The sequence below is a fragment of the Leptolinea tardivitalis genome, assembly GCF_001050275.1.
GTDB classification, from domain to species: Bacteria; Chloroflexota; Anaerolineae; order Anaerolineales; family Anaerolineaceae; genus Leptolinea; species Leptolinea tardivitalis.
In genome coordinates this window covers 115,344-173,014 of sequence record NZ_BBYA01000014.1, presented here as the reverse complement: position 1 = coordinate 173,014, position 57,671 = coordinate 115,344, and the positions used below count along the sequence as shown (strand labels likewise).

The 57,671-nt window shown below is 40.9% G+C and carries 54 protein-coding genes and 1 pseudogene (2 of these 55 cut by a window edge); 30 read left to right on the top strand and 25 right to left on the bottom strand.

Annotation, left to right across the window (positions count from 1 at the left end; all coding sequences use genetic code 11):
• The 6 genes from LTAR_RS16185 to LTAR_RS16160 all read left to right on the top strand — a co-directional run.
• Nucleotides 1-170 carry the 3' end of an Mrp/NBP35 family ATP-binding protein gene (locus LTAR_RS16185; RefSeq protein ID WP_062423350.1) on the top strand. Its footprint begins 904 nt before the window's first position, so only the last 170 of its 1,074 coding nucleotides appear in the window; its start codon lies off the left edge, out of view; it ends in the stop codon at nucleotides 168-170.
• 10 nt (nucleotides 171-180) lie between these two features.
• Nucleotides 181-1,032 carry a PSP1 domain-containing protein gene (locus LTAR_RS16180; protein ID WP_062423349.1) on the top strand — a complete coding sequence of 284 codons (852 nt, stop codon included), beginning with the start codon at nucleotides 181-183 and terminating at the stop codon, nucleotides 1,030-1,032.
• A complete protein-coding gene (locus tag LTAR_RS16175) occupies nucleotides 1,016-1,747 on the top strand; it encodes a PIG-L deacetylase family protein (RefSeq protein WP_062423348.1) in 732 nt (243 codons plus the stop codon). The genes LTAR_RS16180 and LTAR_RS16175 overlap by 17 nt, the downstream gene beginning before the upstream one ends.
• Nucleotides 1,748-1,840: 93 nt before the next feature.
• Nucleotides 1,841-2,530, top strand: a complete 690-nt coding sequence (locus tag LTAR_RS16170; protein WP_062423347.1) for a FadR/GntR family transcriptional regulator — start codon at nucleotides 1,841-1,843, stop codon at nucleotides 2,528-2,530.
• 9 nt (nucleotides 2,531-2,539) lie between these two features.
• A complete protein-coding gene (locus tag LTAR_RS16165; protein ID WP_062423346.1) occupies nucleotides 2,540-4,342 on the top strand; it encodes a 2-oxoacid:acceptor oxidoreductase subunit alpha in 1,803 nt (600 codons plus the stop codon).
• 1 nt (nucleotide 4,343) lies between these two features.
• Nucleotides 4,344-5,387 carry a 2-oxoacid:ferredoxin oxidoreductase subunit beta gene (locus LTAR_RS16160; protein ID WP_062423345.1) on the top strand — a complete coding sequence of 348 codons (1,044 nt, stop codon included), beginning with the start codon at nucleotides 4,344-4,346 and terminating at the stop codon, nucleotides 5,385-5,387.
• Nucleotides 5,388-5,425: 38 nt separating this feature from the next.
• On the opposite strand, the gene pyk is transcribed toward LTAR_RS16160, so the two are convergent.
• Genes pyk through LTAR_RS17690 form a run of 5 tightly spaced genes read right to left on the bottom strand, consistent with a single transcriptional unit; the run spans nucleotide 5,426 to nucleotide 10,609 of the window.
• Nucleotides 5,426-6,877, bottom strand: a complete 1,452-nt coding sequence (pyk, locus tag LTAR_RS16155) for a pyruvate kinase (protein ID WP_062423344.1) — start codon at nucleotides 6,875-6,877, stop codon at nucleotides 5,426-5,428.
• 13 nt (nucleotides 6,878-6,890) lie between these two features.
• On the bottom strand, nucleotides 6,891-8,201 hold the full coding sequence (locus LTAR_RS16150; protein ID WP_062423343.1) for an acetyl-CoA hydrolase/transferase family protein: 1,311 nt from the start codon (nucleotides 8,199-8,201) through the stop codon (nucleotides 6,891-6,893).
• 15 nt (nucleotides 8,202-8,216) lie between these two features.
• Nucleotides 8,217-9,419 carry an ornithine--oxo-acid transaminase gene (gene rocD, locus LTAR_RS16145; RefSeq protein WP_062423342.1) on the bottom strand — a complete coding sequence of 401 codons (1,203 nt, stop codon included), beginning with the start codon at nucleotides 9,417-9,419 and terminating at the stop codon, nucleotides 8,217-8,219.
• An 8-nt stretch (nucleotides 9,420-9,427) separates the two neighbouring features.
• Nucleotides 9,428-10,351, bottom strand: coding sequence for an ornithine carbamoyltransferase (gene argF, locus LTAR_RS16140; protein ID WP_139044607.1), 924 nt, complete (start codon nucleotides 10,349-10,351; stop codon nucleotides 9,428-9,430).
• Nucleotides 10,352-10,378: 27 nt separating this feature from the next.
• On the bottom strand, nucleotides 10,379-10,609 hold the full coding sequence (locus tag LTAR_RS17690) for an FmdB family zinc ribbon protein (protein WP_081420035.1): 231 nt from the start codon (nucleotides 10,607-10,609) through the stop codon (nucleotides 10,379-10,381).
• A gap of 172 nt (nucleotides 10,610-10,781) precedes the next feature.
• On the opposite strand from LTAR_RS17690, the gene LTAR_RS16135 reads away from it, so the two are divergent.
• The 8 genes from LTAR_RS16135 (at nucleotide 10,782) to LTAR_RS16100 (ending at nucleotide 19,826) form a co-directional block, all read left to right on the top strand.
• Nucleotides 10,782-11,912: a phosphate/phosphite/phosphonate ABC transporter substrate-binding protein gene (locus tag LTAR_RS16135; protein ID WP_062423340.1), complete on the top strand. Its 1,131-nt coding sequence runs from the start codon at nucleotides 10,782-10,784 to the stop codon at nucleotides 11,910-11,912.
• Nucleotides 11,913-12,019: 107 nt separating this feature from the next.
• Nucleotides 12,020-12,796 (top strand): phosphonate ABC transporter ATP-binding protein, encoded by a 777-nt coding sequence (gene phnC / locus LTAR_RS16130; protein ID WP_062423339.1) that lies wholly within the window; start codon nucleotides 12,020-12,022, stop codon nucleotides 12,794-12,796.
• Nucleotides 12,797-14,623, top strand: coding sequence for a PhnE/PtxC family ABC transporter permease (locus LTAR_RS17315; RefSeq protein ID WP_062423338.1), 1,827 nt, complete (start codon nucleotides 12,797-12,799; stop codon nucleotides 14,621-14,623).
• Between the two features lie 30 nt (nucleotides 14,624-14,653).
• Nucleotides 14,654-15,256: a queuosine precursor transporter gene (locus LTAR_RS16120; RefSeq protein ID WP_062423337.1), complete on the top strand. Its 603-nt coding sequence runs from the start codon at nucleotides 14,654-14,656 to the stop codon at nucleotides 15,254-15,256.
• A gap of 6 nt (nucleotides 15,257-15,262) precedes the next feature.
• Nucleotides 15,263-16,654 (top strand): class I SAM-dependent methyltransferase, encoded by a 1,392-nt coding sequence (locus LTAR_RS16115; protein WP_062423336.1) that lies wholly within the window; start codon nucleotides 15,263-15,265, stop codon nucleotides 16,652-16,654.
• A gap of 29 nt (nucleotides 16,655-16,683) precedes the next feature.
• Nucleotides 16,684-17,529, top strand: a complete 846-nt coding sequence (locus LTAR_RS16110; RefSeq protein WP_062423335.1) for a vWA domain-containing protein — start codon at nucleotides 16,684-16,686, stop codon at nucleotides 17,527-17,529.
• 6 nt (nucleotides 17,530-17,535) lie between these two features.
• Entirely contained in the window at nucleotides 17,536-18,321 is a 786-nt protein-coding gene (locus LTAR_RS16105) for a protein phosphatase 2C domain-containing protein (protein WP_062423334.1), read from the top strand.
• Between the two features lie 92 nt (nucleotides 18,322-18,413).
• A complete protein-coding gene (locus LTAR_RS16100) occupies nucleotides 18,414-19,826 on the top strand; it encodes an RIO1 family regulatory kinase/ATPase domain-containing protein (protein ID WP_158423463.1) in 1,413 nt (470 codons plus the stop codon).
• Between the two features lie 56 nt (nucleotides 19,827-19,882).
• Here the strand turns inward: LTAR_RS16100 and LTAR_RS16095 are convergent, their stop codons facing one another.
• On the bottom strand, nucleotides 19,883-20,884 hold the full coding sequence (locus tag LTAR_RS16095; RefSeq protein ID WP_062423332.1) for a tyrosine-type recombinase/integrase: 1,002 nt from the start codon (nucleotides 20,882-20,884) through the stop codon (nucleotides 19,883-19,885).
• A 469-nt stretch (nucleotides 20,885-21,353) separates the two neighbouring features.
• On the opposite strand from LTAR_RS16095, the gene LTAR_RS16090 reads away from it, so the two are divergent.
• The 7 genes and pseudogenes from LTAR_RS16090 (at nucleotide 21,354) to pckA (ending at nucleotide 29,031) form a co-directional block, all read left to right on the top strand.
• Complete coding sequence (locus tag LTAR_RS16090) at nucleotides 21,354-22,001, top strand: MBL fold metallo-hydrolase (protein ID WP_062423331.1); 648 nt, start codon at nucleotides 21,354-21,356, stop codon at nucleotides 21,999-22,001.
• 1 nt (nucleotide 22,002) lies between these two features.
• A complete protein-coding gene (larAH5, locus tag LTAR_RS16085) occupies nucleotides 22,003-23,280 on the top strand; it encodes a nickel-dependent malate racemase, LarAH5 family (RefSeq protein ID WP_062423330.1) in 1,278 nt (425 codons plus the stop codon).
• On the top strand, nucleotides 23,267-24,028 hold the full coding sequence (locus LTAR_RS16080) for an alpha/beta hydrolase (protein WP_062423329.1): 762 nt from the start codon (nucleotides 23,267-23,269) through the stop codon (nucleotides 24,026-24,028). Before larAH5 ends, LTAR_RS16080 begins: the two co-directional genes overlap by 14 nt.
• A 71-nt stretch (nucleotides 24,029-24,099) precedes the next feature.
• The gene (locus LTAR_RS16075) at nucleotides 24,100-24,456 is read left to right on the top strand and encodes an Asp23/Gls24 family envelope stress response protein (RefSeq protein WP_062423328.1); all 357 of its coding nucleotides are present in this window, start codon (nucleotides 24,100-24,102) and stop codon (nucleotides 24,454-24,456) included.
• Nucleotides 24,457-24,461: 5 nt separating this feature from the next.
• Nucleotides 24,462-24,911 (top strand): transcription antitermination factor NusB, encoded by a 450-nt coding sequence (gene nusB / locus LTAR_RS16070; RefSeq protein ID WP_062423327.1) that lies wholly within the window; start codon nucleotides 24,462-24,464, stop codon nucleotides 24,909-24,911.
• A gap of 55 nt (nucleotides 24,912-24,966) precedes the next feature.
• A complete protein-coding gene (locus tag LTAR_RS16065) occupies nucleotides 24,967-27,393 on the top strand; it encodes a hypothetical protein (protein ID WP_139044605.1) in 2,427 nt (808 codons plus the stop codon).
• 25 nt (nucleotides 27,394-27,418) lie between these two features.
• A pseudogene (pckA, locus tag LTAR_RS16060) lies at nucleotides 27,419-29,031 on the top strand (phosphoenolpyruvate carboxykinase (ATP)).
• Here the strand turns inward: pckA and LTAR_RS17185 are convergent.
• Complete coding sequence (locus tag LTAR_RS17185) at nucleotides 29,023-29,484, bottom strand: prepilin peptidase (RefSeq protein WP_158423462.1); 462 nt, start codon at nucleotides 29,482-29,484, stop codon at nucleotides 29,023-29,025. The pseudogene pckA and the gene LTAR_RS17185 overlap by 9 nt on opposite strands.
• Nucleotides 29,485-29,820: 336 nt before the next feature.
• On the opposite strand from LTAR_RS17185, the gene LTAR_RS16050 reads away from it, so the two are divergent.
• Genes LTAR_RS16050 through LTAR_RS16035 form a run of 4 tightly spaced genes read left to right on the top strand, consistent with a single transcriptional unit; the run spans nucleotide 29,821 to nucleotide 34,469 of the window.
• Nucleotides 29,821-32,358 carry a DEAD/DEAH box helicase gene (locus tag LTAR_RS16050; protein WP_062423324.1) on the top strand — a complete coding sequence of 846 codons (2,538 nt, stop codon included), beginning with the start codon at nucleotides 29,821-29,823 and terminating at the stop codon, nucleotides 32,356-32,358.
• A complete protein-coding gene (locus LTAR_RS16045) occupies nucleotides 32,355-33,599 on the top strand; it encodes a ribonuclease H-like domain-containing protein (RefSeq protein WP_062423323.1) in 1,245 nt (414 codons plus the stop codon). Before LTAR_RS16050 ends, LTAR_RS16045 begins: the two co-directional genes overlap by 4 nt.
• Nucleotides 33,599-34,189, top strand: a complete 591-nt coding sequence (locus LTAR_RS16040; RefSeq protein ID WP_062423322.1) for a class I SAM-dependent methyltransferase — start codon at nucleotides 33,599-33,601, stop codon at nucleotides 34,187-34,189. The genes LTAR_RS16045 and LTAR_RS16040 overlap by 1 nt, the downstream gene beginning before the upstream one ends.
• Nucleotides 34,190-34,196: 7 nt before the next feature.
• Nucleotides 34,197-34,469: a DUF2007 domain-containing protein gene (locus LTAR_RS16035; protein ID WP_062423321.1), complete on the top strand. Its 273-nt coding sequence runs from the start codon at nucleotides 34,197-34,199 to the stop codon at nucleotides 34,467-34,469.
• A 10-nt stretch (nucleotides 34,470-34,479) separates the two neighbouring features.
• Here the strand turns inward: LTAR_RS16035 and LTAR_RS16030 are convergent, their stop codons facing one another.
• The 18 genes from LTAR_RS16030 to ssnA are packed head-to-tail and all read right to left on the bottom strand — an operon-like array spanning nucleotide 34,480 to nucleotide 54,148.
• Nucleotides 34,480-35,322: an aminotransferase class IV gene (locus LTAR_RS16030; RefSeq protein WP_062423320.1), complete on the bottom strand. Its 843-nt coding sequence runs from the start codon at nucleotides 35,320-35,322 to the stop codon at nucleotides 34,480-34,482.
• Nucleotides 35,315-35,929: a nucleotidyltransferase family protein gene (locus tag LTAR_RS16025; protein ID WP_062423319.1), complete on the bottom strand. Its 615-nt coding sequence runs from the start codon at nucleotides 35,927-35,929 to the stop codon at nucleotides 35,315-35,317. The genes LTAR_RS16030 and LTAR_RS16025 overlap by 8 nt, the downstream gene beginning before the upstream one ends.
• A gap of 14 nt (nucleotides 35,930-35,943) precedes the next feature.
• Nucleotides 35,944-37,290: a selenium cofactor biosynthesis protein YqeC gene (gene yqeC, locus LTAR_RS16020; RefSeq protein ID WP_062423318.1), complete on the bottom strand. Its 1,347-nt coding sequence runs from the start codon at nucleotides 37,288-37,290 to the stop codon at nucleotides 35,944-35,946.
• On the bottom strand, nucleotides 37,291-38,097 hold the full coding sequence (gene yqeB / locus LTAR_RS16015; RefSeq protein ID WP_062423317.1) for a selenium-dependent molybdenum cofactor biosynthesis protein YqeB: 807 nt from the start codon (nucleotides 38,095-38,097) through the stop codon (nucleotides 37,291-37,293). It lies immediately after the preceding gene.
• Nucleotides 38,098-38,106: 9 nt separating this feature from the next.
• On the bottom strand, nucleotides 38,107-40,329 hold the full coding sequence (locus tag LTAR_RS16010) for a xanthine dehydrogenase family protein molybdopterin-binding subunit (protein WP_062423316.1): 2,223 nt from the start codon (nucleotides 40,327-40,329) through the stop codon (nucleotides 38,107-38,109).
• A gap of 27 nt (nucleotides 40,330-40,356) precedes the next feature.
• Complete coding sequence (locus LTAR_RS16005; RefSeq protein WP_062423315.1) at nucleotides 40,357-40,722, bottom strand: hypothetical protein; 366 nt, start codon at nucleotides 40,720-40,722, stop codon at nucleotides 40,357-40,359.
• The gene (locus LTAR_RS16950) at nucleotides 40,719-42,137 is read right to left on the bottom strand and encodes an FAD binding domain-containing protein (RefSeq protein ID WP_081420031.1); all 1,419 of its coding nucleotides are present in this window, start codon (nucleotides 42,135-42,137) and stop codon (nucleotides 40,719-40,721) included. The genes LTAR_RS16005 and LTAR_RS16950 overlap by 4 nt, the downstream gene beginning before the upstream one ends.
• A gap of 11 nt (nucleotides 42,138-42,148) precedes the next feature.
• A complete protein-coding gene (locus LTAR_RS15995; RefSeq protein ID WP_062423314.1) occupies nucleotides 42,149-42,943 on the bottom strand; it encodes an XdhC family protein in 795 nt (264 codons plus the stop codon).
• Nucleotides 42,940-44,286 carry a DHH family phosphoesterase gene (locus LTAR_RS15990; protein WP_062423313.1) on the bottom strand — a complete coding sequence of 449 codons (1,347 nt, stop codon included), beginning with the start codon at nucleotides 44,284-44,286 and terminating at the stop codon, nucleotides 42,940-42,942. Before LTAR_RS15990 ends, LTAR_RS15995 begins: the two co-directional genes overlap by 4 nt.
• Nucleotides 44,287-44,290: 4 nt before the next feature.
• On the bottom strand, nucleotides 44,291-47,296 hold the full coding sequence (locus LTAR_RS15985; RefSeq protein WP_062423312.1) for a molybdopterin-dependent oxidoreductase: 3,006 nt from the start codon (nucleotides 47,294-47,296) through the stop codon (nucleotides 44,291-44,293).
• The gene (locus LTAR_RS15980; RefSeq protein ID WP_062423311.1) at nucleotides 47,293-48,069 is read right to left on the bottom strand and encodes an FAD binding domain-containing protein; all 777 of its coding nucleotides are present in this window, start codon (nucleotides 48,067-48,069) and stop codon (nucleotides 47,293-47,295) included. Before LTAR_RS15980 ends, LTAR_RS15985 begins: the two co-directional genes overlap by 4 nt.
• Before the next feature lie 46 nt (nucleotides 48,070-48,115).
• Nucleotides 48,116-49,114 carry an LLM class flavin-dependent oxidoreductase gene (locus LTAR_RS15975; RefSeq protein ID WP_062423310.1) on the bottom strand — a complete coding sequence of 333 codons (999 nt, stop codon included), beginning with the start codon at nucleotides 49,112-49,114 and terminating at the stop codon, nucleotides 48,116-48,118.
• A gap of 38 nt (nucleotides 49,115-49,152) precedes the next feature.
• Nucleotides 49,153-49,767 (bottom strand): 2-phospho-L-lactate guanylyltransferase, encoded by a 615-nt coding sequence (gene cofC / locus LTAR_RS15970; protein ID WP_062423309.1) that lies wholly within the window; start codon nucleotides 49,765-49,767, stop codon nucleotides 49,153-49,155.
• Between the two features lie 7 nt (nucleotides 49,768-49,774).
• Nucleotides 49,775-50,728 (bottom strand): 2-phospho-L-lactate transferase, encoded by a 954-nt coding sequence (gene cofD, locus LTAR_RS15965; protein WP_062423308.1) that lies wholly within the window; start codon nucleotides 50,726-50,728, stop codon nucleotides 49,775-49,777.
• 46 nt (nucleotides 50,729-50,774) lie between these two features.
• On the bottom strand, nucleotides 50,775-51,326 hold the full coding sequence (locus LTAR_RS15960; protein WP_062423307.1) for a 2'-5' RNA ligase family protein: 552 nt from the start codon (nucleotides 51,324-51,326) through the stop codon (nucleotides 50,775-50,777).
• A 2-nt stretch (nucleotides 51,327-51,328) separates the two neighbouring features.
• Nucleotides 51,329-52,096 carry a coenzyme F420-0:L-glutamate ligase gene (cofE, locus tag LTAR_RS15955; RefSeq protein ID WP_062423306.1) on the bottom strand — a complete coding sequence of 256 codons (768 nt, stop codon included), beginning with the start codon at nucleotides 52,094-52,096 and terminating at the stop codon, nucleotides 51,329-51,331.
• A gap of 6 nt (nucleotides 52,097-52,102) precedes the next feature.
• Nucleotides 52,103-52,780: an NADPH-dependent F420 reductase gene (gene npdG / locus LTAR_RS15950; protein ID WP_236686628.1), complete on the bottom strand. Its 678-nt coding sequence runs from the start codon at nucleotides 52,778-52,780 to the stop codon at nucleotides 52,103-52,105.
• Between the two features lie 15 nt (nucleotides 52,781-52,795).
• Nucleotides 52,796-54,148: a putative aminohydrolase SsnA gene (gene ssnA / locus LTAR_RS15945; RefSeq protein ID WP_062423363.1), complete on the bottom strand. Its 1,353-nt coding sequence runs from the start codon at nucleotides 54,146-54,148 to the stop codon at nucleotides 52,796-52,798.
• A gap of 156 nt (nucleotides 54,149-54,304) precedes the next feature.
• Here ssnA and LTAR_RS15940 point away from each other — a divergent pair, with 156 nt between their 5' ends.
• The 5 genes in view from LTAR_RS15940 to LTAR_RS15920 are tightly spaced (at most 34 nt apart) and all read left to right on the top strand, a layout consistent with a single transcriptional unit that may run on beyond the window.
• Nucleotides 54,305-55,681: a dipeptidase gene (locus tag LTAR_RS15940; protein WP_062423305.1), complete on the top strand. Its 1,377-nt coding sequence runs from the start codon at nucleotides 54,305-54,307 to the stop codon at nucleotides 55,679-55,681.
• 4 nt (nucleotides 55,682-55,685) lie between these two features.
• Entirely contained in the window at nucleotides 55,686-56,597 is a 912-nt protein-coding gene (locus LTAR_RS15935) for a DUF1385 domain-containing protein (protein ID WP_062423304.1), read from the top strand.
• Complete coding sequence (locus LTAR_RS15930; RefSeq protein ID WP_062423303.1) at nucleotides 56,584-57,156, top strand: helix-hairpin-helix domain-containing protein; 573 nt, start codon at nucleotides 56,584-56,586, stop codon at nucleotides 57,154-57,156. Before LTAR_RS15935 ends, LTAR_RS15930 begins: the two co-directional genes overlap by 14 nt.
• A gap of 34 nt (nucleotides 57,157-57,190) precedes the next feature.
• Complete coding sequence (locus LTAR_RS15925; protein ID WP_062423302.1) at nucleotides 57,191-57,637, top strand: GatB/YqeY domain-containing protein; 447 nt, start codon at nucleotides 57,191-57,193, stop codon at nucleotides 57,635-57,637.
• Between the two features lie 8 nt (nucleotides 57,638-57,645).
• On the top strand, nucleotides 57,646-57,671 hold the 5' end (the start) of the coding sequence (locus LTAR_RS15920) for an HD family phosphohydrolase (RefSeq protein ID WP_062423301.1). The gene runs 2,131 nt beyond the window's last position; 26 of the gene's 2,157 nt are visible here — the first part of the coding sequence; its start codon is at nucleotides 57,646-57,648; its stop codon lies beyond the right edge, outside the window.

Here is a 57,671-nt window from a genome sequence, read left to right as displayed (position 1 = left end):
TGGATCCAGATGTTCGCAAAGGCGGCGATGGTGGAACACCTGTCGTTGTATCACTTCCAGATTCAGCTTCAGGGAAAGCCTTTATAGATATTGCCGGTAAAGTCGCTGCCAGTTTGAGTATTGCAGCGAAAACAGAAAATAGCGGTTTGACCATTAAGATGGTCGAATAGGAGTATATCTATGCCGCCTTCAATTGTCGGAGTACGATTTAATCCTATTGGAAAAATCTATCATTTCGATTGTGGAAAGATCACAGATCTGACACTGGGCGACTATGTAGTTGTAGAAACCAGCCGGGGAAAACAACTCGGACAAGTTTCACAAATCATCACCGACCCTGGTTCTCCTCCTGAAGGCGGTTGGAAATTAATAGAACGAAGAGCAACACCACGCGATCTTGTTACCAGACAAGGTTGGCAGGCTAGAGAACCGGAAGTCGTGGAATTTGCCCGGGATCGCTCCAATGAACTAAAACTCATTGGAGTAAAGATAATTTCCTCAGAATTCAGTTTTGATGGAACAAGGTTAACAGTTTTTTTCAGCACAGAAACGGAAGAAAAAGCTGATCTGAAATCTCTTCGTCAGGATATTCAACGTCGTTTTGCCCCTTCACAGGTTGACTTGCGTCAGATCGGTCCCAGGGATGTAGCAAAAAATCTTTGCGGTATCGGCGCCTGTGGTTTGGAAAAGCGCTGTTGCTGCCAATTCTTATCTGAATTTAGTTCTATTTCCATCCGGATGGCCAAAGAACAGGGAATATCTTTGACACCGGGTGAGATCACAGGCATGTGTGGTCGTCTGAGATGCTGCCTGTCATATGAATTTGAACAATATACAGAAGCAAGATCACACCTTCCCAAACGCAATAAAGAGGTTAAAACACCTGTGGGAGTTGGAAAAGTAGTAGATGTTCGTCCATTGCAAGAAATGATAACGGTTGAGATTCCTGAAGTTGGATATCGGGAATTTCATATCTCCGAACTCACAATCGTTACACCAACTGAGGAAAAAAGTAGTGGAAAACAACAATAATGGGTGGGATTCAAAGAAGAGAATTCTCGTTGTTCTGGCTCACCCGGACGATCCTGAATTTTTTTGCGGTGGTACTCTGGCTTTATGGGCTAGAGAAGGGCATGAAATTAAATATTGCCTGATCACAAATGGAAATAAAGGCTCTGATGATCCGAATATGACACCAGAGAAACTGGCTGAGATTCGAAGAGACGAGCAGAAGAAAGCGGCAGCAATCATCGGAGTCAATCATATTGAAAACCTTGGTTATGATGATGGTATGCTGGTATCTGATTTGAAAGTACGAAAAGACGTTGTACGAGAAATCAGAAAAGTCAAGCCTGACATTCTCGTTTCCTGTGACCCTTTGAATTTCTTTCCAAATGATAACTACATCAATCATCCAGACCATAGAACCGCCGGTCAAATTGCTTTGGATGCCGTATTCCCGGCCAGCGGGAATCGTATGTTTTTCCCTGAATTGATATCCGAAGAAGGTCTGGAACCGCATTCTGTGGAAGAGGTATGGCTTTCATTAACTGCTCAACCGAACACAACTTTGGATATAACTCAGACATTTGAAATAAAACTATTGGCTTTACATGAACATAAAAGTCAGATTGGGGATCCGGTTGAATTTGACAAAAGGATGAGATCCACACGTCATTCGAAAGATTCGACTGACGCCTCCCCTCGATATGAAGAGACATTCAAACGGATTATTTTTAGAAAATAGAAAATAATTACAAAATAATCCTCGGTTGACATTAAATACAGCCGGGGATATACTTTAATCATCTTAATCATCAGATTAATAAGATTATTATACATGACTGGTAATTACCTTAACCCTTTCCTGATTTTTCTTGCAGACCCTAAGAATAAAGAAGGTTGCCGGCTTCCATCATTAAGCGAATTGAGTAAAACAACTCAAACCAGTATCCCCAGTCTACGTGAACAATTGGAAGTAGCGCGAGCGTTTGGTTTTGTTGATGTTCGACCCAAAACAGGAATCAGAAAGAATAAATATCGGTTTACTCCAGCGGTAACAGCCAGTCTTGGTTATGCCATAAAAGAAGATTCTGGCCTTTTCGATTCTTTTGCCGATCTGCGAAAACATATTGAGGCAGCCTATTTTGAAGAAGCGGCAGCTCTATTAACAAATGAAGATATTCAAATTCTTGATGAGCTGATAATTTCTGCCAAAACAAAACTTAACAATAAACCTGTCGAAATCCCGTTTTATGAACACAAACAATTTCACCTTTTGATGTACAGTCGCCTTAATAATCCGTTTGTCACTGGCTTACTTGAAGCTTACTGGCAAATGTATGAAGATGCGGGCTTAAATCGTTACACCGAATTTGAATACCAGGTTCGAGTTTGGAATTACCACGACAAAATTGTTGCTTCCATTCGAAGTGGTGAATTCTCAAATAGTAAAAAAGCTCTGTTGGAACATATGATTCTTCTTCAACAACGCCCAGAAATCCGACAGACAAAGAATACCTTTGAATAGAGGCTTGAAATGGAATCCATTATCAATAATTTCAATCTGACAGTCAGTACAATCAACGGTTCCGGAAGCGCAACAGCCAATACAACCCTGTTACGAGCTCTTTTCAAGATGGGTATTCCAGTCTCTGGTAAAAATATCTTCCCATCCAACATCCAGGGACAACCTACCTGGTTCACTATTCGAATAAGCCAGGCAGGATATCTGGCACGGCAGGAAAAAGATGACATTGTTGTTGCCATGAACCCGGCAACTATTCAAAAGGAAATTGATTCGGTTTGTCCCAATGGTGTTTTATTCTATGCTGATCATATTCAATTGCCAGAAACACGGACAGACATTCACCTTTATCCCATGCCGGTAAAGAAAATCATGCATGAAGCGGAAATCAGTCCGTCTGTACGCGATTACGTGGCAAATATGGTATATGTGGGAATTGTCGGCCAGATTCTGGGAATGGATATGGATAAGGTTCATCTGGCATTGAATTTTCATTTCAAGGGGAAAGATTCAGCTGTAAATGCCAATTGGAAAATCGTGGAGACAGCAGCAAATTGGGCACAAGAAAATTTGAAAAAAGAAGACCCATATAAATTACAATCGCTGCCAGCATTAAACGATTTTATTATGGCAGATGGTAATACTGCAGCCGCTCTGGGGGCGATCTATGGTGGTGTTCAATTCAACGCATGGTATCCCATAACACCGGCGACAGGTATTTCTGAATCTCTGAATGAATACCTTCCTCAGCTCAGAAGGGACCCGGAAACAGGAAAGGATACGTTTGTCGTCGTTCAGGCAGAAGACGAACTCTCGGCTGTTGGCATGGCGGTGGGAGCCGGTTTTGCCGGTTTGCGGGCGATGACATCCACCTCCGGTCCAGGATTATCGCTGATGTCTGAATATCTCGGATTAGCATATTATTCCGAGACACCTATCGTGGTTTGGGATGTTCAGCGCATGGGGCCATCTACAGGGCTTCCAACAAGAACTTCACAGGGTGACCTGACTCAGGCTTATTTCATCAGTCATGGTGACACCCAATATGTTCTTCTTTTTCCCGGTTCGGTAAACGAGTGTTTTGAATTTGGTTGGAGAGCTTTTGATATTGCAGAAAGATTACAGATGCCGGTAATTGTCCTTTCTGATCTCGATCTGGGTATGAATGAATGGATGACCCGCAAATTTGAATACCCGGATCTACTAATGGACAGAGGGAAAGTACTTTGGGAGAATGATCTGGAAAAGATGTTGAGAATTCGAAACGGCGATTGGGGAAGATATCTGGATATTGATGATGATGGCATTCCATATCGAACAATTCCGGGAAATACGCATCCTAAGAGTGCCTATTTAGCCCGTGGCACCGGTCATGATGAGTATGCTCAATATTCGGAAGATAATGTTACATGGGAAAAAGGGCAAAAACGCCTTGAAAAGAAATACCACACAGCCAAAAAATTCGTTCCCAGACCGGTCATACAGACTGGGCCGGCAGCGGCCTTTGGGATAATTGCTTATGGTTCTACAGACCAGGCGATTCTCGAAGCACGCGATCTGTTGCTGGCAGATGGCGTTTCCACAGATTACTGCCGCATAAGGGCATTGCCTTTTACATCAGAAATCAAGAGATTTATTGAAGAGAATTCAAAGATATTCGTTGTTGAGAGTAACCGGGACGGTCAGATGTTCCAATTGCTTCAAATGACTTATCCTGGATTGGCTGAAAAGCTTGTCAGAATATGCCACTCAGATGGTTTGCCACTGACTGCCAGGTGGATCTGCGAATCCATTCAATCGTATTGGGAGAAATAAAATGCCTGAAAATTCACCCACCTCACCAATAAACCAGATCGGGTTAACCCGCGCAGATTATAAAGGTGCAGCAAGTACTTTGTGTCAGGGATGCGGACATAATTCCATCGCCAATCAAATCATAGCGGCCTGTTATGAATTGAATATTCGACCGGAAAAAACTATGAAATTTTCCGGAATCGGTTGTTCCAGTAAGAGTCCCACATATTTTCTTGGTCATTCTTTCGGATTCAATGGTTTACATGGAAGAATGCCATCACTGGCACAAGGAGCCGGATTCGGCGATACCAGTATGCGTATAATCGGTGTCAGTGGTGATGGTGATACAGCCAGTATTGGTTTCGGCCAATTTAAACACCTGGTACGCCGGAATCTGCCAATGACATATATTGTGGAAAACAATGGGGTTTATGGTTTGACAAAAGGACAGTTTTCCGCCACTGCAGAACGCGGAAAAACCCTGAAAAAACAGGGAACCAGCCGGTATCTTCCAGTTGATATTTGTATGGAAGCATTAATTTCCAATGCTTCCTTTGTCGCCCGGTCTTTTGCCGGTGATCCTAAACAGGTAAAAGACTTGATTAAGGCGGCATTAAGCCACCGTGGACTTGCTGTGCTGGATATTATTAGTCCATGTGTAACTTTTTATAATTTAGAAACAGCCTTACATTCGTATTCCTGGGGAAAAGACCACGAATCTCATCTCCATGAACTTTCTTATGTGCCGCCAAGAGATGAGATCATGGTTGAGGATTTTGAGGAAAATACAGTTCGTGAAATTGAACTGCATGACGGTTCAATGGTTGTCCTGAAAAAATTGGATCGCGAGTATGATCCAACCAGCCGTTGGGATGCCATGCATATGTTGGAAGAAGCCTATGTGAATGATTGGCTGGTGACTGGATTAATTTATGTCGATCCCGATCAACCTTCCATGTATGATTTGTACAATCTTGTCGATACACCTCTGAATAGATTGACCCAAAAAGAATTGCGTCCATCCAAAGAATCATTGGATAGATTGAATTCACAGATGTTTAGTTGAAAAAAACCGCCATCAAGGCGGTTTTTTTGTAATAGTTTCTATTTATTGGCACCTAACGTATGCAGAAGTACAAAATTGGGCGGACGCATTTCACCAACAGGGAAGCCGGATATCAAAATCACCTGTTGTCCGACTTTCATCAAAGACGATTCAATAATGGCATCTTCAACTGTCTTGATCATTGATTCCACTGTCGAGGCAAAAGGTACAAGGAAAGGAGTAATTCCCCAGTATAAGCCTAAACGCTGATAGGTGCGTTTATCGGGTGTAAATGCCAGCACTGGTACATGCGGACGTGTCTTTGACATCACACGGGCAGTATGGCCACCGCGGGTGAATACCGCAATACAGGAGACATCTGTATCCTGTGCCAGTTCTTTGGCTGCTCGGGCAAGCGAATATGAATCATCATGAAGGCTTAATGGATCTGGAGTAGGATGGCAATGCCCCCATTCAGCATCATGCGCTTCAGCCTCTTGGATAATTGAATCCATCATTCGGACGGCTTCAACAGGGTAGGCACCGCTGGCTGTTTCTCCGGAAAGCATTACAGCATCGGAACCATCGAAAATTGCATTGGCAACGTCCGATGCTTCTGCACGGGTTGGACGGGGGTTCTGGATCATCGACTCAAGCATTTGAGTGGCAGTAATCACCTGCCTCGATTTTTTATTTGCTGCTTCGATAATCAATTTTTGCATAATCGGAACCAATTGAGGAGAAGTTTCAACCCCTAGATCACCTCGGGCTACCATTACACCATCAGCTACATTCAAAATAGCATCTAGATCAGCAATCGCTTCAGGTCTTTCCAATTTGGCAATTAATCGGGTATCGATCCGCGCAGGGTTTATATCCGAAATGGCTTGACGGACAATTTTAATATCGTTGGCTGATCTTACAAAAGAAATAGCCACATAGTCTACTTCTTCTTTTAATCCAAATTCAAGGTCTTCTCTATCTTTTTCCGTAAAACCGGGAATTGTTATTTCACTTCCAGGAAGGTTGACCCCTTTGTGCGAGGTTAATTTCCCACCGAGAGAGACTACCGCTTCAACGGAATCGGTTTTTGATGATTTCACAATCAATTCCAGACGACCATCATCGAGCAATACCCGGCTGCCTTCGCGGACAGAGCGAGCCAATTCCGGAACTTCCATTGGAATAACGTGATCAATTCCCGCAGGTGGCATGGATGCCCGGGCTGTTAATAAAACGATTTCGTCTTTTTTTAATTCAATACCTTGTTCAGGCAGGTTGCCAACTCGCATCTTCGGTCCCTGCAGGTCTTGAAGAATGGATATGGGTTTGTGAATATCTTCAGATATTTTTCGCACCAGACCAATTCGTCTATGATGATCTTCGTGTGTACCATGCGAAAAATTCAGTCGGACAACATCCACACCGGCGATTAATACGTCACGCAGCTTCTCTTCTGTATCACAGGCCGGGCCAATAGTTGCAACAATCTTTGCTTTTCGTTTATTCATAGTCATTTTTTTATTAGATATAGTTAAGTTTCTTTGCTTCAAATATAAGTTCGTCTCTAAAATCAGGATGAGCGATGGAAATCAATGATTGGGCTCGCTGCCGTATTGATTTTCCATACAAATCAACCATTCCGTACTCTGTCACTATATAGTGTACATGACTTCGTGTTGTAACAACACCGGCTCCTGATTTAAGAGTCGGAACGATACGATTTATTACTGCCCCATTGGAGCTTACAGAAGAACTTGGAAGTGCAATAATGGGCATACCTTCTTCTGCTAAAGAAGACCCATAAATAAAGTCCATCTGCCCACCGGTGCCGCTATACAACCTCGTGCCGATAGAATCTGCGCAGATTTGCCCTGTCAGATCTACCTCTATGGCTGAATTGATAGCAACCATTCGGTAATTTTTTGCTATTGTGAATGGATTATTAATATATTCCGTTCGATAAAATTCTACGATGGGATTTTTATCCACCCAACGATGTAATTTTCGACTTCCTAAAAGAAAACCAGTAGCAATTTTCCCTGTATGAATTGTTTTACGGGAATTTGTCACTACACCATTTTCCACCAAACGAATAACTCCGTCAGATATCAACTCAGAATGAATTCCCAGGTCTTTCTTATGACCAAGATATTTTGTAACGGAATCTGGAATAGCGCCAATACCCAATTGCAGAGTAGCACCATCTGGTATGCGTTCGCCAATATGCGCACCGATCTTATCCATAACTGGATCTGACCCATCATTCCCCTGGGGCATTTCAGCCAGAGGATAATCCACAGGAATGATGGCATCCAATTTGCTGATGTGGATTTTTGTATCACCACAAGTAGTCGGCATTTGTTCATTTATTTCTGCCAGAATTAGGCGCGATGACTCTGCCGGGCCTTTTGTCATTCCATTTTCAATACCAAAAGTACAAAAACCTTCATCATCAGGAGGTGAAAGATGAACCAGGGCCACATCGACGGGCAGAATACCCTTCATAAATAAGAGCGGAAATTCAGATAAAAGAATTGGTGTAAAATCTGCGCGGCCTTCATGGACAGCTTTGCGAACATTTGCACTGATGAACAATGTATTCACCCGCAAATGCCCGGCAAAAGGAGGTGCTGCGTAATCTTCATCTGTAACCGTAAGTGCCTGACAAACCTCAACGTCATGAATTTCTGGCGCATACCGCATGAGGGCTGATAACAACTCACGGGGAACTGAACAATTCCCCGTGAGAAAGACACGTTGTCCAGATTTTATGAAACGGACCGCATCATCAGCCGAGACTATTTTTCCCGCGTACTCGGTTTTCCAATCCATTTTTCTTTTTCCTGGTCAGGAATCTAATAATACTTTTCGAATCTTTTCCAGCGCCCAGTCAATGGTAGGACGGTCGATGATCAATGGAGGCGCAAAACGGATAATCTGTTGATGAGTTTCTTTGGCAAGAATACCTTCATTTTTCAAGGCTTCGCAGTATTTACGAGCTCCGCCGGCTTCTTCTTTGATCTCAACACCAATTAAGAGACCTTTCCCGCGTACTTCTTTGATTTTCGGACTGTTTATCTCTGAAAGTTGTTCCAGGAAATACTCACCTTGAATGGCAGCATTTTCGATCATTTTTTCTTCGACGAGTACTTTTAGAGATTCCCGTGCCACGGCAGCCGCGAGAGGATTTCCACCGAAAGTAGATCCATGTTCACCTGGATTGATCAATCCAAGAATTGATCGATCTGCCAGAACTGCAGAGACGGGATAGAACCCTCCACCAAGTGCCTTACCAAGAATAACAACATCAGCACGAACATCATCGTGCATAGTGGCGAGAAGTTTCCCTGTGCGACCAAGTCCAGTTTGAATTTCATCGGCTATAAATAAAACGTTGTTTTTCGTGCATAAACTGCGAACTTCTTTGATATAACCAGCCGGTGGAATATTCACACCCGATTCGCCCTGTATGGGTTCAATCATTACGGCCACAGTATATGGAGTTATCGCTTTTTCAAGTTCCTGCGTATCACCAAATTTTACAGAAACAAAACCAGGGGTATGTGGACCGAAATCATCTTTATATAATGGCTCCGATGAGAAGGAAATGATTGAAATCGTTCGTCCGTGGAAATTTCCCTCGGCTACAATAATCTCAGCTTTATTACGTGGAACTTGTTTGCTAACATAACCCCATTTACGAGCAACTTTTAATGCAGTTTCTACGGCTTCAGCGCCACTATTCATGGGTAGAACCATTTCGTAACCCGTTAACTCAGAAAGCTCTTTATAAAAAAGAGCCAACTGATCATTACGAAATGCCCGGGATGTAAGGGTTAGTTTGCCAGCCTGTTGAATTAAAGCATTCAAAATTCGAGGATGGATGTGACCCTGATTTAATGCAGAATATGAACTTAAGCAATCCAGGTATTTATTCCCGTCAACATCGTAAACCCAGACGCCTTCTCCTCTTGAAAGAACAACATCCAATGGATGATAATTGTGCGCGCCAATTTTCTCTTCGAGATCAATATATTCCTGGCTTTTCATAGATATCTCTATCGGAAAAGACTTACGATAATAGCTTTTTGGGCATGCATTCTGTTATGAGCCTGTGGGAATAGAACTGAATGCGGTCCATCAGCCACCTCATCTGTAATTTCCTGACCACGATGTGCTGGTAGACAATGCATGACAATTGTTTCTGGTTTGGCTTCTGAAACAAGTTTTGCATTTACCTGATATGGTGGAAATACCTTTTTCCGTTTTTCAGTTTCTTCTTCCTGACCCATGCTGGTCCATGTATCTGTATAGATAACATCGGCATTTTTTACGGCTTCATGTGGATCACGAATAGTGCGAATAGAAGAACCGGACTTTGCCGCAAATGTCTTTCCTTCTTCCAGAGCCTTGGAGGATAAATCATAGCCTTCAGGTGAAGCCAAGGTGAAATTTGCACCTAATTTGGAACAAATATGAAGTAATGAAACAGCCACATTATTACCATCACCAACAAAGGTGACATTAAGTCCTTTAAGACTGCCAAATTTCTCAATTATTGTCAGAGCATCGCCCATACCCTGACACGGATGATCGTAATCACTCAGAGCATTAATAACTGGAATCGAGGCCCATTTTGCCAGATCGAGAACATGTTGATGGGCGAACACACGTGCCATAATGACGTCGACATAACCTGCTAAAACACGAGCTACATCAGCCACTGATTCGCGTTGACCAAGGCCGATTTCATTAGGGGATAGATACAAAGCATCTCCACCAAGCTGACGCATAGCCATATCAAAACTTACGCGTGTACGAAGGCTTGGCTTTTGAAAAATCATTCCTAACACCTTGCCTTTGAGAAGAGGTTTGTTTTCTCCTTTTTCAAGGCGTTCCTTCTTTAATTCAATAGCCAGATCAAGAATTCCCTGGAGTGCTTCTGGTGAATAATCAGCAATGGAAATGAAATCTTTCTTCATAATAATATGCTCCTTTTATTGATCAAGTTAGTGGTGACAGGAACCGCATGAACCACCGCTGCACCCCCCGCAACCGGAATGACCGGTTGAACTCAGGGAAGGGGAACCAGCGGATTGCGCATAGAATTTAGACAGTAATCTATGGGTATTGTTACTCTTACAATTGGAACAGGATATTGGTAAATCTGCTTCAGAAAAACAACGGCGGACTTCAAAGGTCTGCCGGCACTCGGAACACTGATATTCATAGATGGGCATGATTTTCTCCTAAAATGATTCTACCGCCACGCGCATGATCATGTCAATTTTATTCCCATTTAATAAAGATGTCATAATACTGCGTTAATACATCAATGATCTTACATTGCTTGCCCACTTATTAAAACCGGGCTATTATTAAAACATTCTAATACTTCCAAAGGAGAGCAATATGCAAAAGAAGAATAGTTTTGTTCTCGTTATTGCTGCACTTATGACCATTGCTTCTATGTTGCTGACTTCCTGTCAGCCAACTCCTGCACCAACAGAAGCACCAAAACCAACTGCGGTTGAACCGACAAAAGCTCCTGAACCAACAAAAGCAACTGAACCGACAAAAGCCGCCGAGGCAGAAGTGGGAAGTGCTGGACATCCAATTAAAGTCCTGTTCGTCCCATCCACAGATGCCAACGTCATAGTGACCGGTGGGAAGATCATGGCGGATGCCCTCGAAAAAGCGACCGGCTACAAATTCGAGGTTTCAGTTCCGACTTCCTATGCTGCCACCATTGAAGAGATGTGCGCTTCTCCGACCGATACCATCGGTTTTATTCCCGGTCTGGGATATGTGTTGGCCAATCAGCTTTGTGGTGTTGATGTTGCTTTTAAAGCTGTTCGGTATGGCTCTTCTGTCTATTGGGCAGAATTCATTGTGAAACGTGATAGCGATTTTAAGGATATCAAGGATTTGGCTGGAAAAAAGTGGGGATATGGTGATGTAGGTTCTACATCTGGTTACCTCGTTCCTTTAGCCATGTTCAAAGAAGCCGGGATTGAACCGGGAGAAAAAGTAGCCACCGGCGGTCATCCACAATCGGTTAAGGCTGTTTACAATGGCGAGGTTGATTTTGCCACAGTATTCTATACTCCACCTTCCGTTCCCGAAGGGAAAGAAGCATGGAAGGAAGGTGCAGATCCTGATATTCCGGCTGATTTGATCAAAGAATGCAAAGTTACCGAGGATAAGAAGTCACTCATGTGCGGCGGTTATAAAGTCAATGATGCCCGTGCCAATATTCGTGAAGAGGCTCCTGATGTAATTGAAAAGGTCAAGATACTGGCTGTTTCTCCATCCATTCCGAATGACACACTCTCTTTTGGGCCTAAATTCCCGACTGATATCAGAGAGAAAATTTCAAAAGCATTGATTGAATTCGCAAAAACAGATGACTGGAAGAATTCAATTGGTAAACAGGATTTCTATGCATGGAATGGTATTGCAGAAACCACTGATGCAGAATATGACTTTGTTCGCACCATGGTGGAAGCTGCCGGCATAACGCTCGAAAAGTTGGGTAAATAATAAACTATTTATTTTTAGCCCGGAGTTCGTATGCTGAACTCCGGGCTTTTATTAAATACCATTGATATTGGTTAAAATATCCTATATTTTCATTGAAGGTCAAATGTATGGAACACTCCCCTCAAAAAAATCTTCTTGAAGTAAAGAACCTCACCAAAGTATATGAAGGAGGGGTTAAAGCACTTACAGATGTGAACTTCAATGTGAAGAAAGGTGAATTTCTGGCCGTCATTGGTTTGAGTGGATCAGGTAAATCAACATTACTACGTTGTATAAATAGACTTGTTGACCCGACTTCAGGAACTATTATTTTTAACGGACAAAGTGTTACTGGAGCAACCGATGAAGAATTACGTATGATCAGACGGAAAATAGGTATGGTTTTCCAACATTTTAATCTGGTCAGTAGATCAAGTGTTTTGACAAATGTTCTTTCAGGAAGATTGGGCTATGCAAATCCTGCCTGGAGCTTAATAAATCGATTTTCAGATGAAGATATAAAATTCGCTATACACCAGTTGGAACGTGTCGGAATTGCCGATAAGGCAAATTATAGGGCAGATGAACTCTCTGGAGGACAACAACAGAGAGTAGGAGTTGCCAGAGCTTTAATGCAGGATCCTGAAATGATTTTGGCGGACGAACCAGTGGCTTCATTGGACCCAGTTCTGGCACATAGCATCATGCAATATCTCGAAGAAATCAACAAGAAAGATGGTGTTACTGTTTTATGCAGCCTCCATTTTCTTGATCTTGTACACCGTTATTCCGATAGGGTTATAGCGTTAAATAATGGCCAATTGGTTTTTGATGGTCTTCCAAAAGAAATTGATGACAACAAATTTAAAGAAATTTACGGCAAAGACGCCGAACGGGTGGGCTAAATGAAAAACAATCAAAAACCTAAAGCCTCCATATGGCGGTCATTGGGATTGGCTGCATCCATTATTGCTGCTGTGATCATTTATGCATATGGTTTTCAGGTGACAAAAGTTAATCTTGAAGAGACGAAATCTCCCCGCCGGCAGGAACAATTGCTTCGGATCATCCGGGCTCTGGCAAAACCCGATTTATTTGTGTATGACAAAACAGAAGTCAAAATCACCGTACCTGTCCAGGTTCCCTGTCCATCTAAGGATTGGAAACCGGCGGCACCTGATACAACCAGACCATATATTGTTGTAACACCTGCATGTGCCGATCCAGGGACAGAAGTTGTTATTGAAGGATTTAATATGCCGGCCAAAACCGAAGGGCCGTTGAATTTCTTACCACCGAGCAAGGTGAATCTAAGCCTTGGAGATATCCAAACCGATGCAAATGGTTATTTTAAAATTTCAGCCAAACTCCCGAATCGACCCAATGATGCCGCTCAAACTATCGAAGCCATTGTTCGCCAGCCCGTTGGTGCACCACATTTAACTCAAACGGCCTACGATACCTGGGAAAAAATCATTGAAACCATTTTCCTTGCCCTTCTGGCAACAACGATCGGAACAATACTTTCCATTCCGCTAAGTTTTCTTGCCGCCCGGAATTTGATGAAAGAGATTGTTAGCAATCTATTGGGACTCTCTGCCCAAGTGATTGCTATACCGGTGGGCTTCGTCATCGGTCGTTATGTAGCTGACTGGATGGGATCACTGGGGGATAGTATTTCGCAAAATATCATTATTTCCGTGGGAATCATTATTATTTTCCCTGTTCTTTTGGTTCGTTTGGTCAAATGGGCGTTCCCAGAAGAAGAAATTCACAAACCGAAACTATCAACGCGATTATTTCGGATGGCAGGGATATCCCTGGGATTGTTGATAGGATTAATAACAATTGCCATTCTGGCAGGTTTAATGGAAATACTTGGACATTATCTCCAGGGAGTTCTTGGTGGATTCGGCTTCCTGGGCTCGTTCCTTATGAATATTGGTCAGATTCTACGGATGTTGATTTCACTAACAGCCGCCTTAACAGCCGCCGGGGTATTAGGCAGCTATGCAGGAAAAATGGGTGTCAATTTTCAGAAAAAGTTCTCCGTTAAACAAACAAAGATTGTTGGCACTTTAATGGCTATGGCTGCCGGAGCAATGATTTTTGTGTTATTGGGCGCAGCCATAAACTGGTTATATCAAATTGAAAATCCTATCTACTGGGCATTTTGGCCTGCTGTAGCGGGAGCCATTGGCGGCCTGATTGTCGGAATTACGACCAGTAAGAATGACCTTCTTCCTGTTGGAATAATTATCTACTATGTAACACGTACAATCCTCAATGCACTTCGATCCATTGAGTCATTGATTATGGTTATTGTATTTGTTGTATGGGTAGGTATTGGGCCTTTTGCCGGTGTTCTGGCGCTTTCACTGCATACAGTGGCTGCACTTGCCAAGTTATATTCAGAACAGGTCGAGAGTATTTTGAGCGGCCCGGTTGAAGCTATTAAAGCTACTGGTGCGAATTGGATGCAAACCGTTGTCTATGCCGTTGTGCCACAGATCATTCCCCCATATATATCTTTTACCATGTACCGGTGGGATATCAATGTCCGCATGTCAACCATTATTGGATTCGCCGGCGGAGGAGGAATTGGATTCTTACTTATTCAAAATATTAATCTGCTAAACTACAGAGCTGCTTCTGCGCAAATGATCGCTATCGCGATTGTGGTGGCATCAATGGACTATTTAAGTTCCAAGATGCGCGAGAAAGTGGTATAAACTTGGTTTATTTTATTAAGGAAATGGAATTTGATATCTTCAATAATCGTATGTGCCATATACGTCTCGGCGCAATTACTTTCTAATATAGCCAGTCTACAAATTGTAAGTTTTGCCGGCCTCTCGTTTGATGCCGGTACGTTTATTTACCCGATAACATTTACATTGCGTGACCTTGCACATAAAGTACTTGGTTTGAAAGGTGTAAGGGTTCTTATTATTACGGCTGTTGTGATCAACCTTTTTATGGCGGTATTTTTCTGGTTTGTCTCAATTGTTCCGCCAGACCGGTCAGCAGGCAGCAGTGAGCTTTGGGGAAAGGTTCTCGCTCCAGTTTGGCGAATTACAATCGCCAGTATTCTGTCACAATTGGTTTCAGAACTCACTGATACTGAAGTGTATCGATTATGGGTTGATAAGATTACCAAACGATTTCAATGGATGCGAGTTCTGGTTAGCAATTCAATCAGTGTCCCATTGGATTCACTTTGTTTCTCTTTTATGGCTTTTTATGGAACAATGCCGATCCAATCTGTCTGGGGCATTTTTTGGGCAAATGTGATCATAAAAATGATTGTCACAGTTGCAAGTTTGCCATTCATCTACTTTGTCAAAGAAAAGAATAATGGATAATTGAAAATGAAAAAACAAATAAATCCTCTCTCTTCCTCATTCCGAGATCCTAGTGGTTTTTTGTTCAAACATGATGGCATCCTTTATAGACAAATTAATAAAGAATACCAATCGATATATGAAAAGTTTATATCAAGCGGATTATGCCAATTGCTTCAAAAGAAGGGGTGGGTAATTAACCACGAAGAAGTCGATAATGTGGAACCACCTGATAGTGAATTGTGTTACCGGATCATAAAACCTGAAATGGTGGATTTCATATCTTATCCATATGAATGGAGTTTCAGCCAGTTAAAAGATGCAGCACTTCTCACGTTAAAAATTGAAAAACTAGCCCTTGAAAAAGGCTTAACTCTTAAAGATGCCAGTGCCTATAATATCCAATTTCACAAAGGTAAACCTGTATTAATTGATACATTGTCATTTGATGATTATAGTGATGGCAAACCGTGGGATGCTTATAAACAATTCTGTCAACATTTCTTAGCGCCATTGGCACTAATGTCAAAGGTAGATATTCGGTTGAATCAATTAATGAGAGTCTACATCGATGGGATTCCACTTGATATGGCTTCTGAGCTTCTTCCCTGGAATACCCGGTTGAATATTGGATTGGCGACTCATATTCATTTACATGCCAATGCACAGAAAAAATATTCAGTTACAAAAGAAACGGAATCTGGACAAAAAGCCAATGTTTCCAAGATGGGACTTCTTGGATTGATTGATAGTCTGCAAAGCACTGTTAAGGGATTGGAGTGGCAGCCTAAGGGAACTGAGTGGGCAGAGTATTATGACATTACAAATTACTCTGATTCTGCGTTTGATGCAAAAAAGTCTCTCGTAAAAGAATTTGTCAGTTTAGCAGGTGGTGGAAAAATATGGGATCTGGGTGCCAATACAGGAGAATTCAGCCGTACGGTAACAGATCTTGGATCAGTTGTATCATTTGACATTGACCCGGCTGCTGTTGAAAAGAATTACCGAATGATGAAATCAGCAAAAGAGACTGGGATTCTGCCTCTTGTTTTGGACCTGACTAATCCAAGCGGTGACATTGGTTGGGCTAATAAAGAGCGTGATTCATTAGCAAATCGCGGTCCGGCCGATATTGTTATGGCTCTTGCTCTGATTCACCATATATGCATATCTAATAATGTTCCTTTGGAGAGTTTTGCTGAATATCTGCAAAGTCTGGGAAAATATGTTGTGATTGAATTTGTACCTAAAGAAGATTCTCAGGTGAAAATTTTACTGAAAACTAGAAAAGATATTTTTCCTCGTTATACTATCGAAGGATTTGAAGAAGCTTTTGTAAAATCTTTCGAAATTTTAAATAAAAAATCCGTAGAAGGAAGTCTTCGGGTGTTATATTTATTGAAAAGCAAATCATCTTAATTTTAATGGATAACTGACTGGAGAGAGCTATGCCATATAAGGCTGAAATTAGTCGCGCAAATCCTACTTGTTTTCTATTTCTGGTCGATCATTCTACATCTATGAATGAACCTGTAATGGGGACAGATGGAAATCCAAAAAAGTCAGAATTTGTTGCTGAAGCCTTGAATAGAGTCTTACAGAGTCTGGTTGTTTCAGCATCTAAAGATCTGGATATCCGACCCTATTACCAGGTAGGAATTATCGGATATGGCTCAGAAATCAAATCCATTCTTCCAGGGGCTGATGAAGAAACACATCTTGCCTGGATAGACGAAGTATATCAACATCCATTGCGTATAGAAGATAGACAACACCAGGAGCCCGATGGGGAGGGTGGTGTTATGGATGTGTCGGTAAAATTTCCGGTGTGGGTTGAACCTTATGCCAGAGGAAATACACCGATGCGTCAGGTTTTTGAAGAAGCCTATCGAATTCTCTCACAGTGGGTTGTCGATCATCCAGATTCATATCCACCAACAGTGATTAACCTGACAGATGGACAATCTAATGACGGGAAAGTGGCAGATGCCGCTAAATCATTGTGTGAATTAGCTACTAATGATGGTAATGTACTTTTGATAACATTACATACATCTTCTCATCCATTTGATAAACCTGTTCTTTATCCAACCAGTGTAGAAGAGATGCCTGATTTCTCATCAAGAAATATGTTCTTGATGACCAGCATTCTTCCTGAGAACCTTCGCAGGGCGGCAGAAGAAATCCTTGGTGTAGAAGTTGCAGAAGGTGCCCACGGAATTGTATACAATGCAGATATTGCAGGTATTATTCAAGGTCTCGAAATAGGTACCAGACCTGCCAACCTGGCATAATTTATTTTGGATGTAATTTCCTGGTTCTCGTACTCCATTCCAAAAGCTGGAAACAAGGATGATGAAAATGAAGACGCCGTGTTTCCAGCTGTTGGTATAGGATTAAATGGCCATCAAGATTTATCTACATTTATCGTAGCAGATGGCGCTACTCAAACAAGTTTTTCTGCTTTATGGGCAAACTATCTTGTTCAAAATTGTTCTCAGAGCAATTTGTCGGAGTTTAATTTTTATCGGGCTCTTTCACGTGCCCAAAAAGATTGGGATAAATCAGTACAAGATAAGAACCTGCCATGGCATGCCATCGAGAAAGTGAAACAGGGAGCATACGCTGCAATGACATGGGTTGAAATTCAGCATTTTCCTTTGCATCCTGCTTATTCATTTACCTGGCGTGCACTTTCAATTGGAGATTGCTGCCTGTTTATTGCCAGAAATAAATCTATATTCCTTTCATTACCATTACAACATCACACAGAATTTAATAATACTCCTGTACTTATCCCATCAAGAAGTGAGAAAATAGATTCAATAAAAGGGAAAGTCCAAACCGCCCGTGGTTCATTAGTGATGGGTGATAAATTAATTCTGGCATCAGATGCTATATCTTCCTGGATCATGAGGAATTCTCAATCTGATCAGTTGGAATTTGTTAAAATGGTCAAGGAAATCAAGAATGCAAAAAACATATCCGGATTTACAAATTGGATCAACGGCTTGCGAAAAAGAGGGGATTTGAAAAATGATGACACGTCGTTGATATTGATTGAATTGGGACAAGGTGGAGCTTGAGCACTCAAAAATATCCATCTTTTGCCGATTACCAATCGGCATTACAGCACCCAGAAATGGCTTTTTCCTCCAATTTTTTAAAACTTGGATCAGTGGAAAGCGACCTGTGGGGCTTCCCACGGGTACGTTCAGGCGGATTTGCCCTAACATATAAAGTTGACATAAATGAAATGACCTGGGCAGCAAGATGTTTTCATCGTGGTGTTCGGGATAGAGCAATCCGTTATGCACAAATCTGTCAGGCAATTGAAAAGTACCAATTACCATTTTTTGTTCCAACGCGATACATACAGCATGGGATAACAGTTCATGGAAAACAATTTCCCATTTCTGTTTTGGAATGGGTGGAGGGGGAATCTCTTGAATCGTATATTTTTCATCATCTTGAAAGTCAGAAAGATCTGATAACCATAGGACAAAAGTTTCGTCAGGTGTGTAGATTGATGGAGGAAAAAGAACTTGCGCATGGAGATCTATCACATCGGAATATTCTGGTCAAATCAGATGAAATTGTCCTCATAGATTATGATGGAATGTTTGTACCTGCCTTGACAGGGAGAAAAAGCAGCGAATTAGGGAATACACACTTTCAGCATCCGGAACGTTCCAATAGCTTTTTTAATTGCCGGATGGATCGTTTCTCATCGATCGTGATTTACCTGGCCATAATGGCACTTGCATCGGATCCAGCACTCTGGAATCGCTTCCAATCTGGTGGAGAAGGATTGTTATTCCAAAAATCGGATTTTCTTGATCCTGGAAAATCCAGATTACTTCTTGCACTTGAAAATAACCCTGGGGTTTCTCGATATATCTCCCAATTCAGGCAAATTTGCACATCTTCGATTGAAAGCGTTCCTTCTTTGGAAGAATTAATAGAAGGCACCTCAGTAAAACCTGTAAAAATTAGTTCATTATTCGATTCCAGAAAAAAACAGAAGGTAGAAATACCGGTTATTTTTGCCGAATCCTTAGATGAAATCTATAAGAAAGAGGGGGAGATTGTTACTGTTGTAGGAAGGATTATTGAGATTTTTCACGGCCATACCATTAATGGTGAAGATCATATCTTCTTGAATTTTGGTGACTGGCAGGAAGATTGTTTTACTGTTGTTCTGTGGGGTTCAGTATTGGATGACATCAATCGAATGGATATTTCCGTTGATTCATGGATAGGCAGGTGGGTTAGCATCAATGGCCTGATTTCTGTACGGAAGCGACGTCCTCAAATTCAGGCAGAAGCTTTAACAGATATAACCATTCTCCCATCTCAAGAAAATGCCAACCTTTTACTAAATTCATATACAAATTCAAAGTGGAGCCAAATAGAGAAGAAAAAAGTAGAAAAAGAGTCTGCGGAAAAGGGGAGTAATCAAGTAATACAAAACCATGAGGCACCAAAAATAAACCTCATCGATATGTTCCATTATTCAGAACAGAAAAATGTAGACTCGTTATTGAATCAACTATATAGTTCAAATCGGTTTAATAATATTAATAAGTAAGATTATTTTCAAATAATGCGTATAGCACAAACCAGCTATATTGACATATTCAATATTTATTCTATTTTAGTATTCTTTGAATCTTCAAAAATATCGAAATATCCTCGATCCAATTCATCATCATTGAGATGGGCATATCTCTGGGTTACAGCGATGCTCTTATGACGTGCTAACTCTTGAGCAAGTTTTAAATTTCCTGAACTATGCAACACTCTAGTGACAAAATAATGGCGGAATGAATGAGGGGTAATCGTTCCGATTGCATCTTGTCCGAGGATGGTTTTTACCCAATCGGCTACGATCTCACGGCCTGTGGTTGTAGTAATTGGTTTTACCTTTTTCCCGGCGCCTTTATCATGACGGGCAAACAGGGGCAGGGAAGCCAATGGTTTCCCTGCAGAACCATCCAGAATGGCACGGGCAGCCAGGTAATCTTTAATGGTTACAAGTGATCGGGTACTGAACCTCACAACAGCCTGACGATTTCCTTTGCCAATTACCAGTGCTTTCCCTTCATTCCAATCGATATCGCCACGGCGGAGACCACAAGCTTCATGAACACGGAGTCCAGTATCAGCCAGAGTGACAAGGAATGCCCGATCTCGAAGATTCCGAAGTTTCTCTTCAGGATCATCGGTTTGCGCATAGCTTTTAGAGAGCATGTGTTCTACAATGATTTCAATATTATCACGTGGAAACATCGGCAGTCTCTGACCGGGCCGTCTGGCGCGTTGATGAATAAGCATTTGAATTCGGGGCAAATTTATAACGGCAAGATTTTCTGATGCGAGAAATTCAAAAAATCGGGTCGTTGCAGTAAGGTACAAACGTTCAGTGGATGGCGCATGATCTTTCAGACGGCTGATCATCCAGGCTACAGATTCTTCTGTAAGGCTTTCTGTGAGGTTCTCAGAAGGGTTGAGATGGTTCTTTTCCAGAACTTCAAGAAAAAGCGCCATGGCATTTCCGTACGTCAATGCCGTATTTTCACTGCGTGCCTGAGAAATGGTTGTCAGAAAGCGTTCTACAGCCTCGTTTATTGTCATGGAAACGGTCATAGGAAAACCCTTTTTCACATTATACTATGCTTGCGATAATGTAACTTATCGAAACCATAAAGCTAATTTTAACCCATCATCCATAAAATGCCTCACCTGCTTCGCAAGAATTATGGATAATATGAATGCAATCGATAAGCCTGAATAAATCATAAAAGACTGCGTTTGTTTCAAAATGGCACATCACCTGCTGACTTTTTTTCATTTCACCCCACTGCAATATTTAAACCAAAATTCTCAAATTATTTCATTTATATTTATCTTCCTAGAGTAATAAAAGAAAAAATGTTACCAAACCCTATATAATATATTGTTCCAAAGTTTTATACCTATTTTGAGGGAAAATAAAGATACAGAAAATCATTTTTTGAAGATTTGCCAAATGTACTAAAAACCCTGCTCCAAATTACCATAATATTGTTATAGTATCGTCGCTTGAAAATACCCGAAATTTGATATTGAGGTAGAAATGCAAATTACTCCATTTCTTCATAAAATCGGTTCTTTTGTAAACCAGTATCTAATAATTGATGGGCATGAACTGACTTTGATTGATACGGGTATGCATAATAATGGAAATAATATTCTATTATATATATCGAAAATTGGATTTTCATCTGAAAATCTGAAGCGAATTCTGATCACCCATTCAGATTCTGATCATTATGGTTCAGCTGCCTTCTTGAAAAATAAAACTGGTGCTCAAATTTGGACTTCTCAAATAGAAGCTGATGCCATGAAAAATGGCTCTAGCAGCCGTGAGATCAAGCCAAAAGGAATAGGTGTAATCTTTTTTCCTTTGCTTATGTCTTTCTTGACTTCTCCACCTGTTGAAGTGGATAGAATTCTTATTAATGGCGAATTGTTACCTATCCTTAGCGGCATACAGGTAATTTCCTCTCCCGGTCATACCCCGGGTCATATCTCCTTCTATCTTCCTAAAGAAAACATATTGATAGCCGGAGATGCTATAAATACAAAAAAGGGAGTACCTGTTCCCACAACGGATGGCACAACAGGTGATATAGAATTGGCGTGCGTGTCTTTCACTAAACTTATGCAGTTCAATCCAAAGGTAATAGCCTGCGGGCATACTTATCTTGATTTAAGGAAATAAAATGCCTTGTTTCTCTTTACCGTATGGAAATTCAGTAATATCGGGTTCTTTACCTGATTCAATTGCGGTAGATACCTTGCTTCCTCCAATTTCATCTATTGTTTGTGATGAAGAATTACTTGTTCAAGATGCCATTACTCATCCTATTGGCACGTTTTCCTGGAAAAACGTATCACCTGCAGGTTCTGTAGCCATCGCCATAAATGACAAAACCCGGCCGGTGCCAAACTCAATACTGGTACCTGCCCTATTGGGAAAATTAGATCAGATTGGTTTTACTCCTGATCAAATTACTTTCTTCATCGCTACAGGAACTCATACTCCGATGAAAAAGGAAGAATTCGGGTTGCTTCTCCCTGAAAATATCGAAAAGAACTACAAGATTGTTTCACATGATTGTGATAATGAACAAAACCTTACATATCTTGGTGAGACAAAACGAAAGACTCCTGTCTATATCAACTCTTCATTTTATAAATCAGATTACAAATTTCTTATTGGTAATATAGAGCCGCACCACTTTATGGGTTACTCTGGAGGTGCAAAAACCGCGTCCATCGGGCTGACAGGCCGGCAAACTATCAATAAGAACCATGCCATGCTTGTAGAGCCTGAATCCACCTTTGGAGTTTATGGTAAAAACCCTACCCGTCAAGATGTTGAAGAAATTGGTGACCTGATTAAAGTTGATGCTGCGTTGAATGTGGTCATGAATTCTTCACGTCAGATCATGCATGCCGTATTTGGGTCGATTCGAGAAGTAATGTCAGTTGGAATACCACTTTCCCGAAAAATTTGTCAAACCAATGTCACTCATTCTAATTATGATCTTGTCATAGCTTCGCCAGGTGGATACCCGAAGGACATCAACTTGTACCAGTCACAAAAAGCTCTTTCCCATGCGGCCAGTATTACCAGGGATGGCGGTTGTGTCATTCTTGTGGCTGAATGTAAGGAAGGTGTTGGCAGCAATAGCTATGAAGCATTCATGGAGGGTATCAAATCAATAGACGCTGTTTTTTCTAAACTTCAACAGGAGGGGTTCAAGGTTGGGCCGCACAAAGCACTACAGTTTGCACGCGAGCAGCGACGGATACGCATCATAGTTGTTTCGTCTTTAGATGCTGATAGATTGTCTCGCCTGTTATTGGAGCCTTCTGCTTCTCTTGAAGATGCCTGTAAAATTGCATGCACAAATTTGCCGAAAAATGCAAAAATCGCCATTATGCCAAAAGCTACAAATACAATCCCGTCTCTGGAAATAAATGACATCGTCTGAACTATTTAATAATGAATTTGATGGTAATGATTTCACTCTTTCTGGAGAATCGGTTGGGGTTTTATTATTTCATGGTTTCACGGCCACCACTCTAGAAGTTAGGAATCTTGGAAAATGTATAAATCAACAACTAGGATGGACAGTACGTGCACCGTTACTTCCAGGTCATGGAACATGTCCAAAAGACTTGTCAAGAACAAAATATAATGAATGGGTAGATTGTGCAGAAACGGAATTTGACTTATTAAAGAAAAATTTCACAGAGATTGTTGTTGGCGGTGAGTCAATGGGTGGATTGATAGCCCTTTATCTTGCGGCAAAATATTCTCAAATTGCTGCTGTTTTATTGTATGCTCCCGCTCTTGTTATTCCGGATATGCCTGTAGCACGTTTTTTTCACAAATTCATCTACAGTACTAAGAAAAAGAATCTAGTCGCCACGAAAAATGGCTTCCTTCCCTGGCAGGGATATCGAGTAAATCCATTGAAAGCTGTAGTTGAATTAGGTAAACTTCAGACTCTCATCAAACCCATGTTAATAGACGTAAGACAACCCACCCTGCTCTTCCAGGGGAAGCAAGATGAAACAATTGATCCTAAGAGTAGTTCAATTATCTACAAATCAATATCATCAATTGAAAAACATCTGGAAGAATTGGATGAATGTGGTCATTGTGTGTTGCTTGATCGACAACATGAATGGGTTGAAAAGAAAACTATTGATTTTATTAAACAAATTATTGAATGATAAGCTGATTTTGGAAAACCCTCTGATTTTTCGGGGTTATAATTTGTATATCATCCTGATTAGGAGAATTCATGAAACAGGGAATACGACCACCCGGTAAAACGACAATAGCTCCAGAAGTTCTCGTTTCCATAGCTCGATTAACCGCTTTGAGTGTGCCTGGCGTCCGTAGGTTGGCTCTGGCACCTACCGATATCAACAAAATTTTTCACCACGGAGTAAATGAAGGTGTAGAAATCCGGGTAGAAAATGATACGGTTTATGCTGATATTCATGTGATTCTGAATAGAGATGTCAATGTACGTGATGTCAGCCGCACCATCCAAACCCAGGTTGCTCGAGCCTTTTCTGAAATGGTAGGTATGGAAGTTGGTAAAGTCAATATTCATATTGAGGATATAGATTTTTCTCCGGTGAGCGAGTCGTAAAACCTATGAAATCACGCACCAAGGCCCGTTGTATAGCCTTGCAAGTCCTTTACGAACAGGATATGACATCTCATCTGCCAGGTTCCATTTTTGAGGAACGTCTGGTAGATGAACCTTTGGATCCTTCTCTGCAGGAGTTCTCACGGCAGATCATTTTTGGGGTTTTGCCAATAACAAAAGAGCTGGATGATTATATTGCCCAACATGCTCCTGAATGGCCATTGGACCAGGTCGCTGTTATTGATCGCAATATTATCCGTATTGCTATGTGGGAATTTGCTGTCCAACAGTGCACACCGGTGAAAGTGGCAATTAACGAAGCGATTGAACTGGCAAAATATTTTGGATCAGATTCCACTCCAAGATTCGTAAATGGTGTATTGGGAGCTCTGGCCAATCGGTCAAACGAAATTCATCAGGCATTTGCTTCGATTGTGAAATCAAAATCAGGATAATATCTCATCACACCGCATGCACGTATCAGGGTTTCACATCCAGAAATGGCTGCCAGTGACCTCGATTCTCATCATCGCAGGTTTCCTTTTTTCCGCTTGCAGCTCAATAGAAGAAAAAACAGATCAACAATCAAAAGCCAGCTATCATCCCGATGTGCTGGCTTCCTTTGTTGTAACAATACCAGAACCGATAGTACAGGATAGCCGGCTATCCATTGAGTTTGTCAATCCAATAAATGCTCATGAACTGAACCCTATTTATATTGAAATGCAAATGCTTGATGACAGGCATTATCAATTGGATTATCCGGCAAAAAAGGGGATGATGCTTCAATACCGGTATGTGATGACCGGTAAAAACAACAATGTTGAAATAAATTCTGACGGAAAAGAGCTGGCTTCCCGTTTTTTTTTCATTACAGATCATTCCAGAATTGAAGATACTGTTTTAGGCTTTAGATCATCTGTTGCTATCGGTGAGACTGGTCAAATTGAAGGAACATTACGATTAAAAGGTTCCGGGCAATCTGTTTCCGATGCCATTATCACGTCAGATGGAATTTCAACCACCAGCTCTTTTGATGGTCGATTTCGTCTTCAGGGAATTCCTGCAGGCATTCAGAATGTAACCATTTTCAGCCCAGACGGAAAATTTGAACCTTTTCAGCAGCAGGCGGTCATTGATCCAAATTTTGTTACGCCAATTGAAATTGAATTAATTCCAAAGAAATTTATAAATGTAACATTTATTGTAAAATGTCCTGAAAATACACCTGCCAGTGCCAAACTTCGATTATTTGGGAACCTTAATTTACTCGGTGATAGTTTTGCTGGATTATTTGGAGGAACCAGTCTGTCTCAGAACCGCGCTCCTGAATTGTCACGGCAATCAACAACTGAATTTCTCATTATTAAGCAACTCCCCGTTGAGACAGAAATACATTATCTTTATTCCCTGGGGGATTCGTTCTGGAATCGGGAAACATCCCGAAACGGAACCATGAAAAATCGTACCATTTTTACAGGTACTGAAGATATGGTTATTGAAGATACCATTGAATCATGGAATACTCTTAACTATCAACCAATTACTTTCATGTTCACACCACCCGCAAGTACATCTCAAGATGAACGAATACAGATTCAACTAAATGCTTTTGGATGGATGGATCCATTGGAAATGTGGCCTTCTGATAATGGTGTTTTTAAATTTGTTTTATTTTCACCATTGAATTTTTCAGCACCTATCAGTTACCGATTTTGCAGAAATGAAATTTGCGGAACAAAAGAAATCGGTAGTCAGTCTGATCAAGTTTTTTCATTTCAAGCTGGTTCTTCCAGTCAAACTATAGATGTTCCGGTTGGTGTTTGGGCAACCTGGATGCCATCCACTGAACCAACAATAGTTTCAACAGAAGAGACTTCAAAACGCGAAATTGGCTTCAACACGATTGTGGAATATTCAGACGCTTATCGTCCTTCTTATTTAATATATATGGAAAATTCACTAAACGCTATTAGTGGACTAAACGCCAATACTGTGATTTTACCGATGTCTTTTACATTTCGTAGTGCTCAACCAGTATGGCTTGATATTGTTCCAGGACAGAATCCTACACTTAATGATTTGGAATTAATGATTGCTAAGGCAAAAGAAAAGGGATTCCATGTATATTTGCGTGCGTGTACTCATTACCCTACCAATCCGGATGATTTTTGGAGTATGTTAACTCAAAATCCAAATGGATGGGATCAGTGGTTTTCTTCCATTTTTGAATTCTATCGCTCAGCAGCCGAATTCGCTGAATCAAATCAAGTTGATGGCATTATCTTTGGTGATGAAGATGTATCGCCAGTATTCTTTGGCTCTACCGATTCAAGCAGTCATATTGGAAAACTCCCTGTTGATATTCAACAAAAATGTAATGATCTTTTTTCCAATATTCGATTAAGTTTCAGTCGTGAAATGTTACTTGCAGTCAACCTGAAAGATATTAAAACTGCACAGATTTTTCCTTTAGAGAAATCTGATGGCCTATATATATTAAATTTGGGTCAGATTTCAAGTGATTCAAGAGATACAAACACCTATTCTGCCAATATCTCAAATATTCTGGAGAATTCCATTAAACCTATTTTTGACGAATATGGAAAAAAGATTTGGATTGGCCTTGATTTTCCGTCAATTGATACCGGATATCTTGGTTGTGTGAATTTTTTCAATGATTGTATGGTCCCATCGGTGCTTGATTTTCCAGCACTTTTACAACCTGAGTTAACAATTTCTCTCAAAGAACAATCGGATCTTTATAATGCAGCACTTCCTGAGATAAACCGACGTGAGTGGATATCTGGAGTATCAACGCGGAGATACATTCTTGTGGGTAATAATCAGGATCAATCTTCTTCAATTCGTGGAAAGCCGGCAGCTGATGTAATCTGGTACTGGTATTCAACGATGCTCGGAATTCCTACTCAATAAAAGCAGTAAAGGAAAAGACACCTGAATGAACCTCACCAGTTTTTCGGGAACACCTACCTTTTTCGGATTGGATTATCTGGGTTTTCACAATTTACGGACCATTTATTGGAACCTATCTGCCGCAGAATTGGTGGAACAGATTATCCTCAGGCAGGAAGGTTGTATTTCAAGAACAGGTTCTATTGTTGTGAAAACCTCTCCACATACCGGTCGAGCTCCAAATGATAAGTTTTTCGTTCGCAATGAGACTACTGAACAGGTAATTGATTGGGGAGATGTAAATCGGGGGATTTTACCTTCACAATTTGACCGGCTTCTTCTGCAACTACAGGCGTATTTTCAGGGTCGGGATGTCTTTATTCAAGACATGGCTGTAGGTTCAGATCCTGAAGCACAAACGACAGTCCGCATCATAACGGAGCGGGCATGGCATAATCTTGTTGCTCAAAATTTGTTTATACGGTTAATCGGTGATAAATTAGCTGACTTTTCCCCGGTTTTTACGGTTATATGCGCTCCAGGTTTTCAAGCTGATCCAACAGGCGACGGGGTTCACTCTTCTGCATTCATTGTGCTCGATCTAGAGAAAAGACTTGTTCTGATTGGAGGAACTGCGTACGCGGGAGAAATAAAAAAATCTGTCTTCACCTATATGAATTACATTCTGCCCAAAAAAGGTATTTTGCCGATGCATTGTGCAGCCAATACCGGTAGACATGGGGATACTGCTTTATTCTTTGGCCTATCAGGAACCGGGAAAACAACATTATCGTCAGATATCGAACGTAAACTGGTTGGAGATGATGAACATGGTTGGACAAATCATGGGGTATTCAATTATGAGGGAGGTTGTTATGCAAAAACAATCCGTCTTCGAAAAGAATTGGAACCTGTAATTTGGAAAGCGGCCCATCGATTTGGTACTGTTCTGGAAAACGTTGTCATGGATCCTCTCAGTAGAAATATTGATTTTGATAATAGCTCAATTACAGAAAATACTCGAGCCGCCTACCCTATTGAATACGTGGATAATTATGTTGAGACAGGATGCGCCAGTTCTCCAAAAAACATCTTCTTCCTTTGTGCTGACGCCTTCGGTGTTCTGCCACCTATATCCAAACTGGATATTTATCAGGCTGTGTATTTTTCCTTTCGGGATACACAGCAAAAATCGCGGGTACAGAAACAGGCCTGGGAAAAGAACCATCAGCAACATTTTCTACATGTTTTGCTGCGCCATTTCTTCCGTTGAAACCGCATGTATATTCAGATATGCTATTTGAACGATTGAAAACAACGAATTCGTCAGTCTGGCTCATCAATACCGGTTGGACAGGAGGAAAATATGGTTATGGAACAAGAATTCCGCTTGTTCATACCAGAGCTATGATCCATGCAGCAATAAATGGAATGTTATCAAATATACCTATACGAAAGGATAAATGGTTTAACCTGAATATTCCAGAAACCTGCCCCGATGTGCCTTCAGATCTGTTATTACCGGAGACTACCTGGAAAAGCCAACTATCCTATGCCCAAACCGCAACTGATCTGATTCGAAAATTTTCCGCTAATTTTGAAAAGTATAAAAATACAGTTCCTGATGAGGTCCTTAAAGCAGGACTGTTTTTACACTAGATAATAATACAGACTAAAAATCCCGCCAATTATAATAAAAGGACCGTACGGGATAGTTAAAAAAGCCTGATACTGTTTTCGGATGAGCGAAAATAGAATTACAGCTGCTGACACAATTCCACCAAGGACAATGGCCATTAATAGCGCTGGAAGTATATAGGGAAATCCTGCAAGAAATCCGATTGCTCCGGCCAATTGCACATCACCAAAACCAAGCGCTTCTTCATCAATTGGACCATTTTCTTTCTTGGATAATCGTCGGGCAAACGCTTTCCCGATAAAATATAAACCAAGAAAAATCAGGAAACCAACGATCCCTCCCAGCAGGGTTTTAATCCATCCATGAATAAACCAACCGGAAATTATGGCTACGATATAAGCTGCAACTGTCATCTGTTCGAGAATGACATGGTATTCAATATCTGTAATTATGATGACAGTAAAAATCAGCAAGAGTATTTCCCCTGCCCAGAAAGGTAACAAACCTGCAGGTTTCAACCAGCTCAAAATGGATAAAAAGACTGAGCAACAAATAACTATCCAATACCGGATGGCATTCTTTTTTCCACAATTAGGGCAACTTGTTGCCATCAAAAAATTCACAATTCGTCGGATTTCACCACACCCGAGACAAACTGGCATTGTTAAACGGCGTTTCCTTGGTAATACATCCGCAAGATAATTCGCACATATTCCGACGCAAACACCAATAAGGGTTGGTATTAAAAATTTACCTATCATGGGAATTCCTTGTAGAATGATAGTAGAATATATTTCCGATTAAAAAATATGAACACACAAAGTATATCAAATCTCGATTCGGTATTGAATTACTGGTTTTCTCACCGGGAATACTCTGAAAATATCCAATATACCAGTCGGCAGGAGTATTGTAGTGGTGATTTTGCCTCTTTGCCTGATGATTTATCTATTAAATTGCGAACTCGTTTGCAAAACCTGGGAATTCATCAATTATATTCCCATCAATTGCTGAGCTATCATACTGTTAAAGAACGAAAGAACCTGGTTGTCACAACCGGTACGGCCAGTGGAAAAACGCTTTGCTACAACCTTCCCATTCTGGATCAGTTATTTAAAGTGCCTTCATCTAGAGCATTATTCATTTTTCCCACAAAAGCATTAACTCATGATCAACAGGAAAAATTAGTAGAACTAACTGGTGATATAGAAACAAACGGCGAACCATTAATTCCCGTATGTGTATATGACGGAGATACACCAACTCAAAAAAGACAGGTTATCCGGCAGATGGCCCGATGTCTGTTAACAAATCCGGATATGTTACATACGGCCATATTGCCTCATCATACACTCTGGGAGACGTTTTTCCGAGGTCTTGATTTTGTTGTTATTGATGAAATTCATGCATATCGGGGTGTTTTTGGTTCACATGTGGCCAATGTAATCCGTAGATTGAAGAGAATTGCAGCTTTTTATGGAAGCAAACCTCAATTTATACTCACTTCTGCTACCATCGCCAATCCGTTGGAACACGGTAAATCACTTACAGGTGAAGACCTGGTATTAATCCAAGAAGATGGAGCACCGCATGGCGCAAGAACGACTATTTTGTACAATCCTCCTGTGATTCACCAGGAGACTGGAATCAGGAAAAGTGCATCATCAGAAGTGATTCAACTAGCTGGAACTTTATTGAATAAACAGATACAAGTACTTATATTTGGACGATCTCGTAAAGGTGTTGAATTTATACTGCGGCAACTCCGTTTGCAGCAGCAAGATGATGACGAAAATTATCGTGCCTATCGATCTGGCTATTTACCTGCAGACCGGAGACGTATTGAGAGTGATCTTCGCTCAGGGAAACTGCGCGCTGTAGCGGCAACGAATGCACTTGAATTAGGTATTGATATAGGTGGTGTAGATGCTGTTCTCATTACTGGATATCCGGGGAGCGTTTCAGCCATGCGACAACAGGCAGGTCGGGCTGGTCGAAAAACAGAAGATTCAGTAGCTGTCTTGGTGGCGTCTGGGAGCCCAATTGATCAATATTTAATGCGTCATCCAGACTACCTGGTTGGGAAATCTCCAGAATCTGCATTAATCGATCCTGATCATCCGGTGATTCTGTTAGGTCATTTACAATGTGCCGCTTTCGAATTACCCTTCTCCGATAACGAATGTTTTGGTACTGCAAACAATACGATGGTTAGAGAGTATTTGGAATTTATGAATGAATCTGGACAGGTAAATCATTCGGGAGGAAAATACTTTTGGATGGATTCTGCTTATCCAGCCAGTAATCTTTCACTTCGAAGTTCTGATTCACGATCAATTAATCTGGTTGTCGAAGAAAACCACCGGAATAAAATTATCGGTGAAATTGATTATTTAAGTTCCTTATGGATGGTTCATCCCAAAGCAATTTATTTACATGAAGGCATGTCTTATTTTGTCAAGAATCTCGACCTTGAGAATTATGTTGCATCCTTGGAGCCTGTTGATGATGATTATTATACAGAACCTGTTCAAAAGATTACTTTAAAGAAGATAAATGAACAGGATGCAGAATATTACCCGGGGGCAAAGATCACCTATGGAGAAATTCAGGTCACAACTGAGATAACAGGCTTCAAAAAACTTTTGTGGAATACTCATGAAGTCTTATCGGTCGAACCACTTTCCCTGCCGCCTAATACAATGCGAACGACGGCTTATTGGATGGCATTAAGCGATGAAACCGTGAATATTCTTCGTGAGCAATTATTATGGAAAAATGATCCCAATGATTATGGAAAAGATTGGGACCAAATTCGATTAGCTGTACGAACCCGTGATAATTTTAAATGCCAGGTTTGTGGTGTTCCGGAAAGCGGAAAGGCTCATCATGTTCATCACAAGACTCCCCTGCGTAGTTTTGTCAGCCTTACTGAAGCAAACCGGATGGAAAATTTAATCACCCTGTGTTCAAATTGTCATCAATTGGCTGAAAGTGCTGTGAAAATTCGCAGCGGATTGGCGGGATTGGGTTATTCCATGGGACAGTTGGCACCTTTGTTTTTAATGTGTGATTCTTCTGATCTTGGAACTCTATCTGATCCGGCCAGTAATCTGGCTGATGGTAAACCTGCCGTCATTTTTTATGATCAAATCAATGCCGGAATAGGATTGAGTCGCAAATGTTTTGATTTGCATAAGCAAATCATTGCCAGTTCGCATGAGCTTGTTTCAAATTGCCAGTGCATAGATGGCTGCCCTTCCTGTGTGGGCCCTGGAGGAGAAAATGGTGCCGGTGGAAAACAAGAAACACTGGCCATCCTTGAACTTCTTGATGGTGCAGAATGACAGATTCTCCCGAATCTCTTGCAGACCGTTTGCGTTCTCTTGGAGTAAATACAGGCGCATCAAGTATCAAATCACGTGTTATTCAAAAATATCGAATTGAAGATGTAATTCAAGGAAATTTCGAATTATCAACTTATGGAGATATTTTTGTAAGAAAAGTATTAGTAGATAATGCCTATACGCATGGTAATACTATATTTGATAATGCATCTATTTCAAAAAGACTAATTCAATGGTCGTCCAAATCGAATAAATCTGTAGATCTGTCGTCGATTCTTTTTCTTGATACAGAAACGACGGGCTTATCCGGAGGTACCGGTACCCTTCCCTTTCTGATTGGTGTCGGAAAGTTTACATCCGAAGGCTTTTTAACCAGCCAAATATTTATACGTAACCCGGCAGAAGAACGAGCGCAGTTAGAACAATTGAATAAGTATCTCGTTGGCATTGAGGCTATTGCAACTTATAATGGCAAGGCATTCGATATTCCTATCTTAAAGACACGATATGTCATCAATGGTTTTCAATCTCCTTTTGAAAACTTGTTACATTTTGACTTATTACCCCTCTCAAGGCGTATTTGGAAAAGGCGATTGGAAAGCCGTAGTCTGAAAGACCTTGAAACAAATGTGCTTGAATTTTCTCGTAATCAAATGGAAGTACCCGGATGGGAAATCCCTGTGATTTATTTCAACTATTTACGATCTGGAGATGCACGTCCACTTGAAGGAGTTTTCAATCATAACGCAATAGATATCCAATCACTGGCCGCAATTTTTCTCGTTTTAAATAAATTAGCAGCTAATCCAGAAACCAAATCCATTGAGAATACTACTGATATTTTGAGTCTCGCCATACAATTGGAAACATCTGGGGAGATTGATAAAGCTCTTTCATTATATGAACAGCTTCTTTCCCAAGAATTACCTGATAGATTATTTACAGAATTACAATTGCGATATTCCAGGATTTTGAAAAGGAATGGTGATTTTGAAAAAGCCGCAAATGTTCTCTATCATAAAGAAGAATTGGCTGACATTCAAGTTATGATCCAATTGGCGAAAGTATTGGAACATCAACAAAAAAATCTTGATGCCGCATTGCGATATACAGAAAACGCACTTGAAATACTTGAATCTCATGCTACTGATTTGTCATTAACAACTTATCAATTTCAGAAAACCGATTTAGAGAAACGAAAATCCAGATTAATTCAGAAATTACTTTCGAGCAATAAATAATGGTAAATAAATCCATCCAGGAAATAGCAGAAAAATGGAATATTAAGTATAGATCAGATAAGAGATTTCTGGATCCTCCAATACGAAATGTAATCATTGAAAATTCATTTTTATTACCCAAAAATGGATGGGTTTTGGAAATCGCGGGGGGAAATGGCGCGACCGCAGATTACCTATCAAAACTTGGCTTGAAAGTTATTGAAGTGGATATATCTCATGAAGCCTTGAAAATGTCTCAAAAAAGGAACAATCAAGTGATACAGGTATTAGCAGATGCGGAACATTTGCCAATACAGCAATTTAAGTTTGATGTGATCTGCAATTTTTACTTTCTTGAAAGAAGCATTTTCCCATTTATCAAGAAAAATCTTAAGCCAGGTGGGCTTCTCTTTTATGAAACAATGACGATCGAAATGCTTTCTCTTCGTCCAGAAATACCAGAAAAGAACTTGTTACTCCAAAATGAATTAAAAGAAGCTTTTCAATCGTTTGAAATTTTGCAGTATTTTGAAGGATGGGTGGATTCAGATCATGGAAGGAAAAAATCGATTGCCAGAATGATAGCCAGGAAACCGCTGGTATCTGTATAATACCTGTATGAATAAAGAATGGGTGAAAGTATACACAACTTTCGGACAACTTAATGCTGCTATGATGGTCGATTTTTTAATGGCCAATGGTATTTCTGCAACATCCATGCAAGAGAGCATTGGTGTCACATATGGTTTGAATCTTGGCACTCTTGGAGAAGCTTTCATCTATGTTCCGATAGGGCAAAAAGAAATGGCTGAAACCTTAATTCGTGATATGGAAGAAGGCAAGTTTGATTCCCCAGAGAACAATTCAAACGAACCATTTCAAGAATCGTAATAATTTTGAACTATAGTCTCTGTAGTTCAGTTTCAAGCCACGTATTGAATAATTTTCGAGCGAGCTTTGTAATATTTCCAGGTGAACCTGAGCCAATCTGTTTATCATCGATTCTTGTTACAGGCAATACTCCCCTGCTGACACTGGTGATGAATACTTCATCCACACTATTTAATTGATTTTTCGGAAATTCTGAAAATTCAAATTGAATGCCGGCAGACGATAGAAGATTTATAACCGTCTTTCGAGTCAAACCCGGTAATATACCTTCATTTGCTGTCCATACAATCTTGTTTTTTACTATGAAAATATTGCTGGATAAACCTTCAAGCAATAATCCATCTTGATCAACCATCAAGTATTCATTGATTGTGTCTGGTTTAGATAATCGAATATCTTTTGTTTTTTCAATAAAGTTTGTAGACTTTGATTCTGGATTCTCTCTCTGCATTAAAATAGTCTTTGCTGCAGCACCTGTTTCATAAATTACTTCAGGCAGAGAGAAAAAAGGTTCAACCATAAGATAAATTTGCCATCCAACAGCCTCATTGGCGCAATGTATCCGGAAACGAACATCATTCTTATAAGAATCAACTAATTTACGTAAACATCTGGTTAATCGTTTTCTATCAAGTACTATCTCTTTACCCTGTAATTGAGCTGATCTTTCCAACCGGTCAAAATGTTCCTCGATATGTAACACTTGATCATGATTGTATGTACGGAATGTTGTATATACACCATTCATCAATTTTTGGCTGGCCTGATCTAAATTACTTGCTTCACCTATTAGCACGATTTCTTCGGCATTGTTATCTTGTAAATATTTCCAAGTTTTGGTACTTTTATTCACGTTTTTCACCATCAGGCCTGAATTTATCATAATCATCTGGAGTATCGATATCTACTGGCTGTTCATGATAAAAATTGACATATTTTATTCGATCTTCGTATTGTTGGATAAATGTTTGAACAGTTTTACTTTCATCGAGGCTTAAAATTGCATGCCATAGATTCTTTCGAACCATCCATGGATGCCCACGTCGCATATTGTAACTGGGAAAAATCAAATCTGCATGTGTTTCCACAGCACAATTGATAAGGCCAGAGATAATTTTCGGATTTATTCCCGGTTGATCACCCAGGCAAATCATAGCATAAGTAAAATTTTCTCCCAAAGTGTTCAAACCTGTTTTTATGGATTCAAGCATTTCTCCTTTTTCCGGAAAAGGGATCTTTATCCATTCAATAATCGGTAGAGTATGACTATCCTTTTCCCAACAGGGTTTGAATTCGGGATTATATACAACTGACATTTCCTGTATTCCACCCTTGTAAAGATGCTCAATAACTGCACCTAGAATTGTGGTATTTTCCCATGGGAGGTCCATTTTTGGCCTTCCCATTCGGGTAGACTTACCTGCAGCCAGGATCAGGGCACGAATTTTTTCTTCTTTCATATTTATTCAAAGATCTATGGTAATTCCAGTAAATGTTTGTAATCTTCCGGTGTGTCCACATCTAATAATATGGATTCATCAAACCATGATAATGTACGGATTGGGTATTGAGAGAAGATTAATCTTCCACCAAAATCGCCTTGTATTGATGTTAAGGCTTCGAAGGTGTCTCTGTCAAATAAAACGGGATTCGCCCTTCTCCCATTCGTCTCAGGAAGAATTATGGGGGCAAGCGAAATGGAATGTTCGTAGATTAGTTTTCTAATAAGTGTCACTGAAATATGAGGTTGATCCACCAGTTGAAAGACCGCTCCTCCAATTTTTTGTGGTAAGGATTTAATAGCCGTCCTTACAGAACTTGATTGCCCTTCATTCCAATCTTGATTCAGAATCACTTTGACAGGTAAATCTTTAACAATTTCTTTAATTTTTTCGTATTCTTGCCCGGCGATAATATAAATGGGTTTTAATCCTGCAGTTATCGCCTGTAATGCGCAGGCTCTCACAAAAGGAATCCCTTTCCAATCCAACAAAGCCTTTGGCTGTCCCATCCGCCGTGAGTTACCAGCAGCAAGAATTATTCCGGCGATACTTTCGTTGACTGTAAGTACAGAATTGAATTTTGATCCTATTTGATCATTATCATTCTTTTCCATTAGTGAAGTTGTGATAACTGCATCGTAATAATCAAGTAATTGTTGTTGAATAATTGATAAATCTGATTTGTCCTTCAACCTATCAAGCTGGTTAAGTAGGACAGTTCTTCTCGCCTGACACGGTATATTTTTCAAACCGCCCCGGGGATTAATTAGCATTTTCACAATGGACTGCAGTGAAATTGGCTGATTTATTTCCAAACCAGTCATATCCGAAAAAATCTGAGGACGATGAACATATTGTTCAGATAATGGTTTCCCTATGACAAATAGTCCAACAGACACAACCACATGATTTGCCCATGGAGGTATGGCTGGCTCATGTTCCGCAGGAGCTTTTAACGGTCGTGTTTTCGATCCATCTGATTCCATAAAAATGGGAATCCGATTCACTTCTCCAATTTTCTCTATGTTCCCCCAGAGCGACGGATCTACTCCGAAAACCATGTATGGTTCCTGTCCCCCTGGACCAGTCAGGATAGTCTTTTCTGTCATCCTGAAAATTTCATTCTTCTCTTTAGTCCAGGTAATATGATTATTAAAATGCTCAACCTGGTCTTTTCCCATATGCGCGGTGGCAACAAACAAAGCAGGTGTTGACCATTCTTTATTTATACTAATCAAGGCACTTGTTTTACCACCAGAACCAACCAGAGATAATTTTGTGTTGTTGTCAATTCTTAAGGCATCAATGAGTCTCGTCATCTATTCACCCAATATTTTTCGCTTCTCTGGGATAGAAAGAATAGCTTCAAGAACTCCTCCCCCAATTGCCAGAGCTTTATCTGAAACCAATGTGCATAATAATGGGTCACAACGAGGATCGACATCTCCAATTTTCATATTTGGAAAAACCTTAATTCCCTCATGAAGCAAACCTCGAATCACTCCATGAAAAGGTGCATATATATTTAATCCATTTACAGAAGCAATCACATCTCCAGTGTCAACAATATCTCCAATTTCACACTTGGCTTTTAATATTCCCAGACCAGGAGAACGTAAAACTCGTTCGCTTTGATATTCACCCACCTTTTCGGGAATCCCGTTATCTTCTTCTACGGTACCCTTCCAATATACTCTTCCCAAATAAGGCCCACGTTTTGTTTCAATAACACAATCACAATTCTCATTGGGGAAAAAACCTGGCCCTATTCCAATTTGGAAGAGATTATTTGGGATTTTGCTTTGAATTCGTTTTTTTAACATCCTGGCATCTATGTATACATCTGTCTTTATTCTTGCTAAAATCTCAGCATTTTCATCAATAATTACCGGTATTTTATCTTTTGTATGACACTGATTTATCTCATTCTCATTTTGAACAAGTTTCCCCTCAATATCCTCGATGGATATCGAACGAGTATAAACAGCTTCTGCGAAAGAGACATACCTTCTTACAGCCAAAGGTTGTTCTTTTTCTGTAATAATGACTTTGATACCTGAATGGTGAAGACGTAAAGCAATACCGCTTGCCAGATCGCCACCACCTCGAATAATAGCAATTAACATAAAACCTACTTATATTTTTCCCAGTCCTTTTAAAACCTCTTCAGGTGTCAGGGGAAATCTGTTGAACCATATTCCAGTGGCATCATGAACTGCGGCAATAATTGCACCTGCCAACGGAAGGAAGGGCATTTCTCCCATGCCCCTGGCACCATAAGGACCTATAGGATCAGGATATTCCAATATGACAGATTGAATTTGGTCCGGTACATCAAGAATTGTAGGGATAAGATATGTGGAAAGTGTTCGTGTTTCTACATATCCATTTTTTTGAATAAATTTCTCAAGGAGTGTATATCCTGCCGCCTGAACCACAGCTCCTTCTACCTGCCCGGCAACCAATTGCGGATTTATGGCTTTACCAACATCATCTCCACATATTACATTTAGAATTTTTATCTGTCCTGTTTCCGTATTCACTTCTACATCAGCTACTTCTGCCACATAACCATAAGAGAAATTTGGTTCGCATTTGCCAGTTTCAGGGTCATACGGAGTTGTCTTTGGTGGATAGTATGTATATGTAGATATAGCTGGTCGTTCTTCATTTTCCCATTTTGAAAGAGCCATTTGGGCAGCACCGCGAATTGAATTTCCTGCCATAAACGTCATTCGAGAGGCAGAAACGCTGCCAGAATTTTCTGTCGAGGCAGTATCTGAGGTAGTCAATTGAACCTTTTCTATAGGAATATTTAAAGCATCAGCAGCCATTTGCTTAAAAACAGTATGAGAACCCTGTCCTACTTCTGCTCCAGCATGTCGAACAATTACTTTCTCTATTTTTTCTTTCCCATGCAATTCAATTATTGCTGTACAACTTTCAGGTGCACCAAATGAGAATCCCACATTCTTAAATGCGCATGCAAACCCTCTTCCTCGATGTAGATATTTATCGGAAGTATTTGTCAGTTTTTTCTTAGGGTCTTGCATCCAACTATTATTTTCATTTTTCCACCCTCCAGATAACGCAGTTTTTTCTACTACCTTTTCTATACTCACACCTGGAGGAATTGGAGTGCCAACTGAAAGCAATGACTTTTCTCTTAAAAGATTCTTCTTTCGAATTTCAACAGGATCTATATGGAGTGCCTCTGCCAGTTTATTCATCTGGCATTCGGCTTCAAAAGCTCCCTGTGGGCCTCCAAATCCTCTGAAAGCACCATTAGGAATGTTATTTGTGTAGATGGCATAGGAATCTACTTTTATGTTGGGAATTTCATAAGGGCCTGTGCACATCAATGTTGCATTCCCCATCACTTTAGTGGATGTATATATATACGCTCCACCATCAGTTTTTATGTCCACCTCAGCCGCAATTACTTTTCCTTCTTTTGTAGCTCCCCACTTTGCATGAAAAAAATAAGGATGTCTTTTGTGATGCCCGATTATTGACTCTTCTCGTGACCAAACAATCTTTACTGGACGATTTATACCCTTCCGATTCAGGTACAAGGCTGCCAATCCAAGGACAATTTGAACAGACATATCTTCCCGGCCGCCAAAAGCTCCGCCAATAGCCGGGTAAATTATTCGTACTTTTTCTTCCGGTAGATCCAACGCATGAGCAACCTGTTCACGGTCTTCATGTGTCCATTGACCACCAACTACAACTGTGACCCGTCCTTCTTCATCTATATAACCAATTCCTGCTTCCGGTTGAAGATAGGCATGTTCCTGTGCAGGTGTCTCATAATCGCTTTCGATAATTACATCCGCTTTTTTAAATGCTTCATCAACATCGCCTTTACGTATACGATAATGACGAAAGATATTGTCATTTTTTTCGGGATGGATTTTTATGGCATCTTCTTTAAGTGCCTCATAAATTGTCGAAATAGTCGGCAAATCTTCAAATTCAACTTTTATCAATTTAAGAGCTTCAGACGCAATTTCTTCCGATTCGGCAATGACAAGTGCAATATTGTCTCCGTAAAAACAAACATGATCAGCATTTGCCTTTGTCGAACCAGGACCACAAAGAACCGGTTGATCTTTTACATTTAATCCATATTCATTAACAGGTACATCTTTGGCTGTCAATACAGCCAGAACTCCAGGGTATGCTTCTGCTTCTCTAGTGTCAATTTTATGAATGATCGCATGAGGTCTTCCAGCAAAAAGTATTTTCAGATAAGCCTGGTTATCCATTTCAAAATCGCCTGGAAATAAAGCCTTCCCAGTAACTTTTGCCAGAGCATCAACACGTGGAATTGATTTTCCAACATAATTTGGCATCAGAAAACTCCATTCCTGAAGTATCAATTATCTAGACTTCTTTTTTCCTCGGAATGCCTGGGGAGGAACATCGTATACACTGTATCGAGGAGGTGCCAAGAGACTGGTAATTAGCGCTGTGATAAATAAGAAGATGGCATAGAAGATGAACATCAACATTACAGTCAGGATAATCTTCACATAGAGATACGGTTCGACGTATCGGGAAATCAAGTCAGACGGAATGCTAAACCATCCACGCTTTGAGTTTTCATCAATGATAATCAAGGCACCAATATACGAGATTACAGGGATAATAATTCCTAATGCGAAACCAATTCCTCGCCATATAGGATGAATTTCCCTTTTTACTGGCTTTTGTCTCTGTGAATTATATGGTTCATATTTGCTCATATAGCCTGCATTTTCTCGGCTGCTTTTTCAACAGCACGGATGATTTTATAGTAGCCGGTACACCTGCATAAATTTCCGGTAAGCGCATGTTTAATTTCAATTTCAGATGGATTCTTGTTCTCTTCCAAAAATTTTACAGAAGACATGATAAATCCCGGGGTGCAATATCCGCATTGCACAGCTCCCTCTTCAATGAATGCCTGTTGCACAGGATGGAGTTCGTCTTCTTTAGACATACCTTCAATGGTAACAATTTCAGCACCATCAGCACGGGGTGCTGGAACCATACATGCCATCACGGCTGCGCCATCCAAATGAATTGTGCATGCGCCACATTCTCCTTCAGCACATCCTTCTTTTGTTCCAATTAATCCAGCTTCCTCGCGCAATAACCGAAGAAGTGTCTTATGTTGACCATTTTGAAGTATGTATTTTTTCCCATTAATAGTAGTGGTAATTGGAGTTTCGGCAGTAATTTCTGTTGTAATTTCTTTCCTTGTGTGGCTTGAAGCCTTTGTATTTAAGACAGGAGGTTTTTCTAACAAGCCAGTTTTTTTTTCTTTGAGCTTGATTCTCTCAAGTGCCTGTTTTACAAGAACAGTCACTATATAAGAACGATAAGATGCGGAACCACGAACATCTCCAATTGGATGAGCTGCCTCACCTGCCAATCTGGCTGTCTCTTCGATGACATCATCTGTCAAATGTTTCCCTGATATGAATGCTTCTGCTTTTTCCGCATGGATTATTACAGTAGCAACAGCACCCAAAGTAATCCGAGCGGATTTTACAATATCATTATCAAACTCAAGAATACATGTTGAATTCACGACAGAAATGGCCTGCGCTTTTCGAAGGGCATTCTTAATGTAGCAACCTCTTTCATTTTCCTTTAAAGCCGGGAAAATTATTTCGGTAACCATCTCATCAGATTGAAGCACATTCTTCCGTACTCCAGTATAAAAATCAGCCATTTCAACTGTTCGTGAACTGTTTTTATTTTTCAGAACGATTCTTGCATTCAATGCCATTAATGGAGAAATCGTATCATTCGCAGGAGATGCAGTTACGATATTCCCCACAACTGTACCCCGGTTACGAATTTGGGGCGAACCTACCTGCCAGCAGGCTAATACAAGCGGTAAAGCTTTTTCTATCAAGAGTTTAGATTGAACACAATCATTGTGAGTTACAAGCGGGCCAATATGAATTTGTTTCTGACTGTCTTCATAAATTCGATCCAGACCAGGGATCCTCGAGATATCAATTAATGTTTCGATGCCTTTTCTTACGCCTTTTTCCATTTCCAGAATCAAATCTGTGGCACCTGCAATAATCCGGGCTCGATTTCCTTCATCAGACAGGATATCCGTTACCTGTTCAATTGAACCAGCATTAATATATTTTTTCCACATGATGGCTCCTATCAGGCTTTCATTGATATTCCGGTACCATTATTTCGCACCATTATGACTTCAGCCATAATGGAAACTGCAATTTCTTCAGGTGTTTCAGCATTTAATTCCAAACCAAGAGGAGAATGTACTCTATCCAGGTCTTCAACGGAAACACCCTGTTCCAACAATCCTTTTCTGGTTGTTTCCCAACGTCGGCGGGAACCAATCACCCCAATAAAGGCAGCCGGTGTTTTCAATAATGATCCCAAACCAGCAATATCTGTCTCTGATCCTCGTGTAGTTAATAACAGGTATGTTGATGAAGTAATATCAGTTACATCAGGTAATTCTTTCATCGGAACGGCGAAAAATTCATCGGCATAAGGATTAGCTTCATGATTGCAAAACTCGACCCTATCATCAGAAACAGCCACCTTGAAACCCAGATATTTCGCCAGTTGAGCCAGCGCTTTTCCCACATGGCCACCCCCAATGATAATCACTCTTGGAGAAGGTTTAACAGGTTCAACGAGGATCTCCACTGTACCTCCACATGTTCCCGGATCTCCCCTTAGGGGATCTACCATGGAATATTTTAGGACTTTTGTTTTGTTGGTTTTCAGCGAAGTCATGGCTTCATTTATTACAAGGCCTTCAATTTCTCCTCCCCCGACAGTGCCCATCCGTTCCCCATTTTCAAAAATAAGCATTTTTGTTCCAGCATGTCTTGGTGCAGAACCCGTACTGGCAATTACAGTGCACAACACGACAGAATTACCTGCAGAAAGTGTTTCGCTTATTTTTTTATAAATGTCTTCGTTCATTGTTCCAACATTCCCAGAATCACAGGTAAAAGTTGTTTTTTCCGTGAAACGATACCTTCAGCAAGCCATGTTCCATCGGAAAGAGGTTTATAGGGAAGTCCTGCTAAAGGCGGCGGTGGATTTGCCATAAATAAGCGACTGGAACCTCCTACCACATCCGTTACCATTAGCATGGCGAAATTCAGTCCCTTGCTCTCCTGTAATTCTTCCAGAGCATTCTGTAATTCCTGAACATGATCGGTGACTTCAACCATATCACTGACTTCTGCTTGAGAAATGGCAAAATGATATGGTTCAACCTGATAAACCTTCAAATCTGTTTTTACAACCTCTCCAGCTGGTCGTGTTCTTAAACCTGAACCGGCTGCAATGACTTTTTTCCCATAGCTTTCCAGTGTTTCTTCCACGAAAGGAGATCCGCTATTAAATGCCCACCGCATTAATCTATCAGCAGCTGACTTATCCCTTTCGGTTGTAGTCGGAGATGTAAGTATGAGGGTGTCGGAAATTACTCCGGCCAACAGTAAAGCAGCTATAGCTGGCGGGGCGCTTAATCCTGCGTCCTCAATTCTTTCAGATACAAGCGTACTTGTGCTGCCAACAACATCAACCGTAAATCGAATCGGTAAATGAGTTTGAGAATTCCCTAATCGATGATGGTCTAAAATTTCAATAAGATCAGCTTCGTGAATTGAACCTAATGCCTGTTGCGGCTCATTATGATCAACCAGAATAATTTTCATACGGGGCGGGTTTATAAGATCTCGTTGCCGGCATACACCAACATATCTGTTGTGCTCATCTACCACCAGATAGTCATCGCCCTCTTCCCGTAGAATTCGGTTTAATAAATCACGGATTCTCCAGGAAACTTGAAAGCTAGGCACACTAATATCTGCAGCATCTTTTGCTGGGATATCAAGTAATTCTCCTATCTTCATATCCTGTTTAATTTTTTGAGGACCTACCAGTTTGACAAGATGTTGAAATAAACTTCGTCCTGTAATTAATCCATATGGAGTACCATCAGCATTAATTACAGGTGTAATTCCTCCCGTGCGGGAGGCGATCGCCCAGGCGTCTCGTAAGGGTTGTTCTGGTGTGGTTGTATCCAGGCGTCTGGTTACGGTATCAAATTTTGGAGAAGCATCTGGTATTAGTACAGGTGCATCAATACCCGCAAATTTTAGTATCCAATTTGTCTGGGGATTTATTGCACCCGCTCTTGCAGCAACAGCTTCGATTGAATCTCGTTCTCGTAACAACCAAGAATACCCAACGGCAGATGCGATAGAATCTGTATCGGGGTTGACGTGGCCGATAATATAAATTTTCTCTTCCATTAATTTACTTTCTTGATTTTTTCAGAGCAGAATACACTTTCTCAGGTGTAATGGGTAATGTATTAATTTCTGCATTGCAGGCATCCAATACAGCATTCCCAACAGCAGGTGCAACTCCATCTAATGGAATTTCAGCCACAGCTTTTACACCGAACGGATGAGAAGGCTCATATGTCTCAACAAATAAGGCTTCCATACCCGGCATTTCATTTGACCTGAAAATATGATAGTCAATAAGGTTCGTATCTATCGAACGGCCTTTTTCATCGTATCGCATCTCTTCCGAAACGGCATATCCCAGGGCCTGAGACATTCCGCCTTCAATTTGGCCGGTGGCAGCAACTGGATTGACAATAACACCTGAATCTACTGCCATTACCAGGTTGTCAACTATCACTTTTCCTGTTTGGGTATCAACTGTAACCTCGGCAAACTGGGCAGCAAAAGGAGGTGGTGAAGATGGAGAAACATAAGAGGCCACAGCCATGATTTGTTCCTGATCAGTATGGTGTAATGAATTGTAAGCAATTTCGCTTATGCTTACACAACGTCCATCAGGAGCAATTGCTTTTCGATCCGCCAGTTTGATCTGATCTTTCTCACAGGGCACGCCATCCTTTTCTGAAATCATTTTTGCTGCCCGTTCTTTCAATTTCTCGGCTACCTTTTCAGCAGCTCTGACGACAGCTCCACCGGAAATATAAGTTGTGCTGGATGCATAGGCACCAACATCAAATGGTGTCATATCAGTGTCGGAAGAGTAGCAAATTATATCCTCGGTGGGAACACCAACAACTTCTGCTGCCATTTGAGCAAGAACCGTATCAGAACCCGTTCCCAGGTCAGTTGCGCCAACCAGAAGGTTAAATGAGCCATCATCATTAAGCTTTATGCTGGCACCTCCCATATCGAGATAGGGAATCGCAGTACCCTGCATAACTGTTGCGATACCAATTCCACGGCGCAGATACGGTTTATCTTCAACAGTATGCCATTGGGGATTATTAAACTTTTGGTCCCATCCGATAACAGCTTTTCCCTGTCGGATGCATTCTTCCAAACCAACTGTGTGAATGATCTCTGGACGAGGTTCCCGGCCTTCACTCCATGATGTACTGAAGGGATGTAATTCGCCAGACCTCACAGCATTTTTTATTCGAAATTCGATTGGATCAATATTTAAAGCCCGTGCGATCTTTTCCATCTGTCGTTCTACCGGCCAGAAGCCTTGTGGTACACCATATCCTCTAAAAGCTCCGGCTGGTGGATGGTTGGTATATACAATATCTGCGTAAAAACGAATATTCGGATTCTTGCGGTAGATTCCATCACCCACATACAGGGCCATGGATTTTTGGCCTGTATTACCTGTTACTGTTAAGGCATGGCATCCGTATGCGCCCGTATCTGAGAGTGCATACATTTCATTTGCGGTGATAGTACCGTCTCGCTTGACACCTGTTTTCAGATGAATCTTCATTGGATGGCGTGACCGGGCTGCGATAAATTCTTCTTCTCGGGTATATTCCATCAAAACCGGACGTCCAGTAGCGATAGTCAAGTGAGCTGCCGCGTCTTCAATTAGTATTTCCTGTTTTCCACCAAAACCACCGCCAACTCTAGGTTTGATGATGCGAATACGCTTCATTGGCAGACCTAGAACAGGTGCAAGGATTCGCCGTGCATGGAAGGGAACTTGCGTTGATGTTCTGATGACAAGACGGTCATCTTCATCCCAGTAGCTTACAGCCACATGCGGTTCAATGTGAGCCTGTTGTACCTTTTGAACTTCGTAATCTTCTTCAAAGATCAAATCTGCTTCTGAAAATCCTTTATCAACATCACCAATATCGATCCGAATTTTTGCTGCAAGGTTTTTGGATGGATCCGAGTCGGCAAAATTCACATATTCCGGTTCTTCATGAATTCTTACAGTACCTTCCTTCATAGATTCCGAAGAATCCAATACAACAGGGAGTTCTTCATATTCAACATCAATTAACTTTAATGCTTGTTCGGCTATTTCGTTCGTTTCTGCCGCTACAAACGCTACCCGGTCGCCTACAAATCTCACCCGACTATCTAGCGAGAACATATCCAGTGGACCCGGAATTGGGTCAGATTGTCCGGCAGTGGAATAAACAACCCTGGGGATATCCTGCCAGGTTAATACGGCTGCCACACCTTTCAGAGCTTTCGCTTTGCTGGTATCGATCTTTCTGATCTTTGCATGTGCAACGTGACTATGCAGGATTTTGCCAACTAACATACCGCGTAACTCAATATCTGATGTGAATGCCGGTTTACCCTGTACCAATTTGACGGCATCCAATTTTGGTTCAGATTTACCTACTGCATGGTATTCTCTGGTTTTTGTTGTTATATGTACTTTTGGAGATACTTTGGTAGATACTCCAGCATGTCCATTTGTCTCTGCGGTAGATTTACCATGGTCAACATCCTTTGGGGATGTTGACCAATCATCGACCGAAATGGAACCTTCACCAATCTCAGGTACAGGTTCACCGCGGAGAACAGCTGCAGCACGCATAACTGCTTGAATAGGTTTTAAATAACCCGTGCATCGACAAAGCACACCTGACAAAGCTTCTCTAATTTCTTCTTCTGTAGGATTTATGTTTCGTTCAAGTAATGATTTAGCGGCAAGAACCTGTGCCGGAGTGCAATAGCCACATTGAATGGCACCAGTCTCAATGAATGCCTTTTGTATGGGGTGCAAACCTTCTGTCTTTTTCCAACCTTGCTCCGGATGCTTCCCAATACCTTCAATTGTTTCAATGAGATGTCCTACCGCCTGTGCAGCTAAAATTCGGCAAGAATTAACCGGGACACCATCCAAAAGAATGGCACAGGCGCCGCATTCACCATTTGAGCAACCACCGTATTTTGCTCCGAAGTAACCTTCACGTCTAAGCAATTGTAGTAATGTAATTCCAGGTTCATATTCAAAATCTTTTTGGATACCATTGATGGAAAAACGGCTGATCATAACAGTCCCTTTCCACCAAAGATTCCCTTTTGAGGAACCATACGGTCAATCAGTGTTCTAATCGCAGATTGTTGATACTCGGTAAATCCGGCTCGTTCCATAGATGCAGCATAGGTGTATCGATTAAAAATATCACTGATCATATTTTTCGATCCATCAGAACCTAGAACGGGTGCATATCCGCAACCGCCATAAACTACCCTGATTTCTCCGGTTTCCCACTTGGCCGCTATCACATAAACTATTGGGCGATCTTCAGGTGACCGCGCAACATCGTCATATTCAACCTCGACCGGTGTTGTAAACTCAATTTCTGTGATTAATTTTCCCGGACTCTTTTTTCTTTCTTTAGCCAGCCATTCGCCCAGATAAATGGTCTTACCGCCGGGTTCCCAATGAATTTTCACATCTAACGCCAACAGACATCCCAGCAATGGTGAAAGTCCATCCGCTTTCATTAATAGACCTCCAATAGTGGCCGTTCGACGAATATTAATCGTGGTTTCTCTTCGAGCAGCTTTTGAAAGTCCACCTGGAATTTCATTATTCTCTACTAAATCTTGTAATCGGGTCATCGAGCCTATCTTGCAAATGTTTTTTGCAGTAGTAATTTTGTCTAATCCCAGAGATTGCAGATCAACAACAGCTATTGGTTTTTCTGTATATTTACTTAGTTCAGTACCTCCCCCAAGAGGTACTGTCATCGGTGTTTCGCGATTAAGAAGCTTTTTTGCCTGTTCTAAATTTACAGGCCGATGATACTCAATAATCATAAAGCCTCGCTATCTAAAAAAGCTGTTTTTGAATTCCGTATTGTCCTTATTGTTGGGCAAATGTATCAATTAACAATTTGACATCACCACCAACAGGATACAAAATCGGGCAAGTGCAACCATACTTCCGATATTCTTCTACTTTTTTCCTGGCTTCATCTGGCGTTCCGGAAGCTGTGATGTCCAGGATTAATTGTTCAGGTACCAGGTGTTTTGCCCTATCGATCTGCTCTTTTGTCGCCGGCCATCCAAGTATCGATTGAATCTCTCTTACAATATCTTCAGATACTCCCGATGCCTTTGCAATATGCGGCTGTTGAGCCAGATATTGGGTCAACAAACCGCGAGTGGTATCAATAGCTTTGTCATGATCTAAATCAACAGAGCAAACAATCAATTGGGGTCGGTCAAGGTTTTCAAATGTTTTATTTACTTTTTTCAATCCGGACTGTAGGAGTGACATGGCTTTTTCATTGTATTTTGGGGCAACACAATAATTCAGCACTACGCCATCTGCAATTTCACCCGTCATTTCCATCATTTGATCGCCTGTTGCACCGATCATAATGGGCACATTGCGAGGTTCACGGCGTCCATGGACCACGTCTAATTCAATACCATCAACATGAATGAATTCTCCATGAAATGTCACTTTTTCCATGTTCAATAACCGTTTCATTACTGTAACGGTTTCCTTCATGGCCAATAATGGTTTTCTTCTATCAATACCAACATTTTTTGCCAACGGGTCCCACCAGGCACCAATGCCACAAATGATCCTATCCGGAGCCAGATCATCCAGAGTTAGAAATGTGGCTGCCAATAATCCGATATTACGTGTCCAATTATTGATAACACCAGATCCCACTTTTATTTTTTCTGTCACGGCTGCATAAGCAGCCATGGGAACGATCGCATCTCTTACCAACCGGCTTTCAGCCTGCCAAACAGCCTCGAATCCCCGTTTTTCGGCATACCGAACATAATCAAGACCATCCCTAAGATTGTGGGCATCCTGCAAGTAAAGCGCAACTCGATCAGCCATAATTCCTCCAGGGTTTTATAGTTGTCATACAACTATAATTATAGATTAACTTGCTTTTGTTCGTACTGCTGTAATATCTCCAAATCTTCCGGATAATCCAGATCAAGCCCTAATGTTTCACTGGATACTATCTTCAATGGCAGATGATATTTCTCTGCCTGGTTGCAATGTTTAAAAAATGAATTGTCGCCGAATTGATATGAAATTAATCCGGTAGGCCGAATTAGCAATGCATTTGTACCTTCATTTCGTCGGTCTGGAGCAATGACAACAACCGGTGGTTCTAAAGACAGGTCGATTATTCTTGTGACATCCTCTTTAGATAAAAGAGGCAAATCCGAGGGAAGAATCAATACACCTTGAGCAGAATACATTTGCGCTACCATCGTAGCACGATGAAGAGCCATATTTAAACCTGGATTGCCATCTTCCATAACAGTTCTTGCTCCTTGCTCGCGTGCAAGAGCCAATACTGCTGTATCACTGCTTACAACAAGTATTTGTTCAATTCCATTTACCTGTTTAACCACTTGAAGAGTGTGACCCAGCAATGAAAGATTTAATATCTCTCTTTCATCTTCTGATAATACGCCCGCAAGGCGCGTTTTTCCGCGCCGAAACGGCTTTACCGGAATAATCGCCCATAAACTCATACCAATTTCAACCTTTTGGGTGTAATTTCAAACCAAATTCAATCGTTTCTTTTGCTAATCTGGTGCGATCTTCCTTTGTTCGCATGATCGTCCCAGTAACCAATGGAATTATACCTGCAGCAGATATAGAATCGGCATCATCATGGTCTATGGCATCAATCACCAAACCGGATAGAAAATCCAGATAATGCTTGGCAACTTCAATTGTTCCAGGTAACAAGCCAAGTTCTAAGAACATTTTTGCGGCCGGTCCTTTTATGGTTTTTCCACCTATTATTGGTGAGACTGCCACTACTACCTTCTTCTGGATTTTTTCCCGTAAACCTGGTAATTTTAAAATTGGATCAATACTCACCCATGGATTCGATGGACATAAGACCACCAGATCAGCATTTTCAATCGCATTAATGACAGCTTCTGTAGGTACTGCGTGGGACATCCCTTTAAAAGTAAAACCTGTGACTACAGGTTCACAATTTTCTTTCACAAAATATTCCTGAAATCCAAGGTCTCTACCATCTTTTGTATGAACAATCGTTCGTACGGAAGAATCTGTCATCGGTAAAACTGAATTTAATACGCCGATTTTTCTACAGAGAATTTTCGTAGTTTCTGTAATAGATAATCCAGAGTCTAAAAGGTTCGTCCTGGCAAGATGGAACGCAATATCATGATCGCCCAGCTTGAACCAATCAGGTCCTTCTAATTTCTGAATTTCAGAAAATACCTCCCAGGTCTCATCTTTCCTCCCCCACCCGGTAACTGGATTTGCCAAACCTGCCAGGGTATAACAGACTGTATCAAGATCAGGACATATTTGCAGACCGCATAGTTTCAGATCATCGCCTGTATTAACTATTACTGAAAGACAATCTGGTTCAAGTATGCCAGATAAGCCATCAGCCAACTTTGCGCCACCAACACCGCCAGCCAATGCAACAACATGGATCTTTTTATCCATAAATAATTATTGCCTCATAAGAAAATAATATTTGGAAAACACTTGATCAAATCTGATCTGGTTCCTCAAGAAAATCGAATCGGTAAAGTATTCCTTTCTTTTTTCCATTCTGGAAAATAATGGAAAGGTTTGTCACATCAAAAGAAAACCTAACATCAGTGAAAATACTATTTTCAATAAATTGACAAAATACTTCTCTTCCGATGTTTTGATGAATGAGTGTTATATGAGGAATCCAAAAATCAGGTGAATAGAATCCATTTACATGATCTATATAAGGAACACATTTTTCCCATATTTCCCTCTGTATATCCGATACCAGTAAATTTCTTACGATTTGAAATGTGACTACAGGTTTGTCTCCTGGGAAAATTCCTATTCCGCCACTTTGAACTGAAAAAGGTTTGATCTTCTTAGTAATATCTTCCAACACTTCCTTTATTTGACCTTTATCGATACCCTGACATACAAGCCAGGAAAAATGAATAGGGTCATTTTCTGAAGAATACCTTTGTAAAATCCTCTGAGTATCCTCGTTTTGCACAAGAATATTGTTCCAAATTTTCGATTCAATTAAAGTGGCGACAGCATAAAACATGGCTACCTGAAGAGATCCTCCTTTTCATCCCGGATCAATTCTTTCATACTTCCCTCTCGCAATTGGTACGGAAAACCGCTGGCCAAAATCACCGGTTGACTTTCATCCGCCTGCCCCATAACCAATGAAGCCGCTGCAGCCAGTTCATCTGCTGCACCAACCTGAGTTATTTTCAATTTAAATCCAAACAGGTCTGGCTTTCCTCGTAAATCTACTACTGCTGGCAATCCTGAAAGGCCAATACTTGTTCCTACAGTTCCATTTCGCCATGCCCTGCCATGAGAATCGATAATTAAAACGCCAAATGGCATTTTGAATAAATTCTCCAGTTTAGCTCTTATATATTGAGCGGATTTATCTGCATCTTCAGGTAATAAAAGAACCCAATCTTCTGGATTTTCTTGAGAAGATTCAACATTGGAATGGTCAATTCCTGCGTTGGCACAAATAAAACCATTCTTATGCTCAACAATCAGGGCGCCGGGTTTTTGTCTGAGAACAGTTTTGCTTTCTCTTAATACAAGTTCCACAAATCTTGGGTCTTTCAATGTTTTATTTGCAATTTCAAATGCCCGCGCAGACGGAACAATCGTTTGGATATTTATTATTCGATTCTCCGATTTACTGACAATTTTCTGAGCAATAACCCAGATATCACCTGGTTTTGGTTCTAAATGGCTTTCAATCGTTTTCTTGTAGATGATTTCACCTAAATCATCACCAGGATATATTAAAGGAATGCCTGGTATTGGTGTTAGTGTTAATGCCATCTTTTCCTATTCTCTAGGAATGCCGGTAATTCTGATACCGGATGCCTGAACATTGAATTGTTTATTGATCCCAATCAATATGGATGTCATACCTTCAATACAAACCGAGTTTTCAATCGGTCCAGCATCCAATCCGAATAAACCCGTATCTTTTACAAGACGAATTACTTCTGTTCTTGTTTCTTTGTCTGTTCCGGTTACCAGAACATCACAATCAACATTATTTCCAGATAATAAATTTTCATAGGAAATATTTTGGAATGCCGCCGCAATTTTTACATTTTCCCCCAGAATGGAAAGTGCCTGTTGCGCCGCAGAACCTTCTGGCGGCATCTGAACTCGGGTGACTTTTGGTGGAACGATTGGAACGGTCACATCAATAAAAACCTTCCCTTGAACGTAATTTTTTATTGATTCAAGCATTTCTTTATGAAATGAAAACGGAACAGTGAGTACGATCACATCTGCATCTTTTGCCGCAGAAATATTATCAGTTCCACTTATCGAAATTTCTTCTCCAGTCAGCTTTATTATTTCGTCTGCTGCAATAGCCGCTTTTTCAGGTGATCTTGATCCAATAATTATCGTATGTCCGGCTAAAGCCCATCTAAAGGCAAGACCTTTCCCTTCTTTTCCAGTGCCGCCTAAAATAGCGATTTTTCTAGGGTTATTTGTTTTCATCATCAGCCTTCGCCAAAATCAAGATTTGAATTGTGCCGAATACCGTTGCCAGACTTCAGGTGCAAGCTGTCGAGCATCTGCTATGACCTTCTTCTCATCAAGACAGGTGATTTCTCGATTTTTCATGAGAATTTCCCCATCAACCATCGTCATAGTGATCATACTCTCATTTAAACCGAAAAGAATATGCCACGGTAAATTTCCTGCCAATAGAGGAGTAAATGGCTCATAATCCACGAGGATTATGTCTGCCTGGGCACCTGGTTTTAATATGCCTACTTCTATCCCTGGAAATTGATTGGCAACCAGTTTCCTGTTTTGATAAACAGCCATCTTGGAAACTAGCATTCCATTCATTCTTCTTGGATCTTTATGCCAAAGTTTATGTGCCAGGTAACAAGTTTTCCATTCATCCCACATTGTATTGGAAAAGCCGTCATTGCCGAGGCAAAGTTTGATCCCCATTCTATCCATGGATTCAATTGCAGACATTCCCACTGCATTGTTCATATTGCTGCGTGGCTGATGGGTTACCCAGCAATCATTTTCTTCAAGAATCTGCATTTCACGGGCATCGACATGTACAGCATGTGCAATGATTGTTTTAGGGCCCAAAATTCCGAATTTATGAAGGCGGTCTACAGTTCTCATTCCACATTTTTTAATGCTGTCATATTCATCCGCATCAGATTCAGCAACATGTATATGAAATCCATAATTCTCTGGTATTGCACTCCGACATTTTTCCAATGTATCATCTGAAAGGGTCAAACTGGCATGCAATCCGAATGCGGCAGAAATTCTTCCATTCAAAGGATGATTTTTCTTAACGAAATTTATAAATCGGACATTTTCCTTGATGCCTTCATATGCCTGGTCTTTTCCATTTCGATCGGTCACTTCATATGAGAGACTAACCCTCAAGCCAGATGCTTTTACCGCTTCATATATTTCATCAAGAGATCCGTCTATATACAATGGAGAAGCATGGTGATCGAACAAAGTCGTCGTTCCATGCCGAATGGCATCTATCAGACTAACATCAGCAGAGGCACGTACGCTTTTCTTATCCAGGGCTTTGTCCAACGGCCACCAGAGTTTTTCTAAAATTTCCACAAAACCTGATGGGGCATCACCAGGTATTCCCAATCCACGTGAGTATGCACTGTAGAAATGTGTGTGCGCACAAATATTACCTGGCAATACCAATTGACCTTGAGCATCCAATCTATCTTCATCTGGAAACATTTGTATCAGTGTCTTTTGCGGCTCAACATGCGTAATTTTCCCCCCCGCTATTCGAAGCGCCCACCCTTCCAAAATCCGGTTTTCATCTTCCCATGTTACTAGAACACCGTTTGTAAGTATCATAATGCTCTCCTCTACAACATTATGGAAGTAAAAAAATTGTAGCACAACCATCAAGTCCAGATGTAAGACATCTGTCATCATTGTTCATATTGTTCCTCCCTTAATGTAATTGTCTTATAATCCATAGATATCTCAACATAGCAAGGAATGACTATAATGACCACCCGAGCAAATGCCATCGAATATGCAAAGAAGAACAAAGTCAGGTTTGAAAAGAACCTTATTGATCTGGTAAAAATACCATCGGTATCTACAGATCCTGAATATAAAGATGCCATGCTTCAGACAGCAGAAAAGCTCGTCGAACATTTAAAAACTATAGGTTTTAAGGAAGCGGGCGTATATCCAACTGAAGGACATCCTGTAGTAGTTGGGCAATCCAGGCCAAGTAAGAATGGATTGCCTGTATTGTTGATTTATGGTCATTATGATGTCCAACCTCCTGATCCATTGGAATTATGGGAAACGAAACCTTTTGAACCAACCATGAAAGGTGATCGTCTTTTTGGCCGCGGCGCATCTGATATGAAGGGTCAGATTATTGCCAGTCTTTCTGCTATTGAATCTGTTTTAAACCAGGGTGAGATTCCCCTTAATATCAAGGTGATATTTGAAGGCGAAGAAGAAATTGGTTCTCCCAATCTTGCCAGGTTTATTAAGGACAACAAGGAATTACTTGCCTGCAATTACATCCTAAATCCAGATGCGGGGCTGGTCTCCGCCGAATTGCCGGCTATTACCTATGGACTGCGTGGTCTGGCTTATTTTGAACTGCGGGTATATGGACCCAATAAAGATCTTCATTCTGGCGGCTTTGGAGGAGCTATTCACAATCCTGCTCAGGCATTATGTGAAATCATAGCAAAAATGCATGATGAACAGGGAAAGATCACTTTACCCGGTTTCTACGATAAAGTGATTACACTGACATCCAATGAAAGAGCAGAAATTGCCCGCCTTCCAATTAATGATCAATATTATCAAGAAGCAGCAGGTGTACCTGAACTCTGGGGAGAAGAAGGTTATACTGCAGTTGAACGTATTGGAATTCGGCCAACATTGGAGGTCAATGGATTATTAAGCGGTTTTACAGGTCCTGGTTCAAAAACTGTGTTACCAGCTTATGCCATGGCAAAAATTTCAACCCGGTTGGTACCTGATCAAGATCCTGAAGATGTATATGCGCAATTGATGGAATTCCTACGACAAAATATGCCCAAAACCGTTCGATGGGAAGTCACAAAAATGTCAGGCGGATTGCCTTCATTAACGAATCCCAATTTACCTGAAGCTATTGCTATGGCAAAAGCTTTGGAAACTGTTTGGGGTATTCCTCCAGTATTAAAACGTGAAGGTGGATCTGTACCTGTAACTGCTGATATGAAAGAAATTCTCGGTGTAGACTCGGTTTTGACTGGATTTGGTATGCCGGAAGATGCGATTCATTCACCTAATGAATCTCAACATATGCCAACCTTCCACAGAGGAATTGAATCTATTATCCATTTTCTCTATAACTTAACAGAAAAGTAAAAAGATGAGTGAAAAATTACCATCATATGGTGGGCAGGCATTAATTGAGGGTGTTCTTATGCGTGGCAGCAAAGGTTTAGCTGCTGCCATGCGAAAGCCCGATGGTCAAATTGTCATTGAAACCCAGCAACTAACGGGGATTTATACAAACCCGCTTTTTAAATTGCCGTTCATCCGCGGTATTATCTCTCTCTGGGATTCTCTGGGCATTGGAATGCATTTTTTAACCGTTTCAGCTAATATGCAAACTGGTGAGGATGAAAAACTCGAGGGTCCTGCGTTATATCTCACTCTTGCCCTTTCGCTTTCTCTTGGTGTAGGCCTGTTTTTTCTGTTACCGGCTGCAATCGGGCATTTGACGATTTATTTCCTGAATTTCAGCACATGGTGGAGCAATGTAGTTGAAGGAATTGTGAGATTGATACTTGCCATAGGCTACATATGGGCCATCGGCAAGATGCCAGATATTGCCCGGGTATTCTCCTATCATGGCGCAGAACATAAGACGATTAATGCTTTTGAAGATGGCGCTGAGTTGACCCCCGAAATTGTTAGCAGATACTCGGTTGAACATCCCCGATGCGGAACAGCGTTTCTTCTCACATTGATTGTTCTTTCAATTCTTGTTTTTTCGTTTCTTGGCCCTTTGGGAGGGATATGGCGGTATATAGCCCGATTGTTGCTAATTATTCCACTTGCGTCTCTTTCATATGAATTGATTCGATGGAGCAGCAATCATCGAAACAATTCATTGGTCAATCTGATTGTTAAACCCAATCTTGCGTTGCAACATCTCACTACCAATGAACCAACTTTAGATATGCTAGAAGTATCCATTGCTGCATTCAAATCCATGATTGAAGAAGAGCATAAGGTACAAGAAGTTCCACTTGAACTTGCCCATGAATCTTCCTGAGTTGAAACCGTGGCAGCATATCCTTCTTGGAGTTCTTCTTGGAGCAGCCGCCATTTCAGCTGCTCTGGTGATCACGCTGCCTGATAGGATGTCGCCTTTAAACATTCTTCCGACAACCACGATTGAACCTTTCCAGGTTTATGTTGTTGGTGCAGTATCCAAACCAGGCGTTTATATACTTCCTCAAGAAAGCCGAGTCCAATCGGCGATAGATGCAGCCGGTGGGCTTCTTGATGATGCCAATGCTGAAAAACTCAACCTTGCGGCTCCTATCTCTGATGGACAAAAGATTTATGTTCCACATATTAATGAAACGTCATCAAAGGAAGAATTGTCTAAATCAGGAACTTCTATTGATGAGGTCTCCGTTATTCCTATTAATTCTGCTACATTGAAAGATCTTGAAAACCTTCCCGGTATTGGCGAAGGTAAAGCAAAAGCCATACTCGCCTTTCGAGAACAAAAAGGAAGATTCCAATCTATTGACGAATTGCTTGAAGTATCAGGAATCTCCAAGAATTTATTAGATCAAATTCGACCTTTTTTGTATATTGATTAAATCTGCAAATTAGACCAAGGAGTATAATTTGGCTATGACTATTAAAGAAGCATTAGAAACTGAACTTAAGGAATCATTGAAAAGCGGAGATGATGTTCGAAAGACAACCGTACGCTTAGCATTGGCTGCCATCAAACAGATTGAAGTAGATAAACAGATCAAATTGGACGATGCAGGAATAATTACCGTTTTGCAAAAAGAGGTTAAGAATAGGCGTGAGACAATTCTTGACGCTCAAAAAGCCGGCCGTCCAGAAACGATTGCCCTTGTTGAGAAAGAGATATCCATTCTTGAAGGTTTTCTCCCTAAAGAAATGGATTCTGCGGAATTGAAAGCTATCATCAAGAAAGCCATTGATGAAACAGGGGCAAAATCACCGTCTGATATGGGAAAAGTAATGAAACTGGTCGTTCCTCAAGTTCAAGGTCGAGCCAGTGGAGAGACTATATCCAAATCGGTTCGGGAATTGTTAGCCCAATAATCTCGATTATGTCATTGCTCCCCTATCAGGGATT

Excerpts from the sequence above, each read along its gene's own strand:
- LTAR_RS15925 (WP_062423302.1), top strand. The coding sequence starts at position 57,191 with ATGACTATTAAAGAAGCATTAGAAACTGAACTTAAGGAATCATTGAAA.
- npdG (WP_236686628.1), bottom strand. The coding sequence starts at position 52,780 with ATGATGAAAACAAATAACCCTAGAAAAATCGCTATTTTAGGCGGCACT.
- LTAR_RS16165 (WP_062423346.1), top strand. The coding sequence starts at position 2,540 with ATGGAATCCATTATCAATAATTTCAATCTGACAGTCAGTACAATCAAC.
- LTAR_RS15985 (WP_062423312.1), bottom strand. The coding sequence starts at position 47,296 with ATGATCAGCCGTTTTTCCATCAATGGTATCCAAAAAGATTTTGAATAT.
- yqeB (WP_062423317.1), bottom strand. The coding sequence starts at position 38,097 with ATGTTAATTGCTATTATTCGAGGTGGTGGCGATCTGGCAAGCGGTATT.
- LTAR_RS16010 (WP_062423316.1), bottom strand. The coding sequence starts at position 40,329 with ATGCCAAATTATGTTGGAAAATCAATTCCACGTGTTGATGCTCTGGCA.
- LTAR_RS16160 (WP_062423345.1), top strand. The coding sequence starts at position 4,344 with ATGCCTGAAAATTCACCCACCTCACCAATAAACCAGATCGGGTTAACC.
- LTAR_RS16075 (WP_062423328.1), top strand. The coding sequence starts at position 24,100 with ATGAAACAGGGAATACGACCACCCGGTAAAACGACAATAGCTCCAGAA.
- larAH5 (WP_062423330.1), top strand. The coding sequence starts at position 22,003 with ATGCCTTGTTTCTCTTTACCGTATGGAAATTCAGTAATATCGGGTTCT.
- LTAR_RS16040 (WP_062423322.1), top strand. The coding sequence starts at position 33,599 with ATGGTAAATAAATCCATCCAGGAAATAGCAGAAAAATGGAATATTAAG.
- LTAR_RS15990 (WP_062423313.1), bottom strand. The coding sequence starts at position 44,286 with ATGGAAGAGAAAATTTATATTATCGGCCACGTCAACCCCGATACAGAT.
- pyk (WP_062423344.1), bottom strand. The coding sequence starts at position 6,877 with ATGAATAAACGAAAAGCAAAGATTGTTGCAACTATTGGCCCGGCCTGT.
- LTAR_RS16110 (WP_062423335.1), top strand. The coding sequence starts at position 16,684 with ATGCCATATAAGGCTGAAATTAGTCGCGCAAATCCTACTTGTTTTCTA.
- LTAR_RS15975 (WP_062423310.1), bottom strand. The coding sequence starts at position 49,114 with ATGGCTGATCGAGTTGCGCTTTACTTGCAGGATGCCCACAATCTTAGG.
- LTAR_RS15980 (WP_062423311.1), bottom strand. The coding sequence starts at position 48,069 with ATGATTATTGAGTATCATCGGCCTGTAAATTTAGAACAGGCAAAAAAG.
- LTAR_RS15995 (WP_062423314.1), bottom strand. The coding sequence starts at position 42,943 with ATGAACGAAGACATTTATAAAAAAATAAGCGAAACACTTTCTGCAGGT.
- LTAR_RS16950 (WP_081420031.1), bottom strand. The coding sequence starts at position 42,137 with ATGTGGAAAAAATATATTAATGCTGGTTCAATTGAACAGGTAACGGAT.
- LTAR_RS16025 (WP_062423319.1), bottom strand. The coding sequence starts at position 35,929 with ATGAAAGAAGAAAAAATTCGTGCCCTGATCCTGGCTGCAGGTAAGTCT.
- cofC (WP_062423309.1), bottom strand. The coding sequence starts at position 49,767 with ATGAGTTTATGGGCGATTATTCCGGTAAAGCCGTTTCGGCGCGGAAAA.
- LTAR_RS16150 (WP_062423343.1), bottom strand. The coding sequence starts at position 8,201 with ATGGATTGGAAAACCGAGTACGCGGGAAAAATAGTCTCGGCTGATGAT.
- phnC (WP_062423339.1), top strand. The coding sequence starts at position 12,020 with ATGGAACACTCCCCTCAAAAAAATCTTCTTGAAGTAAAGAACCTCACC.
- LTAR_RS16170 (WP_062423347.1), top strand. The coding sequence starts at position 1,841 with ATGACTGGTAATTACCTTAACCCTTTCCTGATTTTTCTTGCAGACCCT.
- LTAR_RS16005 (WP_062423315.1), bottom strand. The coding sequence starts at position 40,722 with ATGAGCAAATATGAACCATATAATTCACAGAGACAAAAGCCAGTAAAA.
- LTAR_RS16115 (WP_062423336.1), top strand. The coding sequence starts at position 15,263 with ATGAAAAAACAAATAAATCCTCTCTCTTCCTCATTCCGAGATCCTAGT.
- ssnA (WP_062423363.1), bottom strand. The coding sequence starts at position 54,148 with ATGATACTTACAAACGGTGTTCTAGTAACATGGGAAGATGAAAACCGG.
- LTAR_RS16050 (WP_062423324.1), top strand. The coding sequence starts at position 29,821 with ATGAACACACAAAGTATATCAAATCTCGATTCGGTATTGAATTACTGG.
- rocD (WP_062423342.1), bottom strand. The coding sequence starts at position 9,419 with ATGAAAAGCCAGGAATATATTGATCTCGAAGAGAAAATTGGCGCGCAC.
- LTAR_RS15940 (WP_062423305.1), top strand. The coding sequence starts at position 54,305 with ATGACCACCCGAGCAAATGCCATCGAATATGCAAAGAAGAACAAAGTC.
- LTAR_RS16090 (WP_062423331.1), top strand. The coding sequence starts at position 21,354 with ATGCAAATTACTCCATTTCTTCATAAAATCGGTTCTTTTGTAAACCAG.
- argF (WP_139044607.1), bottom strand. The coding sequence starts at position 10,351 with ATGAAGAAAGATTTCATTTCCATTGCTGATTATTCACCAGAAGCACTC.
- LTAR_RS16080 (WP_062423329.1), top strand. The coding sequence starts at position 23,267 with ATGACATCGTCTGAACTATTTAATAATGAATTTGATGGTAATGATTTC.
- cofE (WP_062423306.1), bottom strand. The coding sequence starts at position 52,096 with ATGGCATTAACACTAACACCAATACCAGGCATTCCTTTAATATATCCT.
- LTAR_RS16095 (WP_062423332.1), bottom strand. The coding sequence starts at position 20,884 with ATGACCGTTTCCATGACAATAAACGAGGCTGTAGAACGCTTTCTGACA.
- LTAR_RS15960 (WP_062423307.1), bottom strand. The coding sequence starts at position 51,326 with ATGTTTTATGCTGTCGCCACTTTAATTGAATCGAAAATTTGGAACAAT.
- nusB (WP_062423327.1), top strand. The coding sequence starts at position 24,462 with ATGAAATCACGCACCAAGGCCCGTTGTATAGCCTTGCAAGTCCTTTAC.
- LTAR_RS16035 (WP_062423321.1), top strand. The coding sequence starts at position 34,197 with ATGAATAAAGAATGGGTGAAAGTATACACAACTTTCGGACAACTTAAT.
- cofD (WP_062423308.1), bottom strand. The coding sequence starts at position 50,728 with ATGGATAAAAAGATCCATGTTGTTGCATTGGCTGGCGGTGTTGGTGGC.
- LTAR_RS17690 (WP_081420035.1), bottom strand. The coding sequence starts at position 10,609 with ATGCCCATCTATGAATATCAGTGTTCCGAGTGCCGGCAGACCTTTGAA.
- LTAR_RS17315 (WP_062423338.1), top strand. The coding sequence starts at position 12,797 with ATGAAAAACAATCAAAAACCTAAAGCCTCCATATGGCGGTCATTGGGA.
- LTAR_RS16045 (WP_062423323.1), top strand. The coding sequence starts at position 32,355 with ATGACAGATTCTCCCGAATCTCTTGCAGACCGTTTGCGTTCTCTTGGA.
- LTAR_RS15935 (WP_062423304.1), top strand. The coding sequence starts at position 55,686 with ATGAGTGAAAAATTACCATCATATGGTGGGCAGGCATTAATTGAGGGT.
- LTAR_RS16135 (WP_062423340.1), top strand. The coding sequence starts at position 10,782 with ATGCAAAAGAAGAATAGTTTTGTTCTCGTTATTGCTGCACTTATGACC.
- LTAR_RS16180 (WP_062423349.1), top strand. The coding sequence starts at position 181 with ATGCCGCCTTCAATTGTCGGAGTACGATTTAATCCTATTGGAAAAATC.
- yqeC (WP_062423318.1), bottom strand. The coding sequence starts at position 37,290 with ATGACGAGACTCATTGATGCCTTAAGAATTGACAACAACACAAAATTA.
- LTAR_RS15930 (WP_062423303.1), top strand. The coding sequence starts at position 56,584 with ATGAATCTTCCTGAGTTGAAACCGTGGCAGCATATCCTTCTTGGAGTT.